The sequence below is a fragment of the Synechococcus sp. R65.1 genome (assembly GCF_047461755.1).
GTDB lineage: Bacteria > Cyanobacteriota > Cyanobacteriia > Thermostichales > Thermostichaceae > Thermostichus.
This window is the reverse complement of record NZ_JANSHU010000010.1, coordinates 1-57,096: the sequence shown is the minus strand read 5'-3', so window position 1 is coordinate 57,096 and position 57,096 is coordinate 1. Positions and strand designations below refer to the sequence as shown.

General features: G+C 59.9%; 51 protein-coding genes (1 of these 51 only partly in view). 30 read left to right on the top strand and 21 right to left on the bottom strand.

Annotated features, from left to right (window positions below; genetic code table 11):
* The 3 genes from NW814_RS06275 to nadC form a co-directional block, all read right to left on the bottom strand.
* Window positions 1-625, bottom strand: partial view of an L-aspartate oxidase gene (locus tag NW814_RS06275; protein ID WP_414405616.1) — the 5' portion only. It extends 884 nt beyond the left edge of the window; the window shows 625 of its 1,509 coding nt (coding positions 1-625); its start codon is at window positions 623-625; its stop codon lies off the left edge, out of view.
* Window positions 626-664: 39 nt separating this feature from the next.
* A complete protein-coding gene (gene nadA, locus NW814_RS06270) occupies window positions 665-1,597 on the bottom strand; it encodes a quinolinate synthase NadA (RefSeq protein ID WP_414405615.1) in 933 nt (310 codons plus the stop codon).
* A 137-nt stretch (window positions 1,598-1,734) separates the two neighbouring features.
* Complete coding sequence (gene nadC / locus NW814_RS06265; RefSeq protein ID WP_414405614.1) at window positions 1,735-2,577, bottom strand: carboxylating nicotinate-nucleotide diphosphorylase; 843 nt, start codon at window positions 2,575-2,577, stop codon at window positions 1,735-1,737.
* Between the two features lie 56 nt (window positions 2,578-2,633).
* On the opposite strand from nadC, the gene NW814_RS06260 reads away from it, so the two are divergent.
* Window positions 2,634-3,713: an ABC transporter substrate-binding protein gene (locus tag NW814_RS06260; RefSeq protein WP_414405613.1), complete on the top strand. Its 1,080-nt coding sequence runs from the start codon at window positions 2,634-2,636 to the stop codon at window positions 3,711-3,713.
* Window positions 3,714-4,152: 439 nt separating this feature from the next.
* The gene (locus NW814_RS06255; RefSeq protein WP_414394747.1) at window positions 4,153-4,554 is read left to right on the top strand and encodes a SaoD/DsrE family protein; all 402 of its coding nucleotides are present in this window, start codon (window positions 4,153-4,155) and stop codon (window positions 4,552-4,554) included.
* 5 nt (window positions 4,555-4,559) lie between these two features.
* Here NW814_RS06255 and clpB read toward each other — a convergent pair whose 3' ends face one another.
* The 3 genes from clpB to phoU all read right to left on the bottom strand — a co-directional run bounded on the left by clpB (window position 4,560) and on the right by phoU (window position 10,278).
* Window positions 4,560-7,202, bottom strand: coding sequence for an ATP-dependent chaperone ClpB (gene clpB, locus NW814_RS06250; RefSeq protein WP_414405612.1), 2,643 nt, complete (start codon window positions 7,200-7,202; stop codon window positions 4,560-4,562).
* A gap of 94 nt (window positions 7,203-7,296) precedes the next feature.
* Window positions 7,297-9,477, bottom strand: a complete 2,181-nt coding sequence (locus NW814_RS06245; RefSeq protein WP_414405611.1) for a ribonuclease R family protein — start codon at window positions 9,475-9,477, stop codon at window positions 7,297-7,299.
* A 159-nt stretch (window positions 9,478-9,636) separates the two neighbouring features.
* On the bottom strand, window positions 9,637-10,278 hold the full coding sequence (gene phoU, locus NW814_RS06240) for a phosphate signaling complex protein PhoU (RefSeq protein ID WP_414394749.1): 642 nt from the start codon (window positions 10,276-10,278) through the stop codon (window positions 9,637-9,639).
* Between the two features lie 128 nt (window positions 10,279-10,406).
* Here phoU and NW814_RS06235 point away from each other — a divergent pair, with 128 nt between their 5' ends.
* Together NW814_RS06235 and NW814_RS06230 are read left to right on the top strand one after the other, a co-directional pair.
* Window positions 10,407-11,735: a four-carbon acid sugar kinase family protein gene (locus tag NW814_RS06235; protein WP_414405610.1), complete on the top strand. Its 1,329-nt coding sequence runs from the start codon at window positions 10,407-10,409 to the stop codon at window positions 11,733-11,735.
* Between the two features lie 16 nt (window positions 11,736-11,751).
* On the top strand, window positions 11,752-13,287 hold the full coding sequence (locus tag NW814_RS06230) for an FAD-binding oxidoreductase (protein WP_414405609.1): 1,536 nt from the start codon (window positions 11,752-11,754) through the stop codon (window positions 13,285-13,287).
* Here the strand turns inward: NW814_RS06230 and treZ are convergent.
* The gene (gene treZ / locus NW814_RS06225) at window positions 13,254-15,104 is read right to left on the bottom strand and encodes a malto-oligosyltrehalose trehalohydrolase (protein WP_414405608.1); all 1,851 of its coding nucleotides are present in this window, start codon (window positions 15,102-15,104) and stop codon (window positions 13,254-13,256) included. The two genes, NW814_RS06230 and treZ, sit on opposite strands and share 34 nt — an antisense overlap.
* Window positions 15,105-15,190: 86 nt before the next feature.
* Here treZ and NW814_RS06220 point away from each other — a divergent pair, with 86 nt between their 5' ends.
* The gene (locus tag NW814_RS06220) at window positions 15,191-17,257 is read left to right on the top strand and encodes a prolyl oligopeptidase family serine peptidase (RefSeq protein WP_414405607.1); all 2,067 of its coding nucleotides are present in this window, start codon (window positions 15,191-15,193) and stop codon (window positions 17,255-17,257) included.
* Here NW814_RS06220 and eno read toward each other — a convergent pair.
* Window positions 17,254-18,552: a phosphopyruvate hydratase gene (eno, locus tag NW814_RS06215; RefSeq protein ID WP_414394758.1), complete on the bottom strand. Its 1,299-nt coding sequence runs from the start codon at window positions 18,550-18,552 to the stop codon at window positions 17,254-17,256. The genes NW814_RS06220 and eno overlap by 4 nt on opposite strands.
* 599 nt (window positions 18,553-19,151) lie before the next feature.
* Here eno and NW814_RS06210 point away from each other — a divergent pair.
* The 10 genes from NW814_RS06210 (at window position 19,152) to NW814_RS06165 (ending at window position 28,622) form a co-directional block, all read left to right on the top strand.
* Window positions 19,152-20,186: a chlorophyll a/b binding light-harvesting protein gene (locus NW814_RS06210; RefSeq protein ID WP_011431394.1), complete on the top strand. Its 1,035-nt coding sequence runs from the start codon at window positions 19,152-19,154 to the stop codon at window positions 20,184-20,186.
* Window positions 20,187-20,242: 56 nt separating this feature from the next.
* Window positions 20,243-20,752 carry a flavodoxin FldA gene (gene fldA, locus NW814_RS06205; protein WP_414358087.1) on the top strand — a complete coding sequence of 170 codons (510 nt, stop codon included), beginning with the start codon at window positions 20,243-20,245 and terminating at the stop codon, window positions 20,750-20,752.
* 48 nt (window positions 20,753-20,800) lie between these two features.
* Complete coding sequence (locus tag NW814_RS06200; RefSeq protein ID WP_011431392.1) at window positions 20,801-22,381, top strand: chlorophyll a/b binding light-harvesting protein; 1,581 nt, start codon at window positions 20,801-20,803, stop codon at window positions 22,379-22,381.
* Between the two features lie 216 nt (window positions 22,382-22,597).
* Complete coding sequence (locus tag NW814_RS06195; RefSeq protein WP_414405606.1) at window positions 22,598-23,296, top strand: alpha/beta fold hydrolase; 699 nt, start codon at window positions 22,598-22,600, stop codon at window positions 23,294-23,296.
* A gap of 210 nt (window positions 23,297-23,506) precedes the next feature.
* Window positions 23,507-23,911, top strand: coding sequence for a universal stress protein (locus tag NW814_RS06190; RefSeq protein WP_414405605.1), 405 nt, complete (start codon window positions 23,507-23,509; stop codon window positions 23,909-23,911).
* Between the two features lie 156 nt (window positions 23,912-24,067).
* Entirely contained in the window at window positions 24,068-24,430 is a 363-nt protein-coding gene (locus NW814_RS06185) for a ferredoxin-thioredoxin reductase catalytic domain-containing protein (RefSeq protein WP_414394761.1), read from the top strand.
* A gap of 100 nt (window positions 24,431-24,530) precedes the next feature.
* Window positions 24,531-24,647, top strand: a complete 117-nt coding sequence (locus NW814_RS06180) for a photosystem II reaction center X protein (RefSeq protein ID WP_414361544.1) — start codon at window positions 24,531-24,533, stop codon at window positions 24,645-24,647.
* 61 nt (window positions 24,648-24,708) lie between these two features.
* Window positions 24,709-26,157: a glycosyltransferase gene (locus NW814_RS06175; RefSeq protein ID WP_414394762.1), complete on the top strand. Its 1,449-nt coding sequence runs from the start codon at window positions 24,709-24,711 to the stop codon at window positions 26,155-26,157.
* A 94-nt stretch (window positions 26,158-26,251) separates the two neighbouring features.
* The gene (pxcA, locus tag NW814_RS06170) at window positions 26,252-27,613 is read left to right on the top strand and encodes a proton extrusion protein PcxA (RefSeq protein WP_414405604.1); all 1,362 of its coding nucleotides are present in this window, start codon (window positions 26,252-26,254) and stop codon (window positions 27,611-27,613) included.
* A gap of 52 nt (window positions 27,614-27,665) precedes the next feature.
* Window positions 27,666-28,622 carry an NAD-dependent epimerase/dehydratase family protein gene (locus NW814_RS06165; protein WP_414394766.1) on the top strand — a complete coding sequence of 319 codons (957 nt, stop codon included), beginning with the start codon at window positions 27,666-27,668 and terminating at the stop codon, window positions 28,620-28,622.
* Window positions 28,623-28,646: 24 nt separating this feature from the next.
* On the opposite strand, the gene cobW is transcribed toward NW814_RS06165, so the two are convergent.
* From cobW to psbD, 3 genes are all read right to left on the bottom strand, one after another.
* Window positions 28,647-29,687, bottom strand: a complete 1,041-nt coding sequence (cobW, locus tag NW814_RS06160; protein ID WP_414405603.1) for a cobalamin biosynthesis protein CobW — start codon at window positions 29,685-29,687, stop codon at window positions 28,647-28,649.
* A gap of 136 nt (window positions 29,688-29,823) precedes the next feature.
* Window positions 29,824-31,203 (bottom strand): photosystem II reaction center protein CP43, encoded by a 1,380-nt coding sequence (gene psbC, locus NW814_RS06155; protein ID WP_414394769.1) that lies wholly within the window; start codon window positions 31,201-31,203, stop codon window positions 29,824-29,826.
* Between the two features lie 135 nt (window positions 31,204-31,338).
* Complete coding sequence (gene psbD, locus NW814_RS06150; RefSeq protein WP_414405602.1) at window positions 31,339-32,397, bottom strand: photosystem II D2 protein (photosystem q(a) protein); 1,059 nt, start codon at window positions 32,395-32,397, stop codon at window positions 31,339-31,341.
* 392 nt (window positions 32,398-32,789) lie between these two features.
* On the opposite strand from psbD, the gene NW814_RS06145 reads away from it, so the two are divergent.
* The 4 genes from NW814_RS06145 (at window position 32,790) to NW814_RS06130 (ending at window position 35,484) form a co-directional block, all read left to right on the top strand.
* A complete protein-coding gene (locus NW814_RS06145; protein ID WP_414394772.1) occupies window positions 32,790-32,897 on the top strand; it encodes a PetM family cytochrome b6-f complex subunit 7 in 108 nt (35 codons plus the stop codon).
* Between the two features lie 86 nt (window positions 32,898-32,983).
* Entirely contained in the window at window positions 32,984-33,748 is a 765-nt protein-coding gene (locus tag NW814_RS06140; RefSeq protein ID WP_414405601.1) for an SDR family oxidoreductase, read from the top strand.
* 69 nt (window positions 33,749-33,817) lie between these two features.
* Window positions 33,818-35,077, top strand: coding sequence for a sensor histidine kinase (locus NW814_RS06135; protein ID WP_414405600.1), 1,260 nt, complete (start codon window positions 33,818-33,820; stop codon window positions 35,075-35,077).
* Window positions 35,078-35,220: 143 nt separating this feature from the next.
* Complete coding sequence (locus NW814_RS06130) at window positions 35,221-35,484, top strand: helix-turn-helix domain-containing protein (protein ID WP_414394776.1); 264 nt, start codon at window positions 35,221-35,223, stop codon at window positions 35,482-35,484.
* 85 nt (window positions 35,485-35,569) lie between these two features.
* Here NW814_RS06130 and recJ read toward each other — a convergent pair whose 3' ends face one another.
* Both recJ and NW814_RS06120 read right to left on the bottom strand, forming a co-directional pair.
* Window positions 35,570-37,816: a single-stranded-DNA-specific exonuclease RecJ gene (gene recJ, locus NW814_RS06125; protein WP_414405599.1), complete on the bottom strand. Its 2,247-nt coding sequence runs from the start codon at window positions 37,814-37,816 to the stop codon at window positions 35,570-35,572.
* A gap of 72 nt (window positions 37,817-37,888) precedes the next feature.
* Window positions 37,889-38,053 carry a conjugal transfer protein TrbI gene (locus NW814_RS06120; protein WP_414394779.1) on the bottom strand — a complete coding sequence of 55 codons (165 nt, stop codon included), beginning with the start codon at window positions 38,051-38,053 and terminating at the stop codon, window positions 37,889-37,891.
* Window positions 38,054-38,276: 223 nt separating this feature from the next.
* Between NW814_RS06120 and NW814_RS06115 the strand changes: the two genes are divergently transcribed.
* The 5 genes from NW814_RS06115 to NW814_RS06095 all read left to right on the top strand — a co-directional run bounded on the left by NW814_RS06115 (window position 38,277) and on the right by NW814_RS06095 (window position 42,261).
* A complete protein-coding gene (locus NW814_RS06115) occupies window positions 38,277-39,206 on the top strand; it encodes a metallophosphoesterase family protein (RefSeq protein WP_414394781.1) in 930 nt (309 codons plus the stop codon).
* A 69-nt stretch (window positions 39,207-39,275) separates the two neighbouring features.
* A complete protein-coding gene (locus tag NW814_RS06110; RefSeq protein WP_414405598.1) occupies window positions 39,276-40,022 on the top strand; it encodes a phosphoadenylyl-sulfate reductase in 747 nt (248 codons plus the stop codon).
* Window positions 40,023-40,560: 538 nt separating this feature from the next.
* The gene (locus tag NW814_RS06105; protein ID WP_414405597.1) at window positions 40,561-41,103 is read left to right on the top strand and encodes a DUF3110 domain-containing protein; all 543 of its coding nucleotides are present in this window, start codon (window positions 40,561-40,563) and stop codon (window positions 41,101-41,103) included.
* A 33-nt stretch (window positions 41,104-41,136) separates the two neighbouring features.
* The gene (locus NW814_RS06100) at window positions 41,137-41,862 is read left to right on the top strand and encodes a hypothetical protein (RefSeq protein ID WP_414405596.1); all 726 of its coding nucleotides are present in this window, start codon (window positions 41,137-41,139) and stop codon (window positions 41,860-41,862) included.
* A gap of 3 nt (window positions 41,863-41,865) precedes the next feature.
* The gene (locus NW814_RS06095) at window positions 41,866-42,261 is read left to right on the top strand and encodes a hypothetical protein (protein WP_414405595.1); all 396 of its coding nucleotides are present in this window, start codon (window positions 41,866-41,868) and stop codon (window positions 42,259-42,261) included.
* 23 nt (window positions 42,262-42,284) lie between these two features.
* On the opposite strand, the gene NW814_RS06090 is transcribed toward NW814_RS06095, so the two are convergent.
* The 3 genes from NW814_RS06090 to larE all read right to left on the bottom strand — a co-directional run bounded on the left by NW814_RS06090 (window position 42,285) and on the right by larE (window position 45,542).
* On the bottom strand, window positions 42,285-42,566 hold the full coding sequence (locus tag NW814_RS06090; protein ID WP_414394791.1) for a DUF1830 domain-containing protein: 282 nt from the start codon (window positions 42,564-42,566) through the stop codon (window positions 42,285-42,287).
* Between the two features lie 253 nt (window positions 42,567-42,819).
* Window positions 42,820-44,643, bottom strand: coding sequence for a DUF3769 domain-containing protein (locus tag NW814_RS06085; protein ID WP_414405594.1), 1,824 nt, complete (start codon window positions 44,641-44,643; stop codon window positions 42,820-42,822).
* 23 nt (window positions 44,644-44,666) lie between these two features.
* Window positions 44,667-45,542 (bottom strand): ATP-dependent sacrificial sulfur transferase LarE, encoded by an 876-nt coding sequence (gene larE, locus NW814_RS06080; RefSeq protein ID WP_414405593.1) that lies wholly within the window; start codon window positions 45,540-45,542, stop codon window positions 44,667-44,669.
* Between the two features lie 199 nt (window positions 45,543-45,741).
* Between larE and ebsA the strand changes: the two genes are divergently transcribed.
* From ebsA to NW814_RS06050, 6 genes are all read left to right on the top strand, one after another.
* Window positions 45,742-46,113, top strand: coding sequence for a type IV pilus biogenesis protein EbsA (gene ebsA / locus NW814_RS06075; protein ID WP_414405592.1), 372 nt, complete (start codon window positions 45,742-45,744; stop codon window positions 46,111-46,113).
* Window positions 46,103-47,770 (top strand): citramalate synthase, encoded by a 1,668-nt coding sequence (cimA, locus tag NW814_RS06070; RefSeq protein WP_414405591.1) that lies wholly within the window; start codon window positions 46,103-46,105, stop codon window positions 47,768-47,770. The genes ebsA and cimA overlap by 11 nt, the downstream gene beginning before the upstream one ends.
* A gap of 19 nt (window positions 47,771-47,789) precedes the next feature.
* Window positions 47,790-48,446 (top strand): dephospho-CoA kinase, encoded by a 657-nt coding sequence (coaE, locus tag NW814_RS06065; protein ID WP_414405590.1) that lies wholly within the window; start codon window positions 47,790-47,792, stop codon window positions 48,444-48,446.
* A gap of 36 nt (window positions 48,447-48,482) precedes the next feature.
* On the top strand, window positions 48,483-48,980 hold the full coding sequence (locus NW814_RS06060; RefSeq protein ID WP_414405589.1) for a hypothetical protein: 498 nt from the start codon (window positions 48,483-48,485) through the stop codon (window positions 48,978-48,980).
* A gap of 86 nt (window positions 48,981-49,066) precedes the next feature.
* Window positions 49,067-51,103, top strand: a complete 2,037-nt coding sequence (locus NW814_RS06055; protein ID WP_414405588.1) for a DNA polymerase III subunit gamma/tau — start codon at window positions 49,067-49,069, stop codon at window positions 51,101-51,103.
* Window positions 51,104-51,402: 299 nt separating this feature from the next.
* A complete protein-coding gene (locus NW814_RS06050; protein ID WP_414405587.1) occupies window positions 51,403-51,897 on the top strand; it encodes a hypothetical protein in 495 nt (164 codons plus the stop codon).
* 129 nt (window positions 51,898-52,026) lie between these two features.
* Here the strand turns inward: NW814_RS06050 and NW814_RS06045 are convergent, their stop codons facing one another.
* From NW814_RS06045 to NW814_RS06025, 5 genes are all read right to left on the bottom strand, one after another.
* Window positions 52,027-53,640 (bottom strand): cation:proton antiporter, encoded by a 1,614-nt coding sequence (locus NW814_RS06045; RefSeq protein WP_414405586.1) that lies wholly within the window; start codon window positions 53,638-53,640, stop codon window positions 52,027-52,029.
* 294 nt (window positions 53,641-53,934) lie between these two features.
* Window positions 53,935-54,588: a guanylate kinase gene (gene gmk, locus NW814_RS06040; protein ID WP_414405585.1), complete on the bottom strand. Its 654-nt coding sequence runs from the start codon at window positions 54,586-54,588 to the stop codon at window positions 53,935-53,937.
* A gap of 84 nt (window positions 54,589-54,672) precedes the next feature.
* The gene (remA, locus tag NW814_RS06035; RefSeq protein ID WP_414394807.1) at window positions 54,673-54,942 is read right to left on the bottom strand and encodes an extracellular matrix/biofilm regulator RemA; all 270 of its coding nucleotides are present in this window, start codon (window positions 54,940-54,942) and stop codon (window positions 54,673-54,675) included.
* Window positions 54,943-55,266: 324 nt separating this feature from the next.
* The gene (locus tag NW814_RS06030; RefSeq protein WP_414405584.1) at window positions 55,267-55,734 is read right to left on the bottom strand and encodes a hypothetical protein; all 468 of its coding nucleotides are present in this window, start codon (window positions 55,732-55,734) and stop codon (window positions 55,267-55,269) included.
* Window positions 55,735-55,793: 59 nt separating this feature from the next.
* On the bottom strand, window positions 55,794-57,005 hold the full coding sequence (locus NW814_RS06025; protein ID WP_414405583.1) for an acetate kinase: 1,212 nt from the start codon (window positions 57,003-57,005) through the stop codon (window positions 55,794-55,796).
* Window positions 57,006-57,096 lie beyond the last annotated feature (91 nt).

The following is a 57,096-nucleotide window of genomic DNA, read 5'->3' as shown; positions in this document are numbered from 1 at the left end:
CTCGCCAGGCCAGGGCCATGCCATCGCCAGTAGCTCCCGGCGGAGCTGTGGAGAGGGGGAAGAGGCTGCCAAACCCGCCTGTAGCCAGGAGAACCGCCCCCGCCCTCACCTGAAGGAAGCCCTCTGGACCAAGGAGCAGGGCTCCCCCCACTCTCTCCCCTGCCATCAAAAGGCTGAGGGCTGTGTAGCCCTCCAAAGGCGGCTTGCTCAGGCGAGCCAGCAGGCCTCTGAGAAGCCATAGCCCACTCCGATCCCCTCCCAGATGGCGTACCCGCGCCCGCGAATGGCCCCCTTCCCGCACTGGCTCAGGGTGGAAGGGGAGCCCCCAGGACAAAAGCTTCTCTAGGTGAAAGGGCGCTTCCCACAGAATGGAGCGGGCCACTTCGGTCTCCACCAGGCCCCGGCCTGCCTGCAGGGTGTCCTGGAGGTGGGCCTCCACATCCGCCGCATCCAGCGGAAAAGCCACCCCCCCCTGCGCCCAAGGAGTGGATCCCGAGGGGAGGGGATCCTTGCTCACCACCAGGGCTCTGGCCCCCTCCGCTTCCGCCCACAGGGCTGCATAGACCCCTGCCACCCCTGCTCCCAGGATCAGGAGGTCTGTTTCCGCCGGGAAAGCCGTGGACACCACTGGACAAAACCGCCCCTCGACCGGGGCGCCCCCCTTCTAGGCTCCCGCCGGCACCGACAGCATGGCCAGGAGGGACTTGCGGGCTTTTTCGGCCACCGCCTCTGGCACCTGGATCACGTGGCGCATCTCCAGCAGGGAGCGGTAGACCTTTTCCAGGGTAATTTTTTTCATGTACTCGCAGACGGCGTCTGCTTTGACAGGGATAAACCTCTTGTTGGGGGCCTCTTTTTGCAGCCGGTGGAGAATGCCCACTTCGGTGGCGACCACAAACTCGCGGCTGGCCGAAGTTTTGGCATAACGCACCATCCCCTCGGTAGAAAGGAGCTTGGCGTCCGGCTTGAGAAATAGACAACTGGAGCCGCAACTGCACTCGGGGTGGATGAGGAACTCCGCCTCTGGGTGCCTCTCTGCCATTGCCTTGAGGTGCTCCTCACGGATGCCGACATGGACGTGGCACTCGCCGGGGAATAGATCCAGCTCCCTCCCCGTTGCCTGGGCTACATAGGCCCCCAGGAACATATCCGGCACAAAAAAGATAGGGCGATCTGGCGGCAGGCTAGCCACCACTTGAACGGCGTTGGCGCTGGTTACGCAGACATCGGCTAGGGCCTTGATCTCGGCAGCGGTGTTGACGTAGGCAACCACCAGGCCTTCTGGGTTGGCCTCTTTCCAGCGCTGCACATCCTCCGGGCGGATGCTGTCAGCTAGGGAGCAGCCAGCCTCCAGATCCGGCAGCAGCACCGTCTTTTCCGGGTTGAGGATGGCTGCTGTTTCGGCCATGAAGTGGACGCCCGCAAAGACGATGACCTGGGCGTTCGTTTTCTGCGCCTCACGGGCCAGGCCCAGCGAGTCTCCCACAAAGTCCGCCACCTCTTGCACCTCGGGGAGTTGGTAGGAGTGGGCTAAGATAACCGCCTGCCTTTCTCGCTTGAGCCGAGCTATTTCCTGCACGAGGGTTGCTTCTGTCATCCTATCTAGGCCGGCCATCGGGTACAGATCCTGACTTGCCGGGCTGCCTGCCAAAAAATCCTAGACAAAGCGTTGCCCAGCAGCCGGGCTTGGGCTATTTACCTAGCCTAGCATTAGAAACAGCCCCCGCTCAGACCTCAAGGCCGCACCACCAGCAAGGAGAGATCCAAGGCCTTGGCTGAGTGAGTCAGGGCCCCCACACTGATGTAATCCACGCCTGCCTCAGCCGCTTGCCGGGCGCGCTCTAGGTTCATGTTGCCGCTGACCTCTAGGGGAACTTTCCCCCCCACTCGTTGAACGGCAGCCCGGATCTGCTCCAAGGGGAAGTTATCGAGGAGGATCAGATCGGCGCCTGCTGCCAAAGCCTCCTCCAGCTCTTGGAGGTTGCGCACCTCAACCTCGACCTTGAGGTGGTGGGGGGCACCTGCTTTGGCCCGCTGGATGGCTGCCGAGATGCCGCCTGCGCCGCGGATGTGGTTTTCCTTGATCAAGATGCCGTCGAAGAGGCCAAAGCGGTGGTTTTTGCCGCCCCCGACTCGAACGGCGTATTTCTCCAGGGCGCGCAAGCCAGGGGTGGTCTTGCGGGTGTCCAAAAGCTGGGCTGAGGTTCCCCGCAGCGCCTCTACGTAGGTGCGGGTGAGGGTGGCAATGCCGGAAAGCCTTTGGAGAAGGTTCAGCGCCAGCCTTTCTGCTGCCAGAATGCCCCGCAGGGATCCCTTGAGCTGGACTACCTCCTGGCCAGCAGCCACAGAGGCCCCTTCCTCTACCTTGGGGGCGAACTGCACCTGCGGATCCACTAGTCGGAAAACCCGCTTGGCCATCTCTAGACCCGCTAGGATCCCTGGCTCCTTTGCCAGGATCACTGCCTCGCCCTCCACGCCAGGGGGCAGGGTCAGCTCACTGGTGAGATCGCCGTGGCCGAGATCTTCCCATAGCCAGGCGCACAGGGTCTCCTCTGGGATGTAGAATGCTTGCATCATCTTCTGCAGAAGTGAGTTGCTTATTTGCTTATGGCCTCGGCTGGGCTTATTTGCTTATGGCCTCGGCTGGATCCCCTAAGTCCAATAGTGGCACTTTCAGCCGTCGTCAGTTGCTCAAAGCAGGAGCTGCCGCGCTGGGAGGCAGTTTGCTGGCCGCAGCAGGTGCTCAAGCGCAGCGGCGAACTTCCCCCACCCTCATCGTGGCGCAGAGATCCAAGCTCGACCGAGTTTCCTATGCTACCAACTGGTATGCCCAAGCGGAGCATGGCGGCTTCTATCAGGCGGTGGCCACAGGCATTTACCGCGAGTACGGGCTAGACGTCACCATCAAGATGGGCAGCCCCCAGGTCAACATCACCCAGATTTTGGCCGGTGGAGCTGCTGACTTTGCCATGGGGGGAAGCGCGGGAGTCATCAACGCTGTGCGGGAAGGGATCCCGCTCATCTGCGTGGCGGCTATTTTCCAAAAAGACCCGCAGGTTCTCCTGGCCCATCCCGGCACCAAGCGCCTGGAGGAGCTCAAGGGCCGACCCATTTTCGTATCCAAGGGGGCCTTTACCACCTACTGGCCCTTCCTGAAAGCCAAGTACGGCTTTACTGACGACCAAACCCGCCCCTACAACTTCAACCCTGGCCCCTTCTTGGCCGATCCCAGCTCCGCCCAGCAGGGGTATCTCACTTCTGAGCCTTTTGCTATCGAAAAACAGGGAGGGTTTAAGCCAGTCGTTTTCCTCCTGGCCGACTACGGCTACAACCCCTATGCCACCACCATCGAGACGCGGCGCCAACTGGTGAAAACCAAACCTGACTTGGTGCAGCGATTTGTCGATGCCTCCATCAAGGGCTGGTACAGCTTTCTAGAGGATCCTCGCCCCGCCTATCGCCTCATCAAGCGGGCTAACCCAGAGATGACCGATGAGCAGTTGGCCTACAGCTTTGAGAAGTTGAAGGAGTACGGCATCATTTTGTCTGGCGACGCCCTGGAAAAGGGCATTGGCGCCATGACCCACGAACGTTGGCAAAGCTTCTTTGAGACCATGACTGTAGCAGGCGTCTTTGAGCCAACTATCAACTACCGAGCTGCCTACACCCTGGACTTTGTCAACAAAGGTCCTGATTACTACAAGAAGAGCTAGGCCTATGCCCTGCAGCGGCCTGGCAAGCCCCCTAGGGACAGACAGCAATTGCTTTCCAGCCTTGCCCCCATCTGGTCTAGCTAAAATCCGCAGGAACCCTCGTGCCCAGTTTGGCTTGTCGAGCACCTTGGCTTAGCGAGCACGTAGAGGGAGAGAACAATCTTGCTTGCGCCAGTCGAGGGTCGTAAGCGATTTGAGTGGACGATGGGCAGCTCCCCGAGCGGAGGGTGAGCGGGTTTGGGAAAGCGGCAAGACGGCTTCCACGACCTCTTGGTCGGTCTGGAACTGGTGCCAGTAAGGCTTTGGGAGGCAGAGCTCTAGAAAAAAGCTAGAGTGAGGGGCTTGAACCCGCCCTCTCTGCATCGCCGTGGGCGCAAGTGGCTTGCCTAAGTGATAATCAGTGATAATCATAACTGGTGACGATTGGAGCAAATTAGCCGTGAAAGTTGCTTACGTATTCATTACCCCCCGCGGCGGCACCTACAAGCTAGGCCAGATGATCCTGCCGCAGCTTGAGGCGGGAGTCCACGGCGCAGAAGTGGTGGGCATGTTCTTTTTCGACGACAACTGCTTTGTCTTGCGGCAGGGGGATCCCATCGGCGAGCGCCTAGCCAAGATTGCCGAAGCGCAAAACATTTTGCTGATGATGTGCGACATGTGCGCCCTGGAGCGCAACCTGGCGGAAGGGGAACCCAAGTGGTGCGACGCCCAGGGACGTGGACGCAAGGAGCCGGGCTACTGCGTTCCCAAAAACGTGGTCAAAGGCGTGCAGGTGGGCTGCTTCCCCGACCTCTACGCGGCCTTGAAAGACAACCCACCTGACCAAGTGATCAGCTTGTAACAGGCCTAGCTGACGGCTACGGCCGCAGGCGGCTCCTGGCGGGGCTGAGAGCCAATCTTGCGGAAGACCAGCCGCTCGTTGGCCACATCCACCAAGATGCGGTCGCCAGGCAGGAACTCGTTTTCCAGCAGCTTGGTGGCGATGGGGTTTTCGATCTCCCGCTGAATCACCCGCTTCAGGGGACGGGCCCCGAACACTGGGTCGTAGCCCATCTCTGCCAGGTAGTCCTTGGCTTCTTCGGTGAGCAGGATCTCGATTTGCTGATCTGCCAGCAACTGCTCCACCCGCCGCATCTGCAGACTGACGATCTGGCGGATTTGCTCTCGGGTGAGGGCGTGGAAGATGATGATCTCGTCCACGCGGTTGAGGAACTCCGGCCGGAAGTGCTGCCGCAACAGAGTCAGCACCTGGCTTTTCATCTCCTCGTAGCGGCTTTCGTCGCCCCCGATTTCTAGGATGAGCTCGCTACCGATGTTACTGGTCATGATGATGATGGTGTTTTTGAAGTCCACCGTCCTGCCCTGGGAGTCGGTGATGCGGCCATCGTCAAGTACCTGCAGCAGGATGTTGAAAACATCGGGATGGGCTTTTTCCACCTCGTCAAAGAGCACCACCGAGTAGGGGCGGCGCCGCACCGCTTCGGAAAGCTGCCCGCCTTCTTCGTAGCCCACGTAGCCCGGCGGAGCGCCGATAAGGCGGGAGACCGAGTGTTTCTCCATATACTCCGACATGTCGAGGCGCACCATTGCCTCGGAGCTGTCGAAGAGGAACTCCGCCAAGGCGCGGGCTAGCTCGGTTTTGCCGACGCCAGTGGGGCCCATGAACAAGAACGAGCCAATGGGCCGATTGGGATCCTTGAGGCCGGCTCGGGCCCGCCGGATGGCTGCCGCTACTGCCGCTACCGCCTCGTCTTGGCCCACCACCCGCTGGTGCAAATGGGCTTCTAGGCGCAGCAGCTTTTGCTTTTCCGACTCCATTAGGCTAGTGACCGGGATCCCGGTCCAGCGGGAAACAATCTCGGCAATGTCTTCGGGCGTCACCTGTTCCCGCAGCAAGGGCTCGCCGTTGGCCTGCAGCTTGGCCAGGTAGGCCTCCTGTTCTTGGATTTGGCGCTCCAGCTCCATCAGCTTGCCGTATTTGAGCTCGGCAGCCCGATTGAGGTCGTACTTCTGCTCGGCTTGCTCAATCTGCAGCTTGACGGCGTCCCGCTCGGCCTTGAGGTTTTGCAGGCGCTCGATGGCCTCTTTTTCCATTTGCCAACGGGCGCTCAGCTCCCGCTGCCGCTCCATCAAGTTGGCTAGCTCCTGCTCAATTTTGCCCAGGCGCTCTTTGGAGGCGGGGTCGTCTTCTTTCTTGAGGGAGAGCTCCTCCATCTGCAGTTGCATGATGCGCCGGTCGATTTCATCCAATTCGACGGGCTTGGAGGTGATCTCCATCTTCAGCTTGGCCGCCGCTTCGTCCACCAGGTCGATGGCCTTGTCGGGCAGGAAGCGCTCGGAGATGTAGCGGTTGGAGAGAACCGCCGCTGCCACCAGGGCCGAATCGCTGATTTTCACTCCGTGGTGCAGCTCGTAGCGCTCCTTGAGGCCGCGCAGGATGGAGATGGTGTCTTCCACGGAGGGCTGATCCACATACACCGGCTGGAAGCGGCGCTCCAGGGCAGCGTCTTTTTCAATGTACTTGCGGTACTCATCCAGGGTGGTGGCGCCAATGCAGCGCAATTCACCGCGGGCCAGCATGGGCTTGAGCAGGTTGCCAGCATCCATCGCCCCTTCGGCCGCCCCTGCCCCCACCACGGTGTGCAGCTCGTCGATGAAGAGGATGATCTGCCCTTCCGATTCGGTGACCTCCTTGAGCACGGCTTTGAGGCGGTCTTCAAACTCGCCGCGGTACTTGGCGCCGGCAATCAGGGATCCCATATCCAGGGCGATCACCCGCCGGTTTTTCAGCGACTCCGGCACGTCTCCCCGGTTGATGCGCTGGGCCAGGCCCTCGACGATGGCGGTTTTCCCCACACCCGGCTCGCCGATGAGGACGGGGTTGTTTTTGGTGCGGCGGGAGAGCACCTGAATGACGCGGCGGATCTCGTCGTCCCGCCCAATCACCGGATCCAGCTTCCCTTCGCGAGCGGCTTTAGTAAGGTCGCGGCCATAGCGCTCCAGGGCTTCGTAGCGGGCCTCCGGGTTTTTGTCGGTAACCCGCTGCTTGCCTCGCACCTGCTGAATGACGGGTTTAAGGCGCTCGACCGTCAGACCCAGGGGAGCTAGAACCCGCTTGCCCACCCGCTCGTCGTCTAGGGCTCCTAGGAGCAGGTGCTCCACCGAGATGAAATCATCGCCATACTCTTTGCGAAACTCCTCGGCCCGATCCAGGGTGGTCTCCAGGCCGCGGCCCAGGTAGAGCTGATCCACCCGCGCCAATTTTGGCTGCTGGTTGATGAAAGCCTCGACGCGATCCCGCACCCGCCTTGGCTCAATGCCAGCCCGCTGCAGAATTATTGGGGTAAGGCCGCCCTCTTGGTCCAAAAGCGAGATAAGCAGGTGCTCGGTTTCCAACTGCTGCTGTTGGTGGCGTCGGGCTACATCCTGGGATTGAACCAGGGCGCTCCAGGCTTTCTCGGTAAATTGGTTGGGATTGGTGGGCTGCATAGGAGTTCGCAAGGTGTTCTCTCAATCCAGATATCGCCCATTGGGCCAAAGCTGGAGTTCGTAACAACCGTCCCTCGGGGGAGGGATCCCCGCCTCATTCCTCCTCTTCGCAGGGCCGTCCCTCGCCAATCACCGCCAGGTCAATCTGTTGGCGGTAGTAATCCACGTTCTTGACCTGCACCTCCACCCGGTCCCCAAGGCGGAACTGGCGCCGGGTTTTTCGCCCCACCAGGGCTTGTTTGCGGTATTCGTACCAATCGTTTTTCAAGGTGCTCACCCGCACCAGCCCTTCTGCCAAAATGGGGTCTACTAGCACGAAAAAGCCGTAGCTCTGGACGCTGACGATCAGGCCGGGGAACGTCTCCCCGAGGTGTTTTTGCATAAACTCGCACCGCTTCAAGCCCATCAGCTCCCGCTCTGCCTGTTGGTGGAGCTGATACCCCGCCTGGATTTTGGGCAGTTGCGCTTGGAGAAAGGCCTGCCACTCCTCCTGCACTTTTGGCGGCAGCACCTGCCAATCAAGTTGGTCGTAGCCGCTGGGGCTGTGCAGATCCACCACGGTTTTGGAGCGAGGGCTACGCCGATTGCGCCCTTTGCTTAGAGCCAGACCCAGAGCCCGCAAGTTGAGCAAATCGGCATAGCGGCGCAAAGGGGCAGTAAAAGAGGCATAGGGCTCTTTGAGACCCAGGCCAAAATGTCCATCCTGCAGAGGCTGCAGGCAATACTCGACGGGGGGCAGAGTAGCCAACAGCTGGGCCACCAAGGCTGGGCTAGTCCCTGCGGCCAACACATCGGGGGCAGTGATGCGGGCACAGATCCGCTGCCAATCGGCCAGCGTTACCGTCTCCGGCTCCTGCAAGTTCAGATCCAGCTTCATGGCGTTGGCCAGGCGCAGGAAGTTCTGCAGGGCCTCGGCGGTGGGGGGCTTCTGCACCCGGGCCAAAGAGGGGATCCCCAGCCGGCGCAGGTGGTGGCCCAGAACTTGGTTGGCCAGCAGAAGCATTTCGGTCATCAGGGCGTGGGCGCCAAGGCGATCGCTAATCAGCAGGGGCCCGTAGCCGCTCTCGTCGGCAGAGTAGGGGGTGAGCAAGTCCAAAAGCGGCAGGTCGAACCCACCAGCTTGGTGGCGCTTGACCCGTAGGATTTGGCTAAGACGAAGCAGGTTTTGCAGCAGGGCCATCAATTCTGGCACCTCCTCCTCGGGGCCAAGATCCGCAGCAGTGGCCAAAAGCGCCTGCACCTGGCCGTAGGAGAGGTGGGCCCGTGACCGCACCAGGCTGGGGTGGATCTCGAAGTTCCGCACCACCCCCTCGGCGTCAAGGGTGATTAGCAGCGAATAGGCCAGGCGCTCCTGCTGCGGCAAGAGAGCCAGGCGGCTATGCACTTCCGGCGGGAAAAGGGGCAGCACCACGCTATCCAGGTAAACCGTGGCGGTGCGCCGCTGCGCCTCCTGCTCCAGCGGGTGATCCGGATCCAGCCAGTGGGCCACGTCGGCAATGTGCACCCCTAGCAGCCAGTGGCCTTCTTCTTGCCGCTGGAGGGAGACGGCCACATTGGGCTCGAGGCCGTGGGGGTGCTGCAAGTCCAGCGGTTCTAGGGTGATGCAAAACCAATCCCGTAGATCCAGACGGCCCTTTTGGTCAGCGCGGCTTAGCTTTTTGGGCAAGGCTGCTGCCGCTTCCAACACCGCCGGGGGAAACTCCTGGGGCAGGTCGTACTTACAGCAGACCAGATCCACGTCGATAGAAGCCTCGGGACCATGGCCCAAAATCTTGCGGATGCTGCCCACCGGCGGCAGGTTGCCAAGGGGGTAGCGCTTCACCTCTACATAGGCCAGCCGACCCTCAGCCAGCTCAGAAACAGGCGCTGGGGAGAAGGGATCCGGCTCGCTCAAGACGAGCTCGAACAGCAGCCGGTCGTCCAGGGGCACTACCCGAAAGCCTTCCTCCGTCTGCTTGAGACGGCCCACCAGCGTAGGGTTGGCCCGCTCCACTACAGCCACCACCTCTCCCTCAGGGCTGCGGCGGCGATTGCCTTCTTTGGTAATCCGGGCTATCACTTGGTCGCCATTCCAAGCGCCATTGAGGTTGCTGCCGTGGATGTACACATCCTCTGCCCCCGGTTCATCCCGAACGGCAAAGCAAAAGCCCTTGTTGGAGCAGCGCAACCGCCCCACGACCAAGGATTCATCCGGCTTACGCCGGTAGCGAGGCGGATCCCCCGCTCGTTCAAGAAACCCCGCCCGCACTAGTCCATCGAGTGCAATGTCCAGCATTGCCACTGCTTCGGGGTCAGAAGTTGGCACAAGGGCTAGCAGCGTCTCTCTATCGCTCCATTGCTCGGCAGGTTGGGAGAGAAAATGATGAAAAATCCGAGAGAAGTCCATTGCAGGGAAGCAGAGAGGAGCAGAACCTGCAAACTCAACGCCTTGAAGCTAGTCGCGGTGGCCCGTGACGATGAACGCCACCCGCTGGCCAATGTTGGTGCTGTGGTCAGCTAGCCGCTCCAGGTAGCGAATAGCCAGCAACATCAATAGGATAGGCTCGATGGATCCCTTGACGTCAGACTGCTGCGCCAACGTATTGTAAAGGTTGGTGTAATCTTCATCAACGGCGTCGTCCTCCCGCTTGAGTTGTCGGCCCAGCTCGGCATCCAATTCCGTCAGGGCCGCAAGACTATGGCTGAGCATTTTCTGGCAGCGCCGCATCATCACGCGAATGCGCCCCAGCTGGGGCGGCGGGGGGTAGAGAGCCAGGCGCAAAGCCACCTCAGCCAAGTCTTTGGCGTAGTCGCCAATTCGCTCCAGATCCCGAACCAGCTGCATCAAGGTGCTGATCCAGCGCAGATCCCGCGCCACTGGCGAGCGCAAGGCGATGAGGTCAATACAGTCTTTCTCGATTTGACGATAGAAGCGGTCGATTTGCTTGTCTTGGTCGATGGCCTGTTCGGCGGCAGCTAGGTTCTGTTCAAAGAGAGCTTGCTGAGCCAAGACTAGCGATTTTTCCGCCAGCGCCCCCATGCGCAGCACATCCTGCTGAATCCGCTTGATCTGAAGTTGCAGCTCAGCTTGCTCCATGGCTTTCTCCCTGGGAATAGCTGCTGTCGTTTGCAGCTTCCAGAGCCTGTAAATTTCATTATTAATCATGGCAAACTTTTCTTGAGCAGTGGAAAACTGGCTCCCACTCTCCGCGCTGGAGGACAGGGATGAGCCGTCTCCCCATTGTCGTTTTGGACGATGACCCTACCGGATCCCAGACTGTCCATAGCTGCCTGCTGCTGACCCGCTGGGATCTGGAAACGCTCAAGTTGGGGTTGCAGGATAGCTCGCCAATTCGCTTTATCCTCACCAACACGCGATCCCTGCCAGCGGCGGAGGCTGCCGAGGTGACGCGGTCGGTCTGCCGGGCCCTGAAGCAGGCCATGGGAGAGCTGGGGTGGGAGCGGGCCCTTTTTATCAGCCGCTCCGACTCGACGCTGCGCGGGCACTATCCCTTGGAGACGGATGTGATGGCGGCGGAGCTGGGGCCTTTTGATGCCCACTTCCTGGTGCCAGCCTTTTTTGAAGGAGGACGCATCACCCGCAACAGTGTCCATTATCTACGGGTGGAGGGCCGCTGGGTGCCAGTCCATGAGACGGAGTTTGCCCGCGATGCGGTGTTTGGCTACCACCACAGCTATTTGCCCGAGTATGTGCAGGAAAAGACCCAGGGGCGGATCCGGGCCGAGCAGGTGGTGCGATTGACTCTAGAGCAGATTCGCGCTGGCTGTCTGGAGCAGCTTTTAGGCCTAGGGGGGAATGTCTGCTGTGTGGTGGATGGAGAAACCCAGGCAGATCTGGATCGTTTTGCCCAGGATGTCTGGGCGGCCATAGAGCAGGGGAAGCGCTTTTTGTTTCGCAGCGCCGCCAGCCTCTTGACGGCTTTGGCCCAGTTGCCGCCGCAGCCGGTTCCGCCAGAGGAGATGGGGCAGTTTGTCCGCTCTGACCGGCCAGGGGTGGTGATCGTGGGATCCCATGTCCAAAAGACCAGCCAGCAGTTGGCCCGCCTGCTCCAGGAGCCAGGGATCCAGGGCATCGAGGTGGAGGTAAGGCGGCTCTTGGAGCCGGGGAAGGAAGCCGAGCTGCTGCCGGCAATCCTGGAGCAAGTCCACCGCGCCTACGGGCAGGGCCTGACGCCGGTGGTCTACACCAGCCGGGAAGAAGTGGGGTTTGACGGCGCCAACCCGGAGGCACGGCTGGCCTTTGGGCAGAGAGTTTCCCGCCTGTTGATGGCCATTGTGCAGGGGCTGCCGGAAGGGATCGGCTATCTCATCAGCAAGGGCGGCATTACCTCCAACAACATCCTCAGCGTTGGCCTCAACCTGCCAGCGGTGCGGCTGCTGGGGCAGATCTACCCAGGGATCTCCATGGTGCTCACGCCAGCAGACCATCCCCGCTTTCCCAGCTTGCCGGTGGTGCTGTTTCCGGGCAACGTGGGCGAGGCGGATACGCTGGCTTTGATCTACCGTCGCCTCCGCAGCCGCGGCTTGGTCTAGCCTAGTCCTTCCCGCCATGGCTGAACTCGTCTCCCCACCTGAAACTCTGCCTGCCTTGGAGGCCTGGTGGGGATCTCTGCGGCAGAAACCAACGGTGCTGCCCCCGGCGGTGGTTCACTGCTGTTCTGAGAGCCTGGGCAGCCCCGATGCCGATGTGGTGATTGCCGGCGGCACCCTGGGGATTCTCTTGGGGGCGGCTTTGGCCCGGCGAGGCTGGCGGGTGATCCTGATCGAGCGCGGCATCTTGCGGGGGCGGGAGCAGGAGTGGAACACCTCGCGGCAGGAGCTGCAGGTGTTGTTAGAACTGGAGCTGCTCACCCCGACAGAGTGGGAGGCAATCCAGGTGACCCACTACCCCAGTGGGCGCATTGGCTTTGGGGAGGGCCCTACCTGGTGGGTGGAAGGGGTGCTCAATGTGGGCGTGGATCCAGTCAGCTTGCTGGAGTTCCTCAAGCAGCACTTCCTAGACTGGGGAGGGCAGTTGCAGGAGCAAACTGGCTTTCTTGGCGCCACAATCCACCCCGACGGGATCCGCATCCAGACCACCACCGGCCAGCTCAGCGCCCAGCTCCTGGTGGATGCCATGGGGCACCGCTCCCCCATCGTGGCCGAGGCTCGCCAAGGGCAGCCGCCGGACAGCGTCTGTCTGGTGGTGGGATCCTGTGCCCAGGGGCTGCCGGAGCAACCCACGGGGGATCTGTTCTACAGCTTTACCCCAGCCCAGAACGGCTACCAGCCCTTCTGGGAGGCCTTCCCCGCCCGCGATGGGCGCACCACCTATCTGTTTACCTACTGCGACCGGGATCCCCGCCGACCGAGTCTAGAGAGGCTCTGGCAGGACTACTGCCGGCTACTGCCTGCCTACCAGGGGGTTGAGCTGGAGCAAATCCGCTGGGTGCGCAAGCTGTGTGGCGTTTTCCCCGCCTACCGGCGCAGCCCCCTGCAACTGCCCTGGGATCGCCTCCTAGCAGTAGGAGACAGTAGCGGCAGCCAGTCGCCTTTGAGCTTTGGCGGCTTTGGGGCAATGTTGCGCCATCTGGATCGTCTGCAACAGGGAATCCACGAGGCTCTAGCCCAGCGGCAGTTGGATCGGGCGGCCCTGGCCCTGCTGCAGCCCTACCAGCCCAATTTGGCGGTAACCTGGCTGTTTCAGAAGGCAATGATCCCTCCTTTGGGAGAGGAAAACTGGGATCCCCATAGCATTAACCGCCTGTTGAGCAGGGTATTTGAAGCCATGGTTGCCGCCGGACCCCAGGTGGTGCAGCCCTTTTTGCAGGATGTGGTGCAGCTTGGCGGCTTGGCCCAGGCCCTGTGGGGAGTGATGAGGCGAGATCCGGCACTGGTGGCCGCGCTCCTGCCTCGGCTGGGGCTGCCGGAGCTGCTGGACTGGGCGGGGCACTTTGCCGCCCTTGGCCTCTACGAGCTCTTGCAAAGGCTAGCCGACCGCCTGGAAGTGGACCCACAAGACTACTTCTGGAAACGGCGGCGAGAGGCCTGGCGCTACGGCTGCGGTCGGGATTACCTGTTCTGGCCGTACACCACCACCCCATAGGGTGGCACTTCAACGGGATCCTCTTGGCTTTTTGCCGGCAGGGAGGATCCAGGGCCCAGCCACTGCGCCTCGTGGCTGTCCAAAAGCTTCTCCCAACTGCCGCCCCGCCAATCGGTGTAGGTGGCCGGCTGATCGGGGCTGAAATTGAAAAGGGCAAGCAAAGACTGGGATCCCTGGCGGCGGTGCAGGGCCAGGCCAGAGCCGGAAAACAGCTCCGCTTCCACCCCCTCCCGCTCTAGGTGCTGGAGGGCCGGTTGGGTTTTGCGCAGCCGGATCAGGGTCTGGTACCACTTCCAGAGAACCTGGTGGTGACCGGCCTCCTTCAACTCCCAGTTCAGCTTGGAGCGCAAGAAGGTCTCCTCTGCCTGGGGATCCGGGGGCTCGCCCTGCCAGGCAAAGGCGCTGAACTCGCGGCGGCGTCCCTGGCGCACCGCTTTCACCAGGTTGGGATCCCCGTGGCTGATGAAGTAGAGAAAGGGGGCCACCTCCCCATACTCTTCCCCCATAAACAGCAGCGGCAACATGGGAGCTAGCAGCAGGGCAGCGGCGGCCAACTTCAGGCCCGCAAAGGAGGTGAGCTGGCTGAGGCGCTCCCCCAACATGCGGTTGCCCACCTGGTCGTGGTTTTGAATGCAGATGACAAACTGGGATCCCGGCCTGCTGACGGCGGAATTGCCGTGGCGCCTGGCACGGTAGCGGGAGTACTGGCCGGAGTAGACGTAGCTCTCCCGGTAGGCCTTGGCCAGGTGCTCCAATTGGCCGAAGTCTTGGTAGTAGCCTGTCTTTTCCCCAGTAAGCAGGGTGTGAACCGAGTGATGAAAGTCGTCGCACCACTGGGCGTCTAGCCCGTAGCCCCCTTGCTTGCGGGGGGTGATGAGGCGGACGTCGTTGAGGTCGCTTTCAGCTACAAGCACCCTGGGCCAGCCCGTGCGCGCTTCTAGGGCATCCACCCGCTCCGCCAATTCCTGCAAAAAAGGGTAGGCGCTGAAGTCGTAGATGGCATGCACCGCGTCCAGCCGCAGGCCATCTAGGTGAAACTCCTCCAGCCAGTACTCGGCGTTTTGCAGGAAAAACTCCCGCACCCCGTCCGAATAGGGGCCGTCGAAGTTCATGGCCTTCCCCCACGGCGTACGGTACTTGTCGGCAAAGTAGGGGCCGAAATCCCCCAAGTAGTTCCCCTCCGGACCCAGGTGGTTGTAGACCACATCCAAGACGACAGCCAGGCCCTGCTGATGGCAGGCGTTCACCAACGCTTTCAGGCCCGCTGCTCCCCCATAGCTAGTCTGCACGGCATAGGGATAGACGCCGTCATAGCCCCAGTTGCGCTCCCCTGGAAACTGGGCTACCGGCATCAGCTCCAATACGTTGACCCCCAGCTCCACAAGTTGCGGCAGGCGAGGAATGATGGCGGCAAAAGTGCCCTCCGGGGTAAAGGTGCCCACGTGCAGCTCGTAGAGGATCCACTGGGAGAGAGGGATCCCCTTCCACCCCTGATCCTGCCAGTCAAAGTGGGGATCCACCACCCGCGAGGGGCCATGGACGCCGTAGGGCTGGCAGCGGGAAGCAGGATCTGGCCGCTCCACCACCCCCGCTGCGGTGTGCAGGCGGTAGAGGTAGTCCACCGGCCCAGGCGGGATCCCCTCCACCTCCCCCTGCCAGTAGCCCTGCTCATCTTGGGTCAGAGGGATGAGCCGTCGGACGGGGCTAGTCAGCTTTAGCTCGACTCGTTCAACCAAAGGCGCCCAAACCGAGAAGCGATAGCGGCCCTCGCCCAAGGGATAGGCGCCAATCCGTCCAACCGGGGAACGCGGAAGCACAAAACCTGTCTGCGCAACTCGGCTTCCACTATAGCGAGGCTTGCCCCCCGGCGGTTTTAGGCTTCTGCCATAGTGGAATTGGCCTCTTGCTCTCCGTCTCTATGCTCAACTACCCTCCTAGCCATCCGGATCCCACCGTTGTCGACGTCTACCATGGGCAAGCAGTGCCGGATCCCTACCGTTGGCTGGAGGATCTAGACTCTGAGCGGACGCGGGCCTGGATCGAGGCGCAAAACCAGCTTACCTTTGACTACTTGCAGCGGATCCCGGCGCGGCAGCGGCTCCTGGAGCGCCTAACCCAGCTCTGGAACTACGAAAAATACAGCCAGCCTTTCAAAGAAGGGGGCCGCTACTTCTACTTCAAAAACGACGGCCTGCAAAACCAGAGCGTTCTCTATACCCAAGCGAGCCTGGAGGCCGAGGCCCGGGTTTTGCTGGATCCCAACACCCTTTCCGAAGATGGCACCGTGGCCCTTTCGGGCATTGCCATCAGCCGCGATGGGCGCTACTTGGCCTATGGCCTCTCCCGCTCCGGCTCCGACTGGCAAGAGTGGAAGGTGCGCGATATTGAAACGGGAGAAGACCTGCCGGATCACTTGCGCTGGATTAAGTTCTCTGGGGCCAGCTGGACGCCGGACGGACAGGGGTTTTTCTACAGCCGCTACGACGAGCCGCCCCCTGGCAGGGAATACGAAAGCGCCAACTACTTCCAAAAGCTCTACTACCACCGCCTGGGCACTCCCCAGTCGGAAGACCTCTTAGTCTACCACCGCCCTGACCAAAAAGAGTGGGGCTTTGCCGGCGGGGTTACCGAAGATGGCAACTACCTCATCATCTCCGTCTGGCGGGGCACGGATCCCAAAAACCTCCTCTTCTACAAAGACCTGCGGGATCCCAACTCGCCAGTGGTGGAGCTTATCCGCGAGTTCGAGGCCGACTACAGCTTTGTCGGCAACGACGGCTCCCGCTTTTGGCTGCTCACCGACCTCGATGCCCCCCGGCGGCGACTGGTGGCCATTGATCTTGACAACCCAGGGCAGGTGCAAGAGGTGATCCCTGAAGCCGAGGAGACCCTGCAAGGGGTTAGCCTCATCAACAACCAGTTTGTTGCCTTCTACCTCAAAGACGCCCACACCCAGATCAAGACCTTTGCTCTAGACGGCACCTACCTGGGGGAAATTCCCTTGCCAGGGCTGGGATCCGCCAGCGGCTTTGGCGGCAAACGCTATGACACCGAAACCTTCTATACCTTCACCAGCTTCACCACCCCGCCCACCATCTACCGCTACGACTTCACCACTGGCAGGAGCACCCTATTCCGTCAACCGCAGGTGGACTTCGATCCCCAAGCCTATGAGGTGCAGCAGGTGTTCTACCCTAGCAAAGACGGCACCCGCATCCCCATGTTCCTCGTCCACCGCCGTGGCCTGGCTCGGACAGGGGATCACCCGACCCTGCTGTACGGCTACGGCGGCTTTGGCATCTCCCTGACTCCCAGCTTTTCGGTGGGCCTGGTGGCCTGGCTGGAGATGGGAGGGGTTTACGCCCAGCCCAATTTGCGCGGCGGCGGCGAATACGGGGAAGCCTGGCACCAGGCGGGCACCAAGCTCAACAAGCAAAAGGTGTTCGACGACTTCATCGCCGCGGCTGAGTGGCTAGTGGCCAATGGCTACACCAACCCCTCCAAGTTGGCCATCTCTGGTGGCAGCAACGGCGGCCTCTTGGTAGGGGCTTGCCTGACCCAAAGGCCGGATCTCTTTGCGGCAGCCCTGCCCGCCGTGGGGGTGTTCGACATGCTGCGCTTTCACAAGTTCACCATCGGCTGGGCCTGGATCTCGGAGTATGGATCCCCGGAGGACCCAGAGGAGTTCAAGGCCCTCTACGCCTATTCCCCCCTGCACAACCTCAAGCCCGGCACTGCCTATCCCGCCACCCTAATTACCACTGCGGATCACGACGACCGGGTGGTGCCAGCCCACAGCTTTAAGTTTGCCGCTGCCCTGCAAGCGGCCCAGGGGGGATCCCAGCCCATCCTCATTCGCATCGACACCAAAGCCGGCCACGGAGCCGGCAAGCCCACCACCAAGCTTATCGAAGAGACCGCCGACCGCTGGGCCTTTTTGGTGGAGGTGCTGGGGATCCAGACCGACTAGCGACTTCGCGCCGGCAAGGCCCGAGGGCCCAGGCCCACCCGACCAGCATAGACGGCTGCTTCCCCCAGCTCGTCTTCGATGCGCAGCAGTTGGTTGTACTTGGCAATGCGCTCGCTGCGACAAAGGGATCCGGTTTTGATCTGGCCGGCGCGGGTGGCCACCGCCAGGTCGGCAATGGTGGTGTCTTCCGTCTCGCCGGAGCGGTGGCTGATGATGGTGCGAAAGCCCGCCTGAGCGGCCAGTTGAAGGGTCGAGACCGTTTCTGTCAGCGTGCCAATCTGGTTGAGCTTGATCAAAATGGCGTTGGCCACACCGCTGTCGATGCCTTTCTGCAGCCGAGCTGGGTTGGTAACAAACAGGTCGTCCCCTACCAGTTGCACGCGAGATCCCAGTTGAGCAGTCATGGCCTGCCAGCCAGCCCAATCTTCTTCGGCCAGACCATCTTCAATGGAAAGGATGGGATAGTTGGCTAGCAGTTGCTCGTAGTAATTGACCATCTGCTCGGCGCTGCGGGCTTTGCCCTCAAAGTGGTACTGCCCATCCTCCAGCAGTTCATTGGCCGCTACATCCAGGGCCAAGGCGACCTCTTCCCCTGGCTTGTAGCCCGCTCGTTCAATAGCGGTTATCAACAGATCCAAAGCGGCAGCGTTGGAGTCGAGGTTGGGGGCAAATCCCCCCTCATCTCCTACCCCCGTGGACAGCCCCTTCTGTTGCAGCACTTGCTTTAGCGCCGCAAACACCTCCGCCCCATAGCGCAGCGCCTCGCGAAAGCTGGGTGCCCCAATGGGCACGAGCATGAACTCTTGAATATCGAGGTTGTTGTCGGCGTGGGCGCCGCCGTTGAGCACATTCATGAGCGGCACTGGCAGCAGGTTGGCAAAGGGTCCGCCCAGGTACCTGTACAAAGGCAGGCCCACCGCATTGGCAGCCGCCTTAGCCGTGGCCAAAGAGACCGCCAAGATGGCGTTGGCTCCCAGTTGCGACTTGTTGGGGGTGCCATCCAGATCGATCATCAACTGGTCGATGCGGGCTTGGTTGAGGGCATCTTCTCCCCGCAGCTCCGACTGGATGGGGCCAAGAATGTTTTCCACCGCCCTCAACACGCCCTTGCCGCTGTAGCGCCTGGGATCCCCATCCCGCAGCTCGTGAGCCTCAAAAGTGCCAGTCGAAGCGCCACTGGGCACCTGGGCCAAGCCGGTTGCTCCATTGGCCAGGCCCACCAGAGCTTCTAAGGTCGGTTGTCCCCGCGAGTCGAGGATCTCATGGGCGGTAATCCACTCGATGGCCGTTTCCACAGTTGCACCTCAGCAATTGGCTAGACAGTTCTGGCCAAAGCCCAATTGCCAATAGACTAGTGGATTTTCGCCCCCGGATCCCTTTGGCTTCCGGAAAACTTTAATGGGCACAGGCGGCACAGTTGCTTTCGGTCTGAGCTAGGAACAGGCAGGGAGTAGCTGAGAACATAAAGCCCTATCTCCGTCCACAGCTTCAGATACCTCGACATCTCCTCCGACTCCTTTGCCCTCGACTTGGCCAACTTTGGCTTGATTGTAATCCAGCTATTGCGACTCAATCTTAAGAAGGGAGAGATTTTTATCACCGGCTGCCACCGGATCGCCCGGCTCGTCCCTCTGCGGGCCAGCTTCCATCTGCAGCTTCCCCAGGTGGGGCTATGGGCGGATACAAGTCCGACTCTTAACAAAACTTAACTCTAAAGACATTGATATTTGTTTGCAAGAAGCGTAGAGTAGGTCACAGCTCGCTGTTGAGATTTACTCTCAACAGTTGGTTACGTGTCTCGAAAGGATGTGTCCGTGCGGCCAGAGGCGGGCCTGGGGCAAGGTCTCTGGCCTTTTCCTAGAAAAGCTTGTTTAGAAACGCAAGAGGAGCGGAGATGACAGCGACGACACTCAAGCAAGAAGGGGGATCTAGCTCGCAACAACAGATCCCGTGGTGGGCGGGCAACGCCCGTTTGACCGATCTTTCTGGCCGGCTGCTGGGGGCGCATGTGGCCCATGCCGGGCTGATCGTTCTCTGGGCAGGGGCGATGACCCTGATCGAGTTGGCCAAGTTTGACCCCAGCCGACCGATGTATGAGCAGGGGCTGATTCTCTTGCCCCACCTGGCCAGCTTGGGGCTGGGGGTGGGATCCGGCGGGGAAGTCCTGGATACGGATATCTACTTTGCGGTGGGAGCGATCCACCTCATCAGCTCTGCCTTTTTGGGGTTTGGCGGCATTTTTCATGCCCTGCGCGGGCCGGCGGTGCTGGATCCCAAAGCCTTTCCCCTGTTTAGCTACGACTGGCAAGACAAAAACAAGATGACCACCATCCTAGGGATCCACCTGGTGCTGCTGGGATTGGGAGCCTGGCTTTTGGTGCTCAAGGCAGTGGTGTTTGGCGGCTTGTTCGACCCGGTGGCAGGAGAGGTGCGCCTGGTGTCTCCCAACTGGAACCCCTTTGGCCACCTGTTGGGCATAGAAGGGCGCCACTGGATCGCCGGGGTGGACACTTTAGAAGACGTGGTGGGCGGCCACCTCTGGCTGGGCTTGCTCCTGGTGGCAGGTGGGGTTTGGCATATCGCGACCAAGCCTTTTGCCTGGGCAGAACGGATTTTTATCTGGTCTGGGGAAGCTTATCTTTCCTACAGCTTGGGAGCTTTGGCCTTGATGGGATTTATTGCCGCCTATTTCGTTGCCGTTAACCCAGTGGTCTATCCCGAAGTTTTCTATGGGCCGCTGCTGCAGGTGGGCTTGGATCGCTATCCCTTCTTTGAGCAAGGGGGAGCTCTCACATCTAGGGTTTGGCTGGCCAATGCCCATTTTTGGCTGGCCTTTTTCTTCCTTCAGGGCCACCTGTTCCATGCCCTGAAAGCGCGAGGGTTCAATTTCCGTACCGGCAGAGTAGAACTTGCAGCGCAGCAGGCCTAACGGCAATCTAGCCATCTGATTTTGAGCTTTGCACTTGCAGTTTCGAGGTAGGAGCAATGGCAAAAGTAGGTCTATTTTTCGGCACTCAAACCGGAAATACCGAGAGAGCCGCTGAGATGATCCAAAAAGAGCTGGGCGAAGACAATGTAGATTTGATCAACATTGCCGAGGCCACGGTTGAGGACTTTGATAGGTACGACTACTTAATCATCGGCTGTCCAACTTGGAATATCGGGGAGCTGCAGGCCGATTGGAATGGGTTTTTCCCCTATTTGGATGAAATCGATTTTTCCGGTAAGACGGTAGCCTATTTTGGAGTTGGGGATCAGTTGGGCTATCCCGACAACTTTCAAGATGCCATGGGGATCCTGGCCCAAAAAATTGCCGAGCGCGGCGGAAAAAACGTCGGCTCCTGGCCTACAGAAGGCTACGAGTTCAATGAGTCCAAGGGAGTGGTTAACGGCGAGTTTGTCGGCCTTGCTCTGGATGAAGACAATCAGCCGGAGCTGACGGAAAAACGAATTAAAGAGTGGACGGCCAAACTCAAAACACTCTTCAATCTGTAATCTCAAACTCGGCTTCTTAGCTTGTTGTGGATACTGTGGGAGTTTGTCATGACTGGCGCAGTTCTATCTTCATCGCCTACCTCTGCTGAGGGATCCCCTCAGGTGAGCTGGCTGGCGGGCAATGCTCGCTTGGTAAATCTGTCCGGAAAGCTGCTGGGGGCCCACGTGGCCCATGCGGGGTTGATCATGCTGTGGGCCGGCGGCATGACTTTGTTTGAGGTGGCCCACTGGGATCCGGCTCAGCCCATGGGCAGCCAGGGGCTGATCTTGCTGCCCCATTTGGCCACGTTGGGCATCGGCGTGAATGCAGAGGGGGTGGCCACGGATCCCTATCCCTTTTTTGTGGTGGGCGTTCTGCACCTGATTGCCTCGGCGGTGCTGGGGGCAGGAGGGATCTTCCACGCCCTTTTGGGGCCGGAGGTGCTGGCCAAGGGAGAAACCTTTGCCGAGTTTTTCGGCTACGACTGGGAAGACGACGACAAGATGACCACCATCCTGGGGATCCACCTGCTGCTGCTGGGGCTGGGGGCCTGGTTGCTGGTGGCCAAAGCGCTCTTCTGGGGAGGGCTGTACGATGCTCAACTGGGCCGCGTGCGCGTAGTTACGGATCCCACCCTCAATCCGCTGCGGATCTTTGCCTACCTGACGCCGCTCATGGGCCAGCAGGGCATGGCCGCCGTGAACAATCTGGAAGATCTGGTGGGAGGGCACATCTATGTCGGCCTGCTCTGTGTGCTGGGGGGATGGTGGCACATAGCCACACGGCCCTTTGCCTGGGCCAAGCAGGTGCTGATCTACTCGGGCGAAGCCTACCTCTCCTACAGCCTGGGGGCCCTGGCCTACATGGGCATCTTGGCGGCCTATTTTGTCAGCGTCAACGAGATCGCCTATCCGGTGGCTTTCTACGGGCCGCTGGGGCTGGCTGCCGACGAGATGGGTGTGGTGAGCAGCCGCACCTGGTTGGCCACAGCCCACTTTGTCTTGGGGATCCTGTTTTTGGCGGGGCACATCTGGCATGCCATCCGGGCGCGGGCGGCAGCCAGCGGCTTTGACTTCCAGCACGGGGGCTGGGTGCGAGCCACAGATCCGCAGGTGGGCAACTTGGACACGCCGGTAAACCGGGGCGATCTCACCCTGCTGCTGCTGCAAAACCTGCCCATCTACCGGGAGGGCCTCTCTCCTTTTTTGCGCGGCTTGGAGATCGGCATGGCTCATGGGTACTTCCTGGTGGGGCCGTTTTACAAGTTGAGTCCGCTGCGGAATTCGGAGCAGGCCCTGACGGCAGGGACGCTGGCGACCATCGGCCTGGTGCTGATCCTGACGGTTTGTCTCTCCATTTACGGACGGGTGTCCTTTCCTCGCTCGCGGCTGGTGGCAGTGGTCAATACCCCCTACGGCGAGGTGGCCTATCCGACGCCGGGCGTGCAACTGATGGCCGAATCGCAGGGATCCCCTCAGCCGGTGCGCGTGCCGGCAGGCTCTGAGGATTTGCCGGAAAACTTGCGCACCCGCGCCGGTTGGAGCCAGTTGGCCGGAGGGTTTCTGGTGGGCGGCGTTGGCGGTGCCCTGTTTGCCTACATGCTCCTGGGCAGCGGCGATGTGGTAGCCCAGATTTTGCCGGGGCTGTAAAGGAGGGTTGAGGCTTCTCAAAGCAGGGAGGGGAGATCCTCATCCCCTCCTCTCTGTCGAGATCTGGCTCTACCTTTTGCCTGCCGGCTTCTGGATCCGATAACCCTTTTTTGTGAAGCTTTTGTCAGCCAGCAACTTTAATCTTTCGACCGTCGAAATGGGATGGCTAAAATGAGCTTAGGTTCCGCTTCTGCGCCTTCTTTTGAAGCACTTTATTTGGGCGTTTCTCCCAGTCTAAAGCTTTTCGATCGGCCTCTGTTGGGATCCCTGGGAAAATGTTTCCGTGTAGCCTACTGGGAGTATCACCAAACCCAGGATGAGCCCTGTAGTTTGGAGACAGTCGTGACGCTGCTATACGAATACCTAAAAGCTTGGGATCGACCGGTACATCTCATCGGCCACGGCTTGAGCGGGGTGGTTGCCTATCTTTTTGCCTACTATTACCCCCAGCGGATACGGTCTCTAACCCTGCTGGCTGTAGGCAGTCAGCCTGCCGCCACCTGGCATGCCCATTTCTACGTGCAACGAAAAATGTTTTGCTGTAGCCGAGAACAGCTCCTGGTGCGTATAGCTCAGAGCCTTCTGCCAGCTTCAGAACAGTGGCGAGCGCGCTCACTCTCCCGCGCCCTGGCTAAAGATTTAGACACTTCCCCCATACCTCATTCCCTATTTCAGGTGGTAGCGATTCCAGCCCAGAAAGTGCCGGTGCCGATGTTGGTTTGCGCCAGCGAGGATGATCCCATTGTGGATCCTGCTTCGCTGGAGCAGTGGGGAAACTACTTAAAGCCAGGGGATCAAATGTGGTTTTGTCCTGGGGGGCGACACTTTTTTCACTATTCTTTTCCAAGTTTGGTCAATCTGAAAATCATGGATTTTTGGCAGGAATTGCGTAAATTTCAGCCCAGCATGGCCTAAGGCGGCTGGAGTTTTGCGGGATGATGGGCATGGCCGCTCATCCCAACAGGAGAGGGGCTCCGTTTGCAGCCCAGGTCGAGCCCCTGACAACAGAAAAACGGGCAGGGGTGGAAGGAGGCCATTGAGCTTCCGGTAAAATTGATTGGTAGAATAGGGCCAGCCCCCGACGTGGATAGGGAAGGGGCGGGCTTAAGTGTGGGATCCGCGACTATGTTCGACAAACTGCTCTTTCCCATCGACAACTCGCGGGAAACCAGCCATGCCCTGCCGCTGGTGGCGGACATAGCGCAGCGTTACAAGAGTCAGGTATATCTGCTCTCCGTCCTAGACAGTACAGAGCTAGACCCAGAGCAGGTGGAGCAAGCCCGCCAAACTATCCACAACCTGCTCAAACACGCTGAGGCTGGCCTGCAGCAGATTGGGATCCAAAACGTCAAGAGCGAGTATCGCGAGGGAAAAGTTCCCTTCGTCATCTGCGACGTGGCCGACGAGCTGGAGATTAGCCTAATCGTGATGGGATCCCGCGGCCTCAGCCTAGCCGAAGGCCGGAAAAACGAATCCGTCAGCCACCGGGTCATCGACCTCTCCCCTTGCCCAGTGTTGGTAGTACCCTGAAGAGCAGGCCTTCTCTTTCCGGGGAGTGTGTTGAAGTTGTCTCAAAATGTTGCCTTGTGTAACAGCAAGGCCGTTTTTGTTCGTGTTGAACAGGAGTCTGCTGTACAACGAAGAGCGAGGTAGCCCGGATTACTGGTTACACCCCTGGGAATCGGTATGGAAAATCAAAGTCGTGGTTACAACAAGGCCTCGCAGAGAACCTTCGAGGTGATGCGGCATTTTGCAGAAACCTACGCCAAACGCACCGGCACTTTTTTCTGCTCCGACCCCGCAATTACGACAGCGGTGATTGAGGGTCTAGCTCTGCACAAAGAGCAACTGGGCGCCCCGCTCTGTCCTTGCCGCTTCTACGAAGACAAAGAGGCGGAGGTGAAAGCTGGCTATTGGAACTGTCCCTGCGTACCCATGCGGGAGCGAAAAGAATGCCACTGTCTGCTCTTCTTAACTCCGGACAACCCCCTTGCCGGCACCAGGCAAACGCTAGAGGAGGTACACCTGGAATACCAAGCTAGCCCGTAGGGTCTCCCCGCTAGGAGACGGAGGCAAACCAGGGTCACGAAGCTGGGTATAATTGAAGGGCAGGTGGAAATGGCTATTTGCCTGAGGAGGAAACCTTTCTATGACTCCCTCATTGGCTAGCTTCCTCTGGAGCCTGGTGTACGGCGCTGTAGTGCTGGGTCTCCTCTTTGGCGCCATCGTGATTGTTAGCTATAGAGACAGGGTGCGTCGCCGCTAAAGCCTTGGCAAAGGGCTTGACCGCGGGCAAACCTTTGAGCAGCGGCGGCAAAGGTTAGGCCTTGAGCTTTGCAAAAAATCAGCTTTCCCAAAGTCTATTGCCAGCCTCTGGATGCCCTCTTCACTACTGGCAGCAGAAGAACCGTTACTACTACGAGGATCTGGAGCGGCTGCTCCGCTTCTTTCTGCCTCCAGGTCTGCGCATTCTGGAGATTGGCTGCGGTACAGGGGCTCTGCTCAACGCTTTGCGGCCCAGTGTTGGAGTGGGGATCGACCAAGATGCCGAGGTCATTGCCCAGGCCCAGCAGCAATTTCCCCACCTCCACTTTCGCCTACAGGATCTCCAGAGGTTGGACAAGCGGGATCCGGTCTTGGCCCAGCCTTTTGACGCCATTTTGCTCGTCAATACTCTCAGCTACCTGAGGGATATTCAGCAGGTTCTTGAGCAGTTGCGCTGTTTCTGCACCCGCCGCACTCGCCTTATTCTTTCCCATCACAACCCCCTTTGGGAGCCGCTTCTGAACTTGGCAACCCTTCTAAGGCAGCGCAGGCCCCTGCCAGCAGCCAACTGGCTCTCGGCAGCTGATGTGGCCAATTTGCTCCATCTGGCGGGGTATGAGGTTATCCAGCAGGGCAAGCGGTTGTTGTTGCCGCGGCGAATTCCCCTGCTTTCAACTCTGGTGAACCGCGTGATTGCCCCCTTGCCAGGGATCAACGCCCTCTGCCTGACGGAATACACGATTGCCCGCCTCCAACCGGATCCCAACTGGGATCCCCCCCCTGAGAAACAGCCCTCTTGCACCGTGATCATTCCAGCTCGCAACGAAGCTGGCAACATTCGCCGCTGCGTGGAGCAGCTGCCCGAGATGGGATCCCGCACCGAGATCCTTTTCGTAGAGGGGCATTCCAGCGACGACACTTGGGCCGAGATTCAGCGGGTTCAGGCCGAATACCAAGGGATCCGTCCCATCCAGGCTCTCCGGCAAGAGGGCAAGGGCAAAGGGGATGCGGTGCGCCAGGGGTTTGCCGCAGCCAGGGGCGACGTGGTGATCATTCTCGACGCCGACCTAACTGTCCAGGCGGAAGACCTCCCCAAGTTCTTCCGGGCGGTGGCTTCCGGGCGCTGTGATTTTGCCAACGGTTGCCGACTCATTTATCCGCTAAAGCCGGAGGCGATGCCGCGCCTGAACCAATGGGCCAACCGCTTTTTTGCTGCTCTTCTTTCCTACATCCTTGGCATTCGCGTCAAAGATACCCTCTGCGGCACCAAGGCCCTCTGGCGGGAGGACTACTGGCAAATTGCCAAGCTGCGGCAAGAATGGGGGAATTTTGATCCCTTTGGCGATTTCGACCTGTTGCTAGGGGCGGCCAAGCGCACCCTCAAGATCCTCGACATTCCAGTGCGCTATTTCCCCAGAACCTATGGCCGCTCCAATATCCACCATCTGCGCGACGGCTTGCGGCTGCTGCAGATCTGTGGCTTTGCCCTCAAGCACTTCAAGGGATCCTAAACCCTAACTCCTGCAGGGCAGTTCCCTGCCTGGCCTCTTGGGAGTTGTTACAATAGCTAGCCATTGAAAAATCAGGCCTGAGAAAAACCGCCCTATGGGGAAATCCGTACTGAGCAGGCTCGGCCAGTGGATCTCAAGTACTCCCCTCCGCTCCCTTGATCGGGCCTATCAAGCTGCCCTTCGCATCAAAGCCATTGAAAACCGCTACTTCCAGGGAGGAGTCATCGGCAGCAACGGAAGCCACGGCCAAAACACCAGCCACTACTTTCAAATCCAACTGCGCCAGCACCTGCGGCAGATTAGCCTTAGTCTAGCAGAATTTAGAGCCAGCAGTCTCTTTTCCCGCCCGCCCGATCCTGAGCTAGATGGCAGCGGCCCTCGCGTTGCTGCAGAAGTCAACGACGCCGAGGATCTCAGTGCCAAGAGCAGCCCCTCCACAACCAAGGGCAAGGGGGCTGAGAGGGATCCTTCCATTTTGGAGAAGCTAGAGTTTATCGATCAGGTTATCTCCCGCTACAAGCGCCCTGCCCCTCCACTCAAGGTCAGCGCCACGCGGCTCCAGCCTCAAGAGCAAGACGAGTCAACTCAGGCAGAGCCTGCTGCTCAACCCATCAAGGCTGATAAGACCCCTCTTGAGGATGGCAGTGCCCCCGTTGCTTCTAAAACAGCCGTCCTGCCTCGCTCCCTTTTGCGCACAGCTAGGCAGATTCGCCGAGAGTTAAGTTCACAGGCAGAAGAAGAGTTGCTCCAGGAGTACCGCAGCCAACGCACGCGCACACTGGTGGCAGTTCGGTTTTTGTTGCTGCTGGCCATTTTGCCGCTACTTGTCCAGATTTTCTCGAAGCACTTTCTGTTTGGGCCGTTGGTGGATCGGCTGCAGCCTCAGGAGCCTACCCTTGTGGCTTTAAGCCACGAACTTCAAGAAAGAGCTGTTGCGGAATTTGAGCTTTTCAAGGAAAAAATGGAGTTTGAGCGGGCTTTACGTCACCAACCTCGAGAAGAGCTGGACTCAGAGTTGGAGGATCAACTTTCCCTGAAAGCAGAGGAGCTGCTGCAAAAATACAGCCGTAAGAACTTGGAAGGCCCAAAAAACATCCTTGCCGACTTGCTATCCCTGGCGGTATTTGGCTGGCTAGTCTTTGTCGGGCGTGAAGAAATTGAAGTTCTTAAGTCCTTTCTAGATCGCCTAATCTATGGCCTGAGCGATAGCGCCAAGGCTTTCATCATCATTCTCTTCACCGATGTGTTTGTTGGCTATCACTCTCCCCATGGCTGGGAAGTCTTGCTAAGTAGTCTAGCTGAGCACCTGGGTTTGCCCGAAAACCGCAATTTCATCTACGGCTTTATTGCCACTTTTCCAGTTTTTCTAGATACGCTCTTTAAGTACTGGATCTTCCGCTACTTAAACCGTGTATCGCCGTCAGCGGTGGCCACCTATCATGCTATGAATGACTAAAGCGGTACACTAGTCAGAAGCTTTTTTCACCGAGTCTTGTTGGGAAGAGCTCTTGCGAAACCTGTTTCTTACTGGCGCTAGCGGCTGCTTAGGGCACTACGTGTTGGAACGCCTAGCCCAGCAAAGAGATCCCGAGTTTCCGGAGCGGCCCGCTTACCACCTGTACGTCCTTGTCCGCAATCCCAGCCGCCTGCGGCTGCCCCTGGAGCGGCTGCCTGCTCCCATTACCTTGGTGCATGGCGATCTCCTGCACATTAGAGAACACGCCGCTTTGCTGCGGCAGATGCATGGGTTAATCCACATGGCAGCGGCCTGGGGGGATCCCTCGCTGGCTTGGGCGGTGAATGTTACCCACACCTTGGAGCTCTTTCAGCTGCTGGATCCCCAGCGCTGTCAGCAGGTGATCTACTTTTCCACAGCCAGCCTTTTGAACCAGGCTCTCGAGCCCTTGGCCATTGCTGGCCAGGCCGGAACCGACTACATCCGCAGCAAGTACGAGATGCTACTGCGGCGGCAGGAAAGCTGCTTCTGGCCGGATCGCCTGCTCACGCTCTATCCCACCCTGCTGTTTGGCGGTAGCCCCTACCACCCCTACTCCCACATCACTGCCGGCCTCAAGGATGTGCTCCGCTGGCTGGATCTCATCCGCTTTTTGCGGGTGGATGCCAGCTTCCACTTCATCCACGCTGCCGATGTGGCCGAGATGGTGGCTTACTGGGTGGCCCATCCGCCCGGTGGCGGCGATTGGGTGTTGGGCAATCCTCCCCTCTCCCTAGACGAGTGCGTGGAACAGGTGTGCGCCTATCTCAAAAAGCGGATCTACTTCCGCCTGCCTCTGCCCATCGGCTTCCTCCGCCGCCTGGCTTTTCTGTTTGGGGTGCGGCTTTCAGAGTGGGATGAGTATTGTCTGCGCCACCGCCACTTTGTCTATCCCGCCCTTTCGCCAGCAGCCCTGGGTTTGCCCTGCCGCTTCCCCACTGTAGCCTCCCTCCTGGAGGCCTACCTCTAGGCCGCTCTTGAGGGATCCCAGGGATCAGCGGGTGGCAGCTAGGGCCTGGAGCTCTGCGGCAATGCGCGCCCGGTTCAGTCTCTGCCCAATGAACACCAGGCGGGTTAAACGCGGCTCTTGGGGGCGCCAAGGGCGATCGTAGTAGGTTTCAAATCGCCCTCCCACCCCCTGCAGCACCAGGCGCATTGGCTTGTGGGGCACGGCTACAAAGCCCTTCACCCGGTAGAGGCATTCCTCTTGCGCCAGTTGACGCAACTGGGCAACTAGGGATCCCGGCTCATAGCCTTCCTCCAGGCTTAGGCAGAAAGACTCAAAGGCCTCGTGCTCGTGCTCCTCCCCGTGGTCGTGGTGGCTGGGGCGGCGCTCGAGTTGATCTTCCACGGCTGCGTTGAAGCCCAGGAGCACTTCTGGGGCAACCTGGCCCCGCTCGCAAGGGAGGACTTGAACCTCAGGGCGCAATTTTTGGCGCAGCCAGCTTTCCACTTGCGCTCGCTCCGCCGGCGTAATCTGATCCACCTTGGTGAGCAACACCAGATCGGCACAGCTTAACTGGTCCTCGAACAGCTCCTCAATGGGCGTCTCGTGATCTAGGCTCTCGTCTGCCTGCCGCTGGGCCTCCAGGGCCGCCAGATCCCCCACAAGCTGCCCCGCAGCCAGCGCCTGGCCGTCTACCACCGCAATCACCGCATCCACAGTGGCACCGGTGCGAATCGTTGGCCAGCGGAAAGCCTGCACCAGCGGCTTGGGCAAAGCCAACCCTGATGTCTCAATAACAATGTTGTCTAGCTCCGCCCGCCGTTGCAGCAGCGCCTCCAGGGTCGGCAAAAACTCCTCCTGCACTGTGCAGCAGAGGCAGCCGTTGGGGAGATCCAGAATGGAGATAGAAGCCTCTCCCTCGCAGAGTTGGCAGTCTCGCAGCAACTCGCCATCGATGCCCACTTCGCCAAACTCGTTGACCACAACAGCGATGCGGCGACCCCGGCTGTTGAGCAGGAGGTGACGGATCAGCGTCGTCTTGCCGGATCCCAAAAATCCCGTGATGACGGTAACTGGGACTTTGTGCATCTTCTTCGAAGATTCAGCTCTTCAGCTCTCCCAGTCTCTACCCTCGCCGCCTTCCCCGCCAATCCCGACCAGGGGGATCCCAAAAAAAGGCCCCCCACTGGGGGCCAAAGGTGCTAGTTAGAAAGACCTGCACTTTTTATCGGATTGGCTTCATCCGATAGACAGGCTCGTCCTCGCGGCTAATTCCTTTCTCAAAGCCGGCAGCAGCAGCACGGGCGCGACCGGCGTGCCACAGGTGGCCGACAAAGAACAGGAAGCCCAGGATGAAGTTGTGGGCCGCCAGCCAAGTGCGCGGGCTGGTGAAGTTCACGGTGTTGATCTCAGTAGCCACACCTCCCACCGAGTTCAGGGATCCCAACGGGGCGTGGGTCATGTACTCCACCGCCCGGCGAGCTTGCCAGGGCTGAATGTCGTTTTTCAGCTTGTCCAGATCCAAGCCGTTGGGCCCCAGCAGCGGCTCCTTCCAGGGCGCCCGCACATCCCAGAAGCGCATTGTCTCGCCCCCAAAGATGATCTCGCCCGTGGGAGAGCGCATTAGGTACTTACCCAGACCTGTGGGCCCTTGGGCTTGGCCGATGTTTGCCCCCAAGCGCTGGTCGCGCACGATAAAGGTGAGGGCTTGCGCCTGAGAGGCTTCCGGTCCCGTGGGTCCGTAGAACTCACTGGGGTAGACAGTATTGTTAAACCAGATGTAGCAGGTGGCAATGAAGCTCATGAGCGAAACCGCCGCCAAGCTGTAGGAGAGATAGGCCTCTCCCGACCAGATAAGGGCGCGGCGAGCCCAGCCAAAGGGCTTGGTGAGGATGTGCCAGATCCCACCGGCAATGCAAATGATGCCGATGTAGATGTGGCCTCCAATCACATCCTCCATGTTGTCGACGCTAATAATCCAGCCCTCGCCTCCAAAAGGAGACTTAAACAGATAGCCGAAGATTACTGCCGGGTTGAGGGTGGGGTTGGTAATGACCCGCACATCTCCACCGCCGGGAGCCCAGGTGTCATAGACACCGCCAAACCACATAGCCTTGGCCACCAACAGGAAAGCCCCCAGCCCCAGGAGGATGAGGTGAATTCCCAGGATGGTGGTCATCTTGTTCTTGTCTTTCCAGTCGTAGCCAAAGAAGGGGAAAGACTGCTCCAGGGTTTCCGGGCCGCGAATGGCGTGATAAACACCCCCAAACCCCAGCACGGCACTGGAAATGAGGTGCAGCACACCAATCACAAAGTAGGGGTAGGTGTCCACCACCTCGCCGCCAGGGCCAACTCCCCAGCCCAAGGTAGCCACATGGGGCATCAGGATTAGGCCCTGTTCGTACATGGGCCGATCGGGCGTGAAGTGAGCCACCTCGAAGAGCAGCATCGCTCCCGCCCAGAAGACCATCAGGCCAGCATGGGCTACATGGGCACCCAAAAGCCGACCGGAGAGATTGATCAAGCGGGCATTCCCAGCCCACCAGGCAAACCCGCCCTGGGTGCGATCTTGCACCACTACAGAACCAATTGTTGTTGAGGTCACAGAGACCAACCTCCAATCGTCAGGACAATTGATTGATTGGCTAAGTGGAAGCACCTGCCGTTGGGATCCCTAGCCGCTGGGATCCGCAGGAGGGGATCCCTTGGGCAGGCGCTCAATTACAGCTAACTGGGTAGATTAGAGGGCATTGCCGCGGGGGAGGACTTCCTCAGGGAACTCAAAGTGCTCATGCGGCTGGTCCTGAGGCGCCATCCAGGCCCGGATCCCCTCGTTGAGCAGGATGTTCTTCGTGTAGAACGTCTCAAACTCGGGGTCTTCCGCCGCCCGCGTCTCCTGACTGATAAACTCATACGCCCGCAGGTTCAGCGCCAACCCCACTACCCCAATGCTCGACATCCACAATCCGGTTACCGGCACAAACAACATGAAGAAGTGCAGCCACCGCTTGTTGGAGAACGCGATCCCAAAAATCTGGCTCCAGTAGCGGTTTGCCGTCACCATGGAGTAGGTCTCTTCCGCCTGCGTCGGCTCAAAAGCCCGGAACGTGCTTGCTGCCTCCCCATCCTTGTAGAGGGTATTCTCCACCGTTGCCCCGTGGATAGCACACAGCAGCGCTCCACCCAGAACGCCAGCTACTCCCATCATGTGGAAGGGGTTCAGCGTCCAGTTGTGGAACCCTTGGAAAAACAGCAAGAAGCGGAAGATGCCGGCTACCCCAAAGCTGGGAGCGAAAAACCAACTGCTCTGTCCCAGGGGGTAAATCAAAAACACGCTCACAAACACGGCAATTGGCGCGCTGAAGGCAATGGCGTTGTAGGGCCGCACCCCCACCAAACGGGCAATTTCAAACTGCCGCAGCATGAAGCCAACCAAGCCCAGGGCGCCGTGGAAGGCCACAAAGGTCCACAGGCCGCCAATTTGACACCAGCGGGTGAAGTTCCCCTGGGCTTCTGGACCCCAGAGCAGGAGCAAGCTGTGCCCCATGCTATCGGCTGGGGTGGAAACGGCCACCGTCAAAAAGTTGCACCCCTCCAGGTAGGAGCTGGCCAGGCCGTGGGTGTACCAGGAAGTTACGAAGGTAGTGCCGGTCAGCCAGCCGCCCAGGGCCAGGTAGGCGCAGGGGAACATGAGCAGCCCTGACCAACCGATGAAGACAAATCTGTCGCGCTTGAGCCAGTCGTCGACGACGTCAAACCATCCTCGCTCCTGGCGTACGCGTCCCACTGCTATGGTCATAGGACGATCTTCTCCTCAGTTAAAGATGAGAACGCTAGTGAAGCTACAAACTTTGCCTCCTAAAGGCAAGACCGCGGCCTAGGTATAAAAACTCAAACCCTGGAACTTCTCGAGAAGCCACAGGGCTCGTGGCAAGCTACCTCAGAGCCAGCGGACAAGTTTCACCGTCCTTGGCCTTGCTTAGCCCAGGCCAGTAAAGACTTGTAAATTGCTTCTCATTATAGAGGCAGGGAACCCGCTCTTAGCAAGTCTGAGGTAACCGTGAACTTTACACAGCGCAATCTTTGGCAGCTCTCTTGCGCTTGAGAGAGGCTACCTCGCTGCTGGTAAGGTTCAAGAGCAAAATCCGATATCCTAAGACAAGGACACTGCACTTCATCTAAGGCAAATCCATGGCTAGCGAGATCTTGACCATTGCGGGAATTTCTCTGGTTTTGACGTTGGCGGGCGTGGCGCTTGGGTATGGGATCCTGCGCATCACCCAAGGGGGGGCTGAGTAGAGGATAGGCAGCCAATCGGAGAAGGGAAGGGGTTAAACCAAGGCGTTGGGCAGGGATCCCAGCACCCCTCTTTGGGCAAGCCGACTATGCTGGAAAACGCGATTGTGCTCATCACCGGCGCCAGCAGCGGAATCGGCGCAGCCTGTGCCAAGCTTTTTGCCCGTTCTGGAGCCAAGCTAATCCTAGTAGCCCGCCGTCAGGAGCGGCTGCAGGCGCTGGCCACAGAATTGCAGCAGGCCTACGGCACTTCCTCCTACCTGCTGACTTTGGATGTGCGGGATAGGGCAGCCGTGCAGCAGGCGCTGCAGTCTTTGCCGCCGGCCTGGGCCGAGATCGACATTTTGATCAACAACGCCGGCCTTAGCCGCGGCTTGGACAAACTCCACAGCGGGGCTGTGCAAGATTGGGAGGAGATGATCGATACCAACATTAAGGGCTTGCTGTATGTTACCCGCGCCGTCTTGCCCGGGATGGTGGAGCGGGGCCGGGGCCACGTGGTCAACATTGGCTCGATTGCTGGTCGGCAGACCTACCCTGGCGGCGCTGTCTACTGTGCCTCCAAAGCGGCCGTGCGGGCCATCTCCGAGGGGCTGAAGCTGGATCTGCTCGGCACCCCCATTCGCGTTACCGAGATCCAGCCCGGCTTGGTGGAAACCGAGTTTAGCCAGGTGCGCTTCCGCGGCGACTGCGAGCGGGCGGCGGCGGTCTATCGGGGCCTCACCCCCTTGACAGCGATGGATGTGGCCGAGGTGGTGCTATTTGCCGTTACTCGTCCCCCCCACGTCAACCTAAGCGAAGTCTTGCTCGTGCCCACCGACCAGGCCACCACGACGATGGTGCACCGCCGCTAGGGAGGCAGGACTCCGTATCCGTTCACTCCCCCATCCCTGGGCGACAATGGCGGCAAAGGGGGTGGGCTCATGGGAGTGGAAGGCGGGATCCTCATTGGGTTAAGCATTGGCCTTGTCGGCATGCTGATCTTGTGCTGGCAGAGTCGACGCCGCTTCAGCCGCCAACTGCAAGAGTTGGGATCCCTGATGCACCTGGCCCTGCCGCTGCAGCCGCCTGAACAGATGCTCAGCCGGCTTAGCCGCCACCTTCGCCAACAAGAACTGGAGCAGGCTAGCCAAAGACAGTATCTCCTGGACTGGCAGTATCTCAGCCAGCGTCTGCCCTGGGGATATTTGCGGGTGGACGAGAACAACGTGGTGCTAGAGTGCAATCCTGCCGCCCAGCGCCTGCTGCGCATTAGCCACTGGCAGCCGGGCATCAAGCTTTTGCTGGAGTGGGTGCGCTCCTACGAGTTGGATCAGCTCATCGAAGCCACCCGCTGCCAGGAAGCTGGCGCTTCCGTCCAGAGCCGCGAATGGGTCTTCTACCCTCCCGGTGGCGAGGACAAACCGGTTCCGCTGCGGGCTTGGGGGCTGCCCCTGCCCCAGGCCCATGTGGCCATCTTTTTGGAAGACCGCCTAGAGGCCACGCTGCTGGCGCAACAACGGGATCGCTGGGCCTCGGACGTGGCCCACGAGCTGAAGACTCCCCTCACCTCGATTCGTCTCCTGGCGGAAACTCTGCAAAGCCGAGTCGATGCCGCGCAAGCGGTTTGGGTGGAACGACTGCTAAATGAGACGCTGCGCCTCAGCCAGCTGGTGCAAGACTTGCTGGAACTGAGCGCTCTCAACTTGGGGGCCGGATCCCGCTCCCAATGGCGCTGGGTAGATCTAGCCGCCTTGGTGCGAGAAGCCTGGCAGAGTCTAGAACCGCTAGCCAAGCCCCGCCACCAGGAACTGCACCTAAGCAGCTCCTCCCCCCTCTATCTCTGGGGAGATGAGCAACGCCTCTATCGCCTCATCCTCAACCTCTTGGATAATGCCGTCAAATATGGCGGGCCTGGTTCTCCTATCCACGTGAGCCTCTCCGAGGAGGGATCCCAAGTGCGGCTGGAGGTGTACGACCACGGCCCCGGCCTGCCGGAGGATCAATTTGAGCTGGTCTTTCAACCCTTCTACCGCACCGACGCGGCGCGGGCCCGCAGCAAAGGCGGCACTGGCCTTGGCTTGGCCATTGTGCGTCAGATTGTGGAACTCCATGGGGGTACGATCCGCTTGCGCAATCATCCGCAAACCGGTGGGCTGTGGGTTCTGGTGGAATTGCCCCGCCAGCACCCCGATGCCTTGTAAAGCCTGTAAAGCAAAAGACGGCTGGCCCCTTTCCCTTTCGTCGACAGGGTCCAAAAAGCTCAACTCACGGATTATCCATTGGGGAGGCGATCCCCTAGAATGACTCTAGGTAATCCTTACAGTTCGTACCTCAGGCGTTGGGCATGGGCGCAGACTACCATTGCGCGGATCTGCTGTCTGAACGGGAACTGCAGGTCCTGGAGTTGGTCGCGGCTGGCATGACCAATCAGGACATTGCAAAGCGCTTGGAAATCAGCAAGCGCACGGTCGATAACCACATCAGCAACATTTTGAGCAAGACGCGAACATCAAACCGGGTTGCTTTGGTGCGGTGGGCGCTGCAGTGGGGAAAGGTGTGCCTGGATCAGGTCAACTGCTGCGTCTTGAACAACGACAAAATTGCCTAATCCTCCTCGGCGAGCACCACAGGGACAGGGAACAAGGGTAGGGCAGCGCATGCCCTGCTGAGGTGTTCTCAAAGGGTACCTTAGCTCAGGCGGGGGAAAAAGCCAGCGGCACGGGATCCGGTTGCAGCAGCCGTTGACACAGTTGGGCAATCTGGGCTGGGCTAGCCTCGTCCAGCCAGCGGTGGAAGGCCTGGGATTCGCGGATCCGGCTGAGCAGCCCAGTGGAGATCTGTTCCGGTCCCTCCAGGGCTTCTAGCCACTGCTGGGGCAGGCCAGTAGCTGCTGCCAGGGTAGCAGGATCCCAGGGTTTTGCCTGCCCTAGTTCTCGCAGTTGGGCAAGTTGCTGAGGGAGGCGATCCCAGGAGTGGGCAGAAGCAGCCAGGATCAGGGTTTGCGGCTGCACCTGCTGCAGTAGTTGGGCCAAATCTGCCGGCAACCAGGGCCAGCAGGCCAGTACAAGAGTTGTTTTAGCTGAGGGGGGCAACGGCTGCCTAAGAGGAAGAGGTTGCCCAGTGTAGTAGAGGGCTTTCTCCAAAGAATCCGGCAGGGGGCGTTGCCGGTAGTCTTGGATTTGGAGGCGAGGGGCGGAAACAGCAGGGGCCTGCCAGTTGCCAGAGGGACGCACCGCCAGCACTGTGCCTCGCCAGGACTCTTTGCTGTCGGCTTCCAACCGCAGGGCAATGTCCACAGCTGGGCAGTTTTGCCACTGTTCCAGCTCTTCGCCAGCTCCCCAAAACCAGAGGGTACGGGATCCCGCCCTGCCTTTGAGCTCAAACCTGAGATGGCGGCCATCCCCAGAGGCTCTTAGAGTGGATTTAGTGGGGCGGAAGTTCATCAGGGCTACGATGGGGTTGGGGTTGCCGTGCCCAAAGGGCTGTAGAAGCTGCAACTGCCGATACACCTCGTCTAGCTCCGCCACCCCATCCCGGCCCTGAGAGGCCAGCAGAGTCCAGTCGAGGAGAATCTCCACCGCCAGGGCGCGAGCTTGCTGATCCGGGCTAACCCGCGCCGCTAGCTCCCGCCGCAATGTCAGCTGCACAGCGGCCAGGCAAGCCAGATCGAGTTGGATCCCCGCGGCCATGGGGTGTCCCCCTCCTCGTCGCAGGAGAGGACGCACTGCCTCAAGGGCCTCTAGCAGGTTTACCCCTGGAATCGAGCGGCCTGATCCATAGCCCAGCCCTGTGCTCTCGTCTGTGGCAATCAACACCGTTGGGCAACGGTATTCCTCCGCCAAGCGGGCCGCCGCAACTCCCAAAACCCCTGGGTTCCAGCCACTGCTGGCCAAGACGATGGCTCGCTCTCGTGCCAGATCGAGGCTCTCCACCTGCTGCCTGGCTTCCTGTAGCACCTGTTGGGTGAGCTGCCGACACTCTTCGCTGAGGGCGACAAAATGCTTCACCAGCGTCTGAGCCCGCTGCGGATCCGAGGTGGTCAGCAGCTCCACTGCTAGCCTAGCGTCTTCCAAGCGGCCAATGGCGTTCAGCCTGGGAGCAAGGCGAAAGGCAATGTCCTGAGCTGTTAGCGCTCCTGGGGATGAGCCGTTGCTCACCCAATCCAAAAGAGCCCGCAGCCCTGGACGCTGCGTCTTGGCCAGCACGGGCAACCCCCGCTGTACCAGGTAGCGACACTCCCGCTGTAACACGGCAACATCGGCCACGATCCCCACCGCCACTAGATCCAGGTATTCCTCGACGCCAGGAATTCCCAGCGCTTGATAGAGGGCCTCCGCCAGCTTGTAGGCCACCCCCACTCCCGGAAGAAAGCGCAGGGGGTGCTCCTCGGGCAGGCGCAAAGGGTTGACTACCGCATAGGCAGGGGGCAAGGGATCTGGCAGGGCGTGGTGATCCATCACGATCACGTCCACCCCTCGGGCTTGGGCCAGGGCAATCTCGGCAGCATTGCCGATGCCGCAGTCCACCGTTAGAAGTACTTGGCAACCCTGAGCCAGCACCTGCTGGAGCCGCTGGGCATTGAGCCCATGTCCCTCGCGGCTGCGCAGCGGTAGGGTGAACTGGACTTGGAAGCCCAAGGGTTGTAACGCCGAGAGCAAAAGACTGGTGCTGGTGACGCCATCGCAGTCAAAGTCCCCCCAAATGCAGAGGGCTTCTCCTTTTTCCCTGGCCTCCAGTAGCCGCCGCACTGCCCGCTCCAGATCCGGCAGGGATTCCGGCGGGGTGGGGGAATAGAAGCTGGGATCCACGAAAGCCCGCACCTGTTCCCGGCTGTGCAGCCCGCGCAAGGCTAGCACCTTGGCCGCGTACTTGCCGTATTCCCGGCTCAGCTCTGGGTCAAACTGAGGCGGAGTGGGCAGCAGATCCCAGCGGTACTCCATGCAAGCTGGCTAGGGATAGAGCTCCTTAGGAGCGTATCAAAAAGGGTCTAGGTTCGGATCCCTGTCGAGTGGCTATTGACAGCAGTGGGCGGCTATGCAGCAAGGGGAGGGGTGGTCATGGTCGTGAGTAGCACAAGCTTGGCTGCAGTAGAGCTGGCCTTCGTAGCGATAGCCTTGGCTGCTCTCGAAGCTGCAGTTGCAGTGCTCACAGGCGCAGCGAACAAGGGTGCTAGACATGGGTTTTTCTCCTTCTTTTCGAAGATCCGCGTCTCTATACCCTAGCGGTTGTTGGACAACGAGGCTGAAACGAGAATCAAACTCACGCCTGGCTGTCCAAGTGGCGGCAACCTGCCCATTGCCACCTTCCCTCTCCTGCTGAAGGAGGTTAAGGAAAGTCAATAGCTCCTGGGCAAGTTATTAACTATGATGCGGGCGTGAGGTGTGAATAAGTACCTAGGCAATGGCCACGGAACGGATTCGTTTTGCGCAGGTCTCAGACATTCATCTGATGCCGGAGACGGCATGCCGCTGGTGGTGGATGTCCGATTCCCCTCGCCGCCAGTTGGAAGCAGCCGTTGCCCATCTCAACCAGGTGCCGGATCTGGACTTTGTCGTGTTTACCGGCGACTTGGTGGATCAGGCGGATCCAGAAAGCTTTGAGCTATTCCGGGAGATTCTTGCCCAGCTGCGGATGCCCTACTACCTCAGTCTTGGCAACCACGATGTCGACACCCTGCAAAGAAAGGGGCGCTTCGACCGAGAACAATTTATCCGCTGGTGCCAAAGCCAATTTCCTCTCTTCCCGGCTCCCACGGGCTATGTCGATTACAGCCTTTCTCCTCTGCCCGGGATCCGCCTCATTGCCCTTGACGCCAGCCTGGGACCTTTTCCCCTGCCCCAGGGGGTGCTGCGCCCCTCGCAACTGCATTGGCTGGGCGAACATCTGCAAGCAGTTTCAGAAGAATGGCTAATCTTGTTAATCCACCAGCCGCCTTTTATCTCCCCCACCCAAATGGACGCGGTTGTGTTCCGCAACTACCAGCTCCAGAAGCAGGCAGCTGCCGCCCTCCATGCTCTCTTGGCTGACCATGGACGGGTGGTGGCGGTGTTGAGTGGACATCTGCATGTGCCGAAAGTCCATGTACGAGATGGGATCCCCTACCTGACAGCCCCTCCCCTGGTGGGGCCAGTCTCGGCACTGCGGCTGTTCGAGGTGGATTTGAACCCCCGGCGAGGGATCCTGCGCTACCACTGGGTTCACCTACCGGAGCCAGGACCCAGACCGCTCTGGCATGGTTTCCTGATGGGGAGACGTCGGGATCGCTGGGGAGAGATCCCCCTGCGCGCCAGAGGAGCTCGATCTACCCTGCTACCTGTTGCAGCTCGATAAAAGTCCTAAAGCTCGACCGAATGAGTGTAGATTAAGAAGGCAAAGCAGCTGGACTCGGCGTCTCTCCCTATGAGTGCAACCCTTTCTTCCTCTACCCACTGGGAACAGGCAGCCCAGGAGGTGCAAAAGCGGTATCAGCCCCAGGTAGCTGCCCTGAGCGAACGCTTTGAGCCCCTTTCCGCAAGCGACTTGCTGGCCTGGGCTGTATCTGAGTTCGGGGATGGGCTGGTACTTGCCTGCAGCTTTGGCCCAGAAGACCTGGTGTTGATTGATTTGCTCACTGCTATTCGCCCGCAGGTGCGCGCCTTTTTCCTGGATACCGATTTTCACTTCCCCGAAACCCTACAACTGCAACAACAGGTGCTGGCTCGCTATCCCCATTTGCAACTGGAGGTCTTTAAGCCTCTGCTGACACCGGAAGAGCAGGCGGCGCAATACGGGCCAGAACTGTACCGCACCAACCCCGACCTTTGCTGCCACCTCCGCAAGGTGGAGCCCCTGCACCGCGCTCTGGCCAATTGCACCACCTGGATTACGGGAATGCGTCGGGAACAGGCTCCTACCCGCGCCAACATTGGCAAGGTGCAGTGGGATAGCAAGCGCAACCGCCTCAAGCTCAACCCCCTCGCCGACTGGACAAGCGGCCAGGTGTGGAAGTACATCCTCGAGCACGGGATCCCCTACAACCCTCTCCACGACCGCAACTACCCCAGCATTGGCTGTATGCCCTGTACAGCCCCAGTGGAGCCAGGCGCGGATCCCCGCTCTGGTCGGTGGAAGGGTATGGCCAAAACCGAGTGTGGCCTGCACACGTAGCCTATGAACACTGCTCCTGTTCTGGAGGTGGCTCAGCTTGAGGTCACTCCAGACTTGGAAGCTGCTTTTGAAGCCGCCATCGGCCAAGCTTTTGTCTATTTGCAACAAACCGACTGGTAGCACCAACTGTAGCGCTGTCTGGAGCACCCCCAGCAATATCTACTATCCCTGGAGGCTCATCTGGTTACCTTCCGGCAATCGGAAAACTTTATTCGGTGGCGTGGGCTTATTGAGCCCTACTTTGCTCGGCCACCCCAGGTGTTGCAATACTAGCTAGTTCCCGGATCCCTTGGGGTCGGCAGATAGCGGAGTCTCTCTCTGGCGGTGCCATGGCTTCTGCTAGCCTGGTCTATGCTTTGGGCTCAGCAGGGATGCCACCGAAAAACGTGGCGTGGCCTCAAAGCCGCTGTTCTTCGGCAAAAACCCTTGGCTGCCGAGATTTGCCCCCTGCGCTTTGTCGACGCCCAAGTTACCCTCCCGAGATCCCCAGAGCGGCTAGTCTAGACGACGAGAGGGGACACTCTAGCGGAGCAGATCAATGGATACTACTGAGGCTTTCCAAGTGCTCAATCTACCGCCAGATGCCAGCGAACAGGAAATCCGGAGGAAATGGTTTCGGGAATACCAAGCTCTCAGCGCCGCTCTTCTTGAGCTGGACGACGAGCGACAAAGACCCTTGCTGGAGGCTCGGCTGGCGCGGCTCAACGAGGCGCGGGATGTGTTGTTGGGCAACGGATCCCAGGCGGAGACGGAACCGTTTGGGGTGAGCTCGGAAGAGCTGCCCCCCCAAGTGATCGTGCTGCTGTACCAAGCCAACGGTCAAGAAGGGATCTGCACCCGCCAAATTGGGGGCCAGGACATTGTCATTGCCTTTGAGAGCCTCTTTGGGGCGAAAAAGTATGCCCAGAGGCTGGCTCAGCAGGGGCTGCCCAAGCCCGTAGCCGAGCGCTTCGACACGCAGGAGATCGTCGATTTTTGTCGCGAGGGGGGCTATGGGTTGATGGTGGTTCCCGCCAGCGAGGTGCTAGAGCCGCTGCCAGAGAGTACGGAAGCGGCGCGCAATTGGCAAGGCAAATCCTGAGGAGCTGGTCACCCCGGTCAGGAGGGTCTTCTAATGATCACTGCCGAGCTAATCTCTGCAGAGGAGTTTCGCCAGATCATGGAGGCGGATCTGGAGGCCTGCTGTGAGGCTTTTGGCCTGAGGGCAGAGTACCTGCGTCTTGAACAGCAACAACTGCGGCTTTGGGTCATGCTGGCCCTCTGCCTGCTGGTGATTGCTTTGGTGATCCTCCTGGGAGTTCGGGATCCCGGTTATTGGCTGCTCTATGCAGTGGCCGTCCTGTTGCTGGGAGTGGTCTTCCTGGGGTTGCTCTGGGCTCTCCTGAAGTTGCGGCAAAACCTGCGTCGCATTCGTCAGCGCTGGCAAGAGGCCCATCTCCTGAATAGCCCTGCCGAGATCATGGAGTTCGCCAGCGATCTCGCCTGCAGGGTTAAAGAATACAACCGCTGGGTGCAAGAGCTGCAACAATCGCTGGAGGGGGGCCACTATTGGCAAGATTTTCGCCAACTCAGTGAGGCCGAACAGAAGTATATCCAGTCGCTCTTTTTGCAGGTGCGGGCTCAACTGGTGATGGCTCTGCAGGTGTGCAGAGCTTTAATCGAGAATCCGCAAACCTCCGTAGCTCAGTACCTCAACCAAATGGTTGCCCGAGATCAGCAACTGGTGGAGCAGTTTGTCGCCAAAAACTTGACGGCTAACCGCTACGTAACCATGGCCCGCCACCTCTCGGCGCTGGAAGCAGGTCTGCAAGCTCGGATCGGCGCTCTGGCATCTTGCTAGCTTATGCTCAAGCCCTTGCTAAACGGAAACACGGCACGGCTGGCTCTCCTCCTGCTGGCTGGTGGGCTAGGCTTGTTGGGGTGCGGGGATCCGAATGTACCCCTGACGCAGCCGCCTCCCAACGCTTTTCGCGTCAGCACCCCCCGCCCGCCGCGCTTAGATCTTTACCCCACCCCACCACCAATGCCTACCCCTACGTCAACGCCGCTCCCTGGCCTTTTGGAGATCACGGCTCGCTGGCTGGGACTCTCGTGGCCGCCACAACGGCGCGAGATCAGCCCGGTGCGGTTAAGCGCGCGTTTCCTGGATATCTCGTTGCCGCCCAAGCCTCGCCCCTCACCCCAACCCTCCCCTACCCCCACAGGGGAAGAGGAGAAGCGGCAAAGCCACAAGACCTAGGTTTTGCTCTGCGGCTTGGAGACCTACGCAACCACTGTCACCGGCTCCGTTTCTCGTACGCGCAGCTTTTCGCAGGGGATGGTATCCGTCAAGATGGAGCTGGCCATCATGCCCGTGTGGATCTCCAGCTTGGCTCCTGGTAGCGCCTCAAACAGCAACCGCTGCCCAGGAAATACCACCCGCTCAAAGTACCAGTTTTCGATATTTGTGATGCGAACCACTTGAATGGAGCTGGTTGCATTGATGTAGCTACAGGTTATTCGCTCTGCTTGTTTTTTTGCCGGGATCGCATCGAGGGTTTGCATAATTAGCTCACTAGCCTGCCTTGCTCAGCCTGTCATCCAGGCTAGCACCGTTTGGGGATCGCTGCAGTAGTCTGCGATACGGCGATCCCGATTGACAAAAATAAGTCCTAGAGGACTTCTGTATTTGATCTTACCGTTTGACTCCAAAACTCCCTTCGGAGGCGGGGCGGATTTGGGCAGGGATCCCTTCTCGAAGCGGCGCAATTGCCATAGAAAACCCTTAGGTATTAGTAGTCGAGATTACACTTTGGAATCAGGGCCCATTGAGGCTCGAGCCGGTCGCTGAGCTTGGCTGAGGTGGGCTGGGATCCCAGTTCAGGCCTTCTACCCGTAGCTCCAGAGCCCCTGACTGGCGAACCGGGTTGTAGTGCAAGCTAAGGCCGTAGGTGCGGCGGTCGTAACCCAGGCGATAGGTAAGGTCCACCTGCTGGCCTGACTGTAAATCCAGGGTGGTTTCAGCCCCCACCCGCAGCGGGCCATACAGCTGTTGCAGGAAGCCCAAGACCAGCTGCTCCCGCGTGGTGATGCGGTCAAACAAAAAGGGCGAGGCTCCCGCCAAAAAACCGTTGGAGTAGGTTACCCTCAGGCTGGTGTAGTCGAAGGTATCGGCCACAAAAGCCCCGAGCACAGCGTCGAGGCCGATACTGCCAGCAGTGTAGCTTTGGGCGCGGCCATTGGAGTAAAACGACTGGCTGCTGCTGACGCCGGTGTTGAGCCAGATCCCCTGTTCAATGGGCAAAGCGGAAAAGCGGGGCGGCGGATCTGAGGTTGTCTTGGAGGGCCGCCAGAGGGGAAAAGAGCGAGTTAGGGTTGCTCCTAGTTGCAGCCGAGCAAGCTGGATGCGCTCGGTGGTTCTGGCCAGGGCCAGAGCGGGATCGGTGTCGATATTGCCAAGTTGTCCCAGGGCGTCGAGGTAGTCGGCGGCTATGCGGTAGCTGAAATCCAAGCTGGTGTTGCCAAGGCGAAGGGTGGGCGAGCTGTAGCTGGCGCCAAAGCGATTCTCCACAATCTGGAAGCCCAGGCGCCCGCTGAAAAAACGCTCCCGATAGGCATAGGTGTAGGTGACTTGGCCGCCGTTGCCGGTGGTAACGCGGTGTTCGACCTGCGCCCGCAAGCGCCGGGCAAATTCCTCAAAGACGATCCCGCGGAGCTCGGCAAACAGCAAGGTTTGGGCACGCGGCTGCCGCCAGCGCAACTCCGCTCGCAGCCCGACTCCATCGCGGATTCCTTGGAGGCTCCCCCAGAGGCGCTGGGGATAGAGCTGCGGGGAAAACACCAAGCTGAGATGGGGCTCCTGCAGCAGCTCAATGTTGGCCTGCAGGATTAGGCCCCGCCGCAGTTCCTTCCGGTCGAAATCGTCGTAGAACAGGCTGACCGGAGGCTGGCGGTTCAAGGAGTCAAAGCGCAGCCGCAGGGGCAGGGGCAGAAAAAAGACTTGGTCGAAAGCCAATTGGCCAGCTTCGGCAATCAACAGGCTGGAACCATCCGCCTGCAAGGTAGAGGTCACCCGCGGGCTGCGGATCTCCAGCTCCGGCGGATCGAGGGGGTCATTGGTCAGCCGCACCTCTTCTCCTTCCCAGTTGTTGGCATCGAAGCGAATGCGGGTAGCGCGAAAGCGTACCAGCCGCTGAGGCGAGAGGGGCAGCGGAGAGCCGCTGGCCTGCAACTGGCCAATATCCACCTGCCCAAAAGCCTCTTCCAAAAAGCCCTGCTCCCGTTCAAAGTCGTACTCCAGCCGGGATCCCTGGATGCGCTGCTGATCCAACTCAATGGAGACGTTGCCCTCGGCCACGGCTCGTCGCTGCTGCAGCTCAATGCGCAGGCGGTCTGCCCGCAGCACCGAGCGGCCCAGCCGCATCTCCACATTGCCCTCAGCCAGGAAAACCTGCGCCCGCTGGTCGAAGGTTTGACGGTCGGAGCGCAGCCGTAACGTGCGATCCGCAAGGGCGTCGAGGGCAGTCGTATCCCCCGCCTGGGCGGCCGCCACCTGGCCTTTCTCCCCCTGGGCTGAGGTAGGAGCAGCCGTTGCCAGACCAAACACCCCCAAGCAAAGCCAGAGCCACCAAAACCCTTTCATGCTCCCCAAACCTGTGCAACGCTTCAGCCTAAGCTACCAGCTTGGGGAGGGTCGAGGGCGCGGTTGAGCTTGCCGCTACGGTAGCCCTCCAGATCGAGGCTGACGTAGAGATAGCCAAACGATTGCAGGGTTTTAACCAGCGCTGCCAGGTCAGTTTTTTGCACGAACTCCAGGATCTGGTGGGGGGGCAGTTCAATGCGGGCAGTATCTTTTTCCGAGCGCACTCGCACCTCTCGCCAGCCCAAGCTGCGCAGATAGCGCTCAGCCAATCCCACCCGCCGCAGCTTCTCGGCAGTGATGACCTCGCCGTAGGGAAAGCGCGAACTGAGGCAGGGTTGGGCCGGCTTATCCCACCAGGGCAGGCCCAAGTGGCGAGACAACTGCCGCACCTCCAGTTTGCTCATCCCCACCTCCGCCAAAGGGGATCGCACACCACGCTCCCGAGCTGCTTGCACCCCTGGCCGGTAGTCAGCCAGATCGTCGGCGTTGAGGCCATCGACCACGTGGTCGTATCCCTGAGTTTTAGCCAGCTGGAGCAGCGTGTCGTGCAAGTAACTTTTGCAGAAGTAACAGCGGTTAGGGGGATTGGCAGCATAGCGGGGATCCTGCAGCTCCTGGGTCTGGATGACCTGGTGGCGAATGCCGAGGTACTGGGCTTGCCAGATGGCCTCCTCCAGGTCTTCGGGCAAAAGCGCCGGGGAAGCGGCGGTAACGGCCAGAGCCCCCTCCCCCAAGAGATCCCAGGCCAGCTTGGCCACCAGGCTGCTATCGATCCCTCCCGAGTAGGCCACCACGACCCGCCCCATTTCGGCGAAGATCTGGACAAGCTGCTGAAACTTGTACTGTAGGACGGGGTCTAGCTCCAGCAAGGGGGTGGCAGAGCCAAGAGGTACGTCCATGAGGCTAGGGAGTCCGTAGGGTCTGGGCTAGAGCGGGGCAGATATTCCTCTTCCATTGTTTCCTGGAATTTTCTGACTTTCCAACGCTTCTGCCTCAAAGGCAAGGCAGTGAGCGGGCAATCTCTCTAGGCCAGTGGGCCACTGAGGCGGTAGGCTGGATGGCAGAGAGATCCTTGCTTCTTCTCTGGATCTTCTGCCCATGACTCTTCAGCTTGAACCTGCTAGCTCCGCAGAGGTGGCCCTCTATCAGCCCTATTACGCCGTTGCCCGCCGGCAGTACCTACCGCTGGCGGTGGGTCTCTACAAAAAGGGCAACCTAGAAGGGCAGCGGCCCATCGAAGGAGACAGGCCCGTCTCTTTCTTGGCCAGTTGGCCTGTATCGCCTCTGCCCTCTGATCTAACAGCGGTGCAGGTCATTTTCGATCAAGACCCGGAGCTAACCTATCAGGTCTCCCTAGCCAACTATGAGTTTGTGGACTACCTCATCGATGTGGTAGCGGCGGTGCAGCGGGGTCAGCCGCCGAATTTCACCACCGCCTTTTACAAAAAGCTGATGCGGTATGAAGACTGACGTCAATTCTCCGGTTGCCGTCACCCTCTACGACACGACGCTGCGGGACGGGGCGCAGCGGGAGGGCTTGTCCCTGTCGGTGCAAGATAAGGTGCAAATTGCCAAGCTGCTGGATCGCCTGGGCATCCCTTTCATCGAAGGCGGTTGGCCAGGGGCCAATCCCAAAGACGTACAATTTTTCTGGCAGATGCGGGAAGAGCCCCTGGAGCAGGCGGAGCTGGTGGCCTTTTGTTCCACTCGCAAGCCGGGGCGGCGGGCAGCCGAGGATCCCCTGCTGCAGGCCATCTTGGCAGCGGGCACCCGTTACGTGACGGTCTTTGGCAAGTCCTGGGATCTCCATGTTACGGAGGGGCTGGGCACCACCTTGGCCGAGAACCTGGCCATGATCCGCGACACCATCACCTACCTGCGCTCCCAGGGGCGGCGGGTGATCTACGATGCCGAGCACTGGTTTGACGCCTACCGCCACAACCCCGACTACGCCCTGCAAACCCTGGTGGCAGCAGCAGAGGCCGGGGCGGAGTGGCTGGTTCTCTGCGATACCAACGGCGGCTCCCTGCCCCACGAGATTGCCGCCATCACGGCAGCCGTCTTGGCGGAATCCCATCACCTGGGGCATTTGCCTTTGGGGATCCACACCCACAACGACTCCGGCACGGCCGTGGCCAATGCTCTAGCGGCAGTCCAGGCGGGGGCGCGCATGGTGCAGGGCACCATCAACGGCTATGGGGAGCGCTGTGGCAACGCCGACCTGTGCAGCGTTATCCCCAACTTACAACTCAAGCTAGGCTACCGCTGTCTGCCCGAGGGAAAGCTGCAACACCTAACAGAGATCTCCCGCGCCATCAGTGAGGTGGTCAACCTGGCCCCGGACGACCATGCTCCTTTCGTGGGCCGATCCGCCTTTGCCCACAAGGGTGGGATCCATGTCAGCGCCGTTCAGAAAAACCCTCTTACCTACGAGCACATTGCCCCGGAGCAGGTGGGCAACTGCCGGCGCATCGTCGTTTCGGATCAGGCGGGGTTGAGCAATATCCTCAGCAAGGTGGCTGGCTTTGGGATCCGGCTGGACAAGTCGGATCCCCGGGCGCGCTTGATTTTGGAGCGGCTGAAAACTCTGGAGCTGCAGGGCTACCAGTTTGAGGCGGCCGAGGCCAGCTTTGAGCTGTTGGTGCGGGGCCTGTTGGGGCAGCGCTCCCACCCCTTTGAGGTGCTTAGCTTCCATGTCAGCGCCACCACCCGCTCGGACTGGAGCAGCAGAGACTGGGATCCCAGCGGCGAGGCAACGGAGGTGCAGTCCCTAGCAGCGGTGAAGATTGCCGTGCAGGGGCAGACGCGGGTAACAGCAGCCGAAGGCAATGGGCCGGTGGCGGCCCTGGATGGGGCGCTGCGCAAGGCCTTGCTGGAGTTTTACCCGCAACTGGAAGCCATTCACCTCACCGACTACAAGGTGCGGATTCTGGACGGCCAGGCGGGTACTTCTGCCAAAACGCGGGTGCTGGTGGAGTTTAGCGACGGCCACCGCCGCTGGGCCACGGTAGGAGTTTCCACCAACATCATCGAAGCCTCCTGCCGGGCCTTGGTGGAAGGCTTTGAGTACAGCCTCCTGGCAAAACCTTGCTTTTCCTCACCCTCTGCCCAACTAGCCTCGCCTTGAAGGGGGTTCTTCAACTTCCATGAGAATTATTGGCCTAACAGGCGGCATTGCTACCGGCAAATCCACGGTAGCCCGCATCTTGGAACGCCAGGGGATCCCAGTGGCCGATGCAGATCAAATGGCCCGCCAGGCCTTGGCGCTGGGATCCCCCATCCGCGAGCGGGTCCTGCAGCGCTACGGCCAGGCCATTCAGGATCCCTCGGGAGAGCTGGATCGCCGAAAGTTGGGGCGGATTGTCTTTGCCGATGCCGCCGAGCGGGCCTGGCTAGAGGCGCAGATCCACCCGTTTGTCAAAGCGCGGCTGCGGGAGTTTCTCGAGTTCCACGGGGCGGCTGAGGCTCGGCCCAGTTACCAACGGTCTCAAGGGCATGGCCCTCCAGCCCTCTGCCTCATGATCCCTCTCCTCTTTGAAGCGGGCATGGAAAACTGGGCCAGCGAGATCTGGGTGGTGATCTGTACCCCTGAGCAGCAGCGGCAGCGCCTGGCCTTGCGGGATCCCCTCCTGACACCGGCAGAAATCGAAGCTCGCCTGGCCAGCCAGTGGCCTTTGGCGGAGAAAGTCCGTCGGGCTGACGTGGTGCTGGACAATTCTGGATCCCTGGCGGAGCTGGAAGCTCAGGTGCACCAAGCGTTGGCTTCCCAGCAACCTCTGGCCTCGCCCCAGCAGGCCGGCTAGAGTAGCGGATGGGGATGGTGGGTTGAGGGAGAGTCAATGCAAGCAACGACTGGCGGCAACAAGCCGGATAGCAGGGCAGAGTCCTGGTGGGCGCAAGCTTTGGCCGCGCGAGAGCAGGAAATCCAGGCGCTGAAGGAGCGTAACCGCCTGTTGCAGAGCCAGATTGACCTTTTGGAGTTGCGCCAAGAAAAGCAACGCCGACAGATTCGCAGCTACGAGGCCGAGATTGAGCAACTCTACCAAGAAAAGCAAGTGTTGGAGCAGATCCTCCAAGAGCTGCCGCAGCTCTATCGGCGCAAGTTGCAGGCCCGCCTGCAGCCCATCCGCGAGCGCATCGCCGCCATTCAGGCAGAAAACCGCCGGCTTAAGCAGGAACTGTACCAGCTCAGCTACCGCCTGCAGGACATGGATCAATTGGATAAGCCAAGCTGGAAGCTGCCCCTGCCCCCTCTCCTTGGCCGGGGTCGCCGGGATCCCAAAGAGCCGCCAAAAGCTCTGCCGGTTCAGGGAGCCCTCTCTCCGCCTTGCTCTTGAGAGTTCAGCAGCCAGAATAGGAAAGCATCTCGGCCGCACAAGCCCCAAGACGCAGCCGAGGCGCTGCCTACTTGGAGATTTGGAAAATGGCCGCCGCTGGCAGCTATGAGCCCCTGCACCTGAAATACCGCCCGCAGCGCTTTGCCGAGGTGGTGGGCCAAGGGGCAGTCGTGCAGACTTTGGCCAATGCCATTCGGCTGGGGCGGGTGGCGCCGGCTTATTTGTTCTGTGGGCCGCGGGGCACCGGAAAAACCTCCAGCGCCCGCATTCTGGCCAAGTCCTTAAATTGTGAGCAGGGGCCAACGCCGGATCCCTGTCAGGTGTGCAGCCAGTGCCGTGCCATCACCGCCGGCTCTTCTCTCGATGTGGTGGAGATCGACGCGGCCAGCAACACCGGTGTGGACAACATCCGCGAGCTGATCGAGCGGGCCCAGTTTGCGCCAGTAAATAGCCGCTACAAGGTCTATGTGGTTGACGAATGCCACATGCTCAGCAATGCGGCCTTCAATGCGTTGCTGAAGACTCTGGAGGAGCCGCCTCCCCGCGTGGTGTTTGTCCTAGCCACCACCGACCCCCAGCGGGTTCTGCCCACCATCGTTTCCCGCTGTCAGCGGTTTGACTTCCACCGCATTCCTCTAGAGGAGATGGTGGCCCACCTGGGCAAAATCGCCGCCCAGGAAGGGATCCCCATTACACCAGAAGCCTTGCACCTAGTGGCCCAACTTGCCCAGGGCGGGCTAAGGGATGCTGAACGGCTGTTGGATCAGCTCAGTTTGCTAGAGGGATCCATCACTCCAGAAGCGGTGTGGGACTTGGTGGGGGGGATCCCAGAACAGCAGCTTTTGGATTTGACCGATGCTCTGCTGGCTCAGAACGTAGAGGGGGTGCTGGCCCAAACGCGGCAATTGCTGGAGCGAGGCAAAGAGCCCCTGGTGGTGCTGCAGAGCCTGGCGGCTTTCTACCGGGATCTGCTCCTGGCCAAGACGGCCCCACAGCAACGGCAGCTGGCGGCTGTAACGGATCCTACCTGGGCAGCCTTGCAACAGCGGGCTCCTTGCTACTCGCTGGAGATGCTGCTAGCGGCCCAGAGCCACCTGCGCCACTGCGAACCCCAAATTCGCCAGAGCGGACAACCCCAGCTTTGGCTAGAAATTGCCCTTCTGGATCTGCTGGGTCAGCTGCGCCAGGGCGCCGTCCCGCTGCCGCCAATAGAGAGTAAGGGTGGCGAGCCGCTCTCCCCTGCCGATCCATTCCCTCCTCTCTCGCCTGGGGCTGTTGTCGGCCCCTCTGCTGCTGAGAGGAACCTCGATGGGAAAGTTGCCCAAGCTGCCCCAGCCCTCGAAGAGCCACTCGCGTCAGCAGGACAGAGCCCTCAGCCTGCCGCAACAGCCTTCCAGAACCCCCTTTCCCCTTCTGAGGGTTCCCCGCCGCCAACGCCAGAGCCCAAAGTTCGCGATCCGGAGCCTGTCGCTTCCCCTGCCAAGCTGCTGCAGCCTCGCTGGGAGGAGTTCCTCAAGGGCCTCTCTCCCACTACCAGAGCCTTGCTGGGATCTGGTCAGTTGCAGCAAGAGACCCTCGTCCGCCTCAACGGGACAGAGACCTTGGAGATCACTCTTGCTTTCCCCAGCAAGGGCCTGGTGGACAAGGTGCGCAGCAAAGAAGCCGAGGTGTGCTCCGCCCTTTACAACCTGCTGCAGCACCCGGTGCGGCTAAAGCTAGTGGTGCAGCGCCCGCCTCGACCGCGTGAGGGGCATGCTGGCCAAGCCTCGGCCCAGGATAAAGCTCCACAACCTCCGCTCTCTCCCTCAAAGCTGGGGAACAGCTCTCCTTCCTCAGATCCCCGTCAGGCGGAGCCCTCAAGCCCATCTCCCCCTCTCAAAAACACTGCTCCAGCCCCGCAAACAGCAAGGCCACCCTTCTACGACCTGACCCACGAGCTGGTGGAGGTGGCCCACCGCTTTGCCGAGCATTTCAGCGGCAGGCTGGTGGATTTGGAAGGGATCCTAGCCACACCCGAAGAGGTAGCGGCAGATCTGTCTGCCCTGGAGGGATCCTCCGACCTGCCCACTGCTGAGAGCTACGGCCTACCGACAGCCCAGGCCCCTCCGGAAGAGGATTTTTGAGGTAGGGGAGCGTGAGGGGCAGTAATCGCTCTGTTGGATTTTGGGGTATTGTCAGGTATCTCCCGTGAAGGGGAGGACCATGACCGAATCTCGCGGAAAAGAAGCTGCCTCGAGCACCCCGCAAATTGACTCCCGGATCCTCAGTCTTTTGGGTAGGACGGCGTTGAAGCTCTTGGCTTGTCTAGTTTGAATTAGGAGTAGGGGTAGCCTATCCCACTGCCCATCTAGGTTGCAGGAGCAAAGAAATGGCCCGCAAAAGGACGATTTTTAAGTTGGTTTGCTGTCTTCTGGGTGGCTGTTTGATCTTAGTGGCCATTGCGTTAGTAAGGTCAAAGATAGACAGACAAGCAGCCCTAAATGCTGAGTATCTTGTAGCTATTTCAGAGGAGATGGAGCAGGTTCGCTTTCAAGACGGCAAATATCGGCGGGGTTCCAGCCCTTTTCAGGAAGGTTTTCTTGTAGCAAAGATTCTAAACATAAAACGTGCTGACCTTAACAGTGACGGCTTCCGGGATACCATTGTAATTGCAGCAAAAAATCAAGGAGGATCTGGATCCTGGATAAGCTTGTCAGGGTCGCTGGGCGGTAAAGAAAAACCTACGCTTATAGAGCCTGAGTTTCTTGGCGATAGGGTTGACGTTAGAAACATTTCAATTGAGCGCGGCTCTAAAGGAAAAGCTGCAGTTTGCTTGGAAATGCTTGTTCATGGCCCTAACGATGCCAGGTGTTGCCCTACTCAGAAACAGAGGGCGTGCTTTACACTTGCCGGGAAGAGATGGATTCTTATTTCCTAATCCCTTTGGAGTTTCTGCCGACTGCCATCTCACAACTTTCTGGAGAGGATATCGGTAGGAATTCTCTTTCTCGGGAGCTTGCTCTAGCTTTTGCTCAGAAATTGGCCCTCAGGAGGTGCTGCCAGCCAACTAGGAACTTCGAGTAAGCTCTACCAGAATGACTGGAATCGGACTGGTTTCCAACACGGCTTGGGAAGTGGATCCCACCAGCACTTGCTCCCAGCCGCGATGGCCCCGCTTGCCTATGACTATGTCGGTTACCTGCCGCTCTTGAGCTAGGGCTACGATGGTTTCTGCCAGGGGCCCCGAAGCCAGGCAAAACTGGTGGCGAATATCTGCCAACAAGCGCTGGGTGAGCTGCTGCAGCTCCTGTACTCCTTTCCCCTGCGGCTCGTCGGTAACATGCAGCACGATCACTTCCCCATCCACCCGACGCGCCAGATCCGCTGCCTTGCGCAGCACCGCCTCGGCTAAAGGTGAGGTGTCCACTGCTGCCAAAAAGCTAACCCTGCCCTGGCTGCCCACCTTGGTGGGATCCACTTCTCCCTTTTCCAACAGCCGAGGGGCACAAACCTGAGTTAGCCAAGCCCCCAGGGGTGCTGTGGTCAAAATCGACAAGGCCGCCAGAGCAAGGATCGTCTCCCCGCCAGGGATCCCCTGGGCCAAGGGAATGCCGCCGATGGCTGCCTGCACCGTTGCCTTGGCCATGTTACCCGGCAGCAAAAAGAGCCGCTCCCGCCAGTTCCAGTTACTTCCCAGGGTAGAAAGCCACCAACCCAGGCCCCGACCCAATAGCAGGCTCAGGGTCAGAAGCAACAAACCCGGCAGGATCAGGGATCCCAACACCTGCAGATCCAGGGAAGCTCCCAGGAGCACAAACAGCACGATCTCCGCCACTGTCCAGAGGGCGTCGAACCCAACCCGCAGCCGCCGCGCCAGCGGCCCATCCAGCTCGATGAGGAAAAACCCCATGGCCATCACCGCCGGGTAGCCAGAAAAATAGGGCCACACCTGCGGCGCCAGCACCAAGCCCAGCGCCAGGCAGGCTGCCAGCAACACCTCCTGCGTGCTATTGCGGGTCCAGTTCTGCTGCACCAAAAGCGCCACCAAAACCCGCGCCGCCAGGTAGCCGATGGCCACGCCCAGCAGGATCTCCACCCCCACCTGGAACGGCAGCCACTGCAGCGGCGACAGCTCCAAGCCCAACAGGCGAACGTTTTCTGTAGATCCCTGGCCCAAGAGGCTCAGCAACAAGCTAAAGCCCAGCAGCATCAGTACATCGGAAAGAGCACTGCCGGTGAGAATGGCATCCGGGATCCCTTTGGCCACCCCCCAGCCCAGGCTTTTGAGGCGCAACATCCCCGGCACAATCACCGCTGGCGACTCTGCCCCAATCACACACCCCAAAAGCAGCCCCGTCTCCCAGTCCAGCCCCAGGATCCAGCGGCTTAAGAGCGCCACCGCCACCGCCTCACAGGCTGCCGGCAAAAACCCCAGCCGCAGCGCCACGGATCCCTGCTGGGCCAGCTTCTCGCGATCCAGCCCTAGGCCGGCTTTCATGAGGATGATCGCTACAGCCACCAGGCGCAGATCCCCGGCTGCTGCCAGCACCTCCGGAGACAAGACTTCCCTCAACAGGATCCCGACCAAAATCATCCCCAGCAGCGGCGGCATCCCCAATCGGCCCACGATCTGGCCGACAAAAAAGCCCATCGCCAAAATCCACAACCAACTGCCCAGCATCAACAGAACCTCTCTCTGCCGTCTGGCACCAAGGCAGGCTTTGCCAAGCCAAACGTCCTACTGGCGCACCGCCTGATAGCAACTCCCGGCAAGGCAGGAATACAGCTCTCCTGCCGCCCCTGTCAAAGCCGAGCGCCACCGCTGTACCTCCTGCCAAGTTTGGGTTTTCGTCGAGGTTCTGTTTGAGGACAGCAGGACGTTGCGAGGGGATGGGTAAAGATTTGGCGGCTTCACTCCTAGGGCTGAGGCCTGCTTGCGCTTTTCGAATGTAGACCTTGGCTTGCGGCGGCTTAACTACGTCTGGTTCTTCCCCAGAGACGGGGGATAAAGTAAAGCTTCCAGCTCCTGCAAAGCTCGCTCTAGGTTGTCGTTAACAATCACGTAGTCGAATTCGTCTTTGGCCTCCAATTCCTTGCGAGCCTGCTGCAGGCGACGTTCAATGCTGTCTTCGGAATCGTGGCCACGCTGGCGAATGCGGCGTTCAAGCTCTTCCAGAGAAGGAGGGGACAAGAAAATGCGAATGGCCTCTGGACACAGTTTTCTCACCTGGCGGGCTCCAGCCAGCTCAATTTCCAGCAGCACATCCTGTCCCTGGCTGAGTTTTTCAAAGACAATCTGGCGAGGGGTGCCGTAAAAGTTGCCTGCATACTGCGCCCACTCTAGCAACTCGCCGGCTTCAACAAGCCTGAGAAACTCCTCGCGAGTGCGAAAGTAGTAGTTGACACCTTCCTGTTCACCGGGACGAGGGGGACGGGTAGTGACCGAGACAGAAAGATACAGCTCAGGGTGGCGCTGGCGCAGGTGGCTGACCAGAGTTCCTTTGCCCACTCCACTGGGCCCCGTCAAAACCACTAGGCGACCGCGAGGAGTGAGAGATTGGGGTGCTCCTTGAGTCTGCCCAACCTCAGGGGAACCTGGCAAGGGGAGGACGGTAGGAGAGGCGGCCATAGCCATCGACAGAGGAAGGCTGGACGGTTGTTTGTTTGCTTTAGGATATCTTACTCCTCTCTTTGCAGGCTGCCTGTGAGGCTTTTACTCAAGTTCCTCCGGCACCCCGACTTTGGCAGTAAGGAAGCGGTTGGCAACGGTTTCCGGCTGAATGGCCGAGAGGATGACGTGTCCCGAGTCAGTGATGATGACAGCGCGGGTGCGGCGACCGTAGGTTGCGTCGATCAACTGGCCTCTTTCGCGGGCATCGCTGATGATGCGTTTGATGGGAGCTGACTCGGGACTAAGAATGGCAATCACACGCCCAGCGGCGACGATGTTGCCAAAGCCAATGTTGATTAGGCGAGTATCCATGGGTGGTGAGCCAATCTAGCACCTGTCCGGCCAGCAGCCTTCATTCAGGCTAGCAAGTCAAACTGCTGCCTAGCATTGACCAGCAAGGCCCTGCCCTGCAAAGGTTTCTGCTGGGACGGCAAGTTCTCTCGAGCTTGAGTGGGCTGTCGGTTGGTGGAGCTTGGCCAGGACTAGTTCCCTGCTTTGCGGCCCTCAGCCTTCTTCAAGCCGTTCTATGGCTCCTGGAAATTGTCCTCAGAGTAGTAAAGCCTCGTCAATGTCCGCAGCGGTGAGGCGCGGCGTTTTGCCTGGCAACCGCTAGAGGCTGGATTTCGCTTTTGAGCTTTAGAGCAGGCCGTTAAAGGTAGAGCTGCCGCTGCCCAGCCGCTCCTGGCGATCGAAAACGCTGATGGTAAGCTGATGGGATCCCGTCTGGGTGACGGTAAAGCGGTTTTGGGTCAGGGTAAGCCCTGTTACCGTACAGGCAGTGGCTCCGACGAAGCAGCCGGGCAATTGGGAAGCGTCGAAAGCTCCCAGGGGGATGAAGTTGCCTAGCGGGGTGGTGACGGTAGCCAAAAAAGCGTTGGATCCGCGGATCCCGGCAGGAGCCTCGACGCGGAAGGAGACGACAAAGGTGGGGGTCTGCCCTACGGGGACAGCACGCGGGGAAAGATCGGTAATGGTGAGGGAGGGAGGGGGTAGGGGAGGCGGTGGGGGCAGGGGGCTACTGCCAGTCGTCTCCCCGCACCCTGCCAAAACAGCACCCAGGAGCAGCAGGGGGATCTGTCTGTCCATGCGTTGCGCAGGCTGCATAGGTTCTCCTTACCTTGAAGTTCAGGTTTAGGGCATCAGAAAACCTGGCTGGAAGCAGCTTATTCCCCTTGCAGGAGCCTTTGGCAGGCACTGGCAATGGCCCAGTCTTCCTGAGCTGAGATGACTAGGACCCGCACTGGCGCGTCGTGGGTGCTGATGTCGCAGTTGCGCGGGGATCCAGCATTGAGAACTGGGTCAATTTGAATCCCCAAAAAGCCCAGGTTGGCGCAGGCCGCCGCCCGTACTGGCGCCGCGTTTTCCCCGATGCCTCCAGAGAAGACCAATGCATCCAGCCGATCCAGGCTCATGAGCATGGCCCCGATCTGGCTGCGCAGGCGGTGGATAAAGAGGTTAAAGGCCAGCTCGGCACGGGCATGGCCTGCCTGCATGGCTTCCAGGATAACTCGCATGTCGCCGCTCAGGCCAGACACGCCCTTCAGGCCCGATTCCCGGTTCAAGATCCGGTCTAGCTCCTCCACACTCATCCCCCGGCGCAACTGATGAATCAAAATCCCCGGATCCACCGAGCCGGAGCGAGATCCCATCATCAAGCCCTCTAGGGGGGTATAGCCCATAGTGGTGTCGACGCTTCGGCCCCCGCGAATGGCTGCCAGGGAACAGCCATTGCCTAGGTGGCAGGTAATGAGCTGCAGCTCTTCCAGGGGGCGGCCCAGGATCTCAGCGGCGCGGCGGGCACAGTACTCGTGGTTGATGCCGTGGAAGCCGTAGCGGCGGATCCCTTGCTCGGCCCAGGCGTAGGGAAGAGGATAAAGGGCGGCTGGCGGGGGCATCTGCTGATGGAAGGCAGTGTCGAAGACCGCCACCTGCGGGATCCCGGGCAATAGCTGGCGCATGAGGCGAATGCCCTCAAGAGCAGGGGGGTTGTGAGCTGGGGCCAGGGGGCTTAGCTGTTCGATGGCCTGTTCCACCTCGGGTGTGATCAAGGTGGGCTGGTGGTAGAGGGATCCCCCATGCACCACCCGGTGGCCAATGGCTTTGATCTCAGTCGGCCCTGCCAGCAGGGATCCCTCCCCCTGCCAGAGGCTTTGAAAGAGAGGAGCCAAACCGCTAATGCCGGAGGGAGAGGAAAGGGCGGGAAAAGGCTCCCAGGGACCGCCCTGCCGCCGGACTTGAATCAGGGCCTGGTCGGGCTGGTAGGCAAAGTCCACCTGCGCCTGCCAAAGGGGGGTGGTCTCCACCGTACTCTCAACGGTTGCAAAGAGGGAGGATTTGAGGCTGCTAGAGCCGGCGTTGAGGACCAGGATGGGCACGGGATCCCTCCTTCTACCAAAAAGCGCCGTAAGGCCCCGCCTTTGAAGGTGGGGATGTAAGGCGCAGCATTTTATCCAAGGTTTCCCCTGA

Coding starts and splice junctions, on each gene's coding strand:
- NW814_RS06100 (WP_414405596.1), top strand. CDS start 41,137: ATGATCACTGCCGAGCTAATCTCTGCAGAGGAGTTTCGCCAGATCATG.
- NW814_RS06055 (WP_414405588.1), top strand. CDS start 49,067: ATGGCCGCCGCTGGCAGCTATGAGCCCCTGCACCTGAAATACCGCCCG.
- NW814_RS06115 (WP_414394781.1), top strand. CDS start 38,277: ATGGCCACGGAACGGATTCGTTTTGCGCAGGTCTCAGACATTCATCTG.
- nadC (WP_414405614.1), bottom strand. CDS start 2,577: ATGATGCAAGCATTCTACATCCCAGAGGAGACCCTGTGCGCCTGGCTA.
- NW814_RS06230 (WP_414405609.1), top strand. CDS start 11,752: ATGGCTGAACTCGTCTCCCCACCTGAAACTCTGCCTGCCTTGGAGGCC.
- coaE (WP_414405590.1), top strand. CDS start 47,790: ATGAGAATTATTGGCCTAACAGGCGGCATTGCTACCGGCAAATCCACG.
- NW814_RS06085 (WP_414405594.1), bottom strand. CDS start 44,643: ATGAAAGGGTTTTGGTGGCTCTGGCTTTGCTTGGGGGTGTTTGGTCTG.
- NW814_RS06200 (WP_011431392.1), top strand. CDS start 20,801: ATGACTGGCGCAGTTCTATCTTCATCGCCTACCTCTGCTGAGGGATCC.
- NW814_RS06145 (WP_414394772.1), top strand. CDS start 32,790: ATGGCTAGCGAGATCTTGACCATTGCGGGAATTTCTCTGGTTTTGACG.
- NW814_RS06245 (WP_414405611.1), bottom strand. CDS start 9,477: ATGCTGGACATTGCACTCGATGGACTAGTGCGGGCGGGGTTTCTTGAA.
- NW814_RS06135 (WP_414405600.1), top strand. CDS start 33,818: ATGGGAGTGGAAGGCGGGATCCTCATTGGGTTAAGCATTGGCCTTGTC.
- clpB (WP_414405612.1), bottom strand. CDS start 7,202: ATGCAGCCCACCAATCCCAACCAATTTACCGAGAAAGCCTGGAGCGCC.
- NW814_RS06105 (WP_414405597.1), top strand. CDS start 40,561: ATGGATACTACTGAGGCTTTCCAAGTGCTCAATCTACCGCCAGATGCC.
- NW814_RS06210 (WP_011431394.1), top strand. CDS start 19,152: ATGACAGCGACGACACTCAAGCAAGAAGGGGGATCTAGCTCGCAACAA.
- ebsA (WP_414405592.1), top strand. CDS start 45,742: ATGACTCTTCAGCTTGAACCTGCTAGCTCCGCAGAGGTGGCCCTCTAT.
- NW814_RS06235 (WP_414405610.1), top strand. CDS start 10,407: ATGAGCCGTCTCCCCATTGTCGTTTTGGACGATGACCCTACCGGATCC.
- phoU (WP_414394749.1), bottom strand. CDS start 10,278: ATGGAGCAAGCTGAGCTGCAACTTCAGATCAAGCGGATTCAGCAGGAT.
- NW814_RS06110 (WP_414405598.1), top strand. CDS start 39,276: ATGAGTGCAACCCTTTCTTCCTCTACCCACTGGGAACAGGCAGCCCAG.
- NW814_RS06140 (WP_414405601.1), top strand. CDS start 32,984: ATGCTGGAAAACGCGATTGTGCTCATCACCGGCGCCAGCAGCGGAATC.
- NW814_RS06185 (WP_414394761.1), top strand. CDS start 24,068: ATGGAAAATCAAAGTCGTGGTTACAACAAGGCCTCGCAGAGAACCTTC.
- cobW (WP_414405603.1), bottom strand. CDS start 29,687: ATGCACAAAGTCCCAGTTACCGTCATCACGGGATTTTTGGGATCCGGC.
- NW814_RS06260 (WP_414405613.1), top strand. CDS start 2,634: ATGGCCTCGGCTGGATCCCCTAAGTCCAATAGTGGCACTTTCAGCCGT.
- NW814_RS06095 (WP_414405595.1), top strand. CDS start 41,866: ATGCTCAAGCCCTTGCTAAACGGAAACACGGCACGGCTGGCTCTCCTC.
- recJ (WP_414405599.1), bottom strand. CDS start 37,816: ATGGAGTACCGCTGGGATCTGCTGCCCACTCCGCCTCAGTTTGACCCA.
- nadA (WP_414405615.1), bottom strand. CDS start 1,597: ATGACAGAAGCAACCCTCGTGCAGGAAATAGCTCGGCTCAAGCGAGAA.
- larE (WP_414405593.1), bottom strand. CDS start 45,542: ATGGACGTACCTCTTGGCTCTGCCACCCCCTTGCTGGAGCTAGACCCC.
- NW814_RS06030 (WP_414405584.1), bottom strand. CDS start 55,734: ATGCAGCCTGCGCAACGCATGGACAGACAGATCCCCCTGCTGCTCCTG.
- NW814_RS06180 (WP_414361544.1), top strand. CDS start 24,531: ATGACTCCCTCATTGGCTAGCTTCCTCTGGAGCCTGGTGTACGGCGCT.
- psbD (WP_414405602.1), bottom strand. CDS start 32,397: ATGACCATAGCAGTGGGACGCGTACGCCAGGAGCGAGGATGGTTTGAC.
- NW814_RS06190 (WP_414405605.1), top strand. CDS start 23,507: ATGTTCGACAAACTGCTCTTTCCCATCGACAACTCGCGGGAAACCAGC.
- NW814_RS06120 (WP_414394779.1), bottom strand. CDS start 38,053: ATGTCTAGCACCCTTGTTCGCTGCGCCTGTGAGCACTGCAACTGCAGC.
- cimA (WP_414405591.1), top strand. CDS start 46,103: ATGAAGACTGACGTCAATTCTCCGGTTGCCGTCACCCTCTACGACACG.
- NW814_RS06060 (WP_414405589.1), top strand. CDS start 48,483: ATGCAAGCAACGACTGGCGGCAACAAGCCGGATAGCAGGGCAGAGTCC.
- NW814_RS06045 (WP_414405586.1), bottom strand. CDS start 53,640: ATGCTGGGCAGTTGGTTGTGGATTTTGGCGATGGGCTTTTTTGTCGGC.
- remA (WP_414394807.1), bottom strand. CDS start 54,942: ATGGATACTCGCCTAATCAACATTGGCTTTGGCAACATCGTCGCCGCT.
- pxcA (WP_414405604.1), top strand. CDS start 26,252: ATGGGGAAATCCGTACTGAGCAGGCTCGGCCAGTGGATCTCAAGTACT.
- gmk (WP_414405585.1), bottom strand. CDS start 54,588: ATGGCCGCCTCTCCTACCGTCCTCCCCTTGCCAGGTTCCCCTGAGGTT.
- NW814_RS06130 (WP_414394776.1), top strand. CDS start 35,221: ATGGGCGCAGACTACCATTGCGCGGATCTGCTGTCTGAACGGGAACTG.
- fldA (WP_414358087.1), top strand. CDS start 20,243: ATGGCAAAAGTAGGTCTATTTTTCGGCACTCAAACCGGAAATACCGAG.
- NW814_RS06090 (WP_414394791.1), bottom strand. CDS start 42,566: ATGCAAACCCTCGATGCGATCCCGGCAAAAAAACAAGCAGAGCGAATA.